Genomic DNA, 57,221 nt, shown 5'->3' with positions numbered 1-57,221 from the left:
CAGGTGCGAGTCGAGGCCGCACCGACGCGGATGCCGTCGTCTGGCTCGCGCGGTCGTGGGGCGGGAGCGGGCATGCGCTGGTTGGCTGCCGCGACGGCTGTCGCCGCAATCACGGCGTGGCTGGCGCCCGACCTGTCGGGGCGGCGCCCGGCGCCCGCGCGTCCCCCGGTCGCCCCGCAGGCAGGACCCGCGGCGCTTGCCCCCGATCCCTCGGCGGGAGTCGCCGGTGCCGATGACGCCGGTGCCGGACCGGGTCCGGCGGTGGACGCGGGAACTTTCCGGACGCAAGTCGAGGAGATCGAGGGCGACCTCGAGGGCAATCCCGAGCACCCCGTCTTATTGCGCAATCTGCAGACGGCCCTGCACAACTGGGGCGTTGCCGAGCTCAACGCCAACAACCTCGCCGCCGCCGTCGAGCACCTCGGCGCGGCGGCGGAGCTGGGCGAGAGGGCCGAGGTTCTGCAAGCGCTTGGCATAGCACGGCTGCGTCAGGGCCAGACGGCTGAAGCCGCAGAGCTGCTCGAGCGGGCCCTCGAACTGGTGCCCGGCAGTCGGGGTACGCTGCTGGCCCTGGCGGACGTTTACACTCAGCAGGATCGGCGTGCCGAAGCGCTCGAACTCTTGCAGCGGGCGCGCGATAACGGTCCGACGGAGCCGGAGCTAGAGCGGCGAGTCCAACAACTCGGCCGCGAAGTCGATGCCGAGTGGGACTTCGTTGCGGTGCACGATCCGCATTTCCGCATTTCGTTCGGCGACGGCGGCGACCAGTCGGCCGTGCGGGTCATGCTCGATGCCCTCGACGAGGCTTACTACAGCGTCGGAGCCAAGTTCGACTATTATCCGGACGGGCGCACGCCCGTCGTGCTATACGCACAGCAGGATTTCCACGCCATAACCCAGACCCCGGATTGGGCGAGCGGTGCTTACGACGGCCGGATCAAGTTCCCGGTGCGGGGCCTGACCGCCGACAACCCGCAGCTGGCCCGAATCGCGCGGCACGAATACGCCCACAGCGTCATTCGCCGACTCGCCGGCACGTCGTGCCCCGTATGGCTCAACGAAGGACTGGCCGTCTGGGCGGAAGAGGACAGCGAGGGAGAGCGGGTCGCTTGGGCCGAGGAGCGGATCAGTAATCGGGAGCTGTTCGAGTTGCGCGACCTCACGGGGTCGTTTATCGCGCTGCCCGCCGAGCGCATCGATGTGGCTTACGCTCAGAGCTACCTTACCGTGCGTGCCCTGATCGATCGCTACGGCGCTGCCCGGCTCCGCCAGTTGCTGGCGGCGATGGGTCGAACGGGAGAGTTTGCGACGGCTTTTGCGGACGTTTACCGGGAGGACTTCGCCGCCTTCGCGAGCGCGCACATCGAAGATCTGACCAGGTGACTGGCGAGGGAATGGAGACGGTCGGCCGCGCGTCGGGCAGGAAGTCGAGGAAACGGTCGGTCGCGGAATTCGCGCACCGCCGGGGAGGCGCCTCGATCGCAGTTTACCGGGAGCCGGGACGGAGGGATCGATGAGGCTCTTGCACACGATGATTCGCGTCAGGGATCTCGACGCGGCCATACGCTTCTACTGCGAAGGGCTGCGGATGACGCTCCTGCGCCGGAAGGACTACCCGGACGGCCGTTTCACGCTGGCCTTCGTCGGTTACGGCGAGGAAGCCGACCATACGGTGATCGAACTGACCCACAACTGGGACACGCACTCGTACGAGTTGGGCACGGCATTCGGCCATCTCGCCATCGGCGTCGAGGACATCCACCACACCTGCGAGCGGTTGCGCGCCAGGGGCGTCAAGATCGTTCGCGAACCCGGCCCGATGAAGTTCGGCAGCACCGTGATCGCCTTCGTCGAGGATCCGGACGGTTATCGGATCGAGTTGATCGAACGGCGTTGACGCCCGCCCAAGGCTCGATTTTCCCGGTCTGTGCGCTGCTCGTCCGCACGGACCCGCCTTACCGCCGCGGCAAGGCCGGCAACGTCACTCTGGTTCAGGGGTAGGGAAGCGCTCATGGGCACCATGGCGGCGCGCAGCGCTGACTCGACGGCCGGCTGGCGCAGGGCAGGCTGGCACCGGTGCAATTCGGCGATCAATTGAGTGGTTGCGGTCTGAATGGCAAGCCGCAGGGTGGCAATATCGATCAGGTTGGCAACCGCGGCCGGTGGGGTTGCGCGTTGAATGTGCTTTGACAGCCGAATGAGCCGGCGGATCAGCGGTCGCGCCGTGCGCGGATCGAGCCCGACCTCCCGGGTTGCCGCCCACATACTGTCGAGCACGCGGCGCTCCTGCCTGAGATCGGTGACCGGAAGGCCGTCCCGGTGTTTTGCGGCCGCGACATACGGCATCAACTGGAAGCGCGTCTCGATGACCGACGCAATCGCTTCGAGGCACATTTCCTCGGCGCTGTGCGATGCGGTGGCGCCGAGCCAGGTTCGCCTCTGGGCATCGACGAAGCCATCGCCCTCGCGCTCGGCCAGCCAGGCGTCGAGCGTGGGTATCGAGTCAACATGGGCGAGTGGAACGGCGTACGCCTTCCGATCTCGGGTGAACGGTCCGAAGACGACGAATCCGTACGGACGCCAGGCGCGTGCCTCGGCGCTGTCGCTGATCACCGCGTCAACCTTGCGGCCGCGCAACAGTCCAGCCAGCGAGGCGTTGTCCGCTACGGGAGTGATCGCGGCGCGCGAGAACCGCGCGCGCGCCACCCGCTCGAGATGTCCGCCGGCGTTCACGGCAACTCGAATGTCGCGGCGGTTCAGGTCCTCCGCCCGCCGCAAACGGTTGCCGTCCTCGGCGCGGACCACGGCGACCGCGCCCGTCAGCGCGTAAGGGCGAGTGAAGGCGAACACCGGCAGCCGGTCGCTGCGAACGGTGACGCCGCTCATGGCGACGTCGAAGCTGCCGGCGTGGCCCTGCGGCAGCAGATCCGGCCAACGCACCGTAACGAAGGCAACCGGACGACCCAGATCGCGGCCGAGCCGCTCTGCCATCAGGATGTCGAACCCGCGCGCCGCGCCCTCGTCGAGAAAAGAGAACGGCGGGTAGTCGTGGCTGGTGGCAACGTTCAAGGGCGCCGGGTGCGGGGTGGCAGCGGCGAGCGTTCCGGTTAGGTTGTTGAAAGCGACGACGAGGACGAGCAGATTACGCAGGCACATTGAACGGTGACCGGGAGCGTTGACACGCGCCGGGCGTGAAGGCAAGACCCTGACGGCCAGTGGCCGCGCTCGCGGCCGTAACGACACGAGGTGAGGATGGCGAATCTGACGCAGAGGGAATTTCAGGAGGCGGTCGAATTGCTGGCGGGAAATCTGGGCCTTCAGCGGCTGCGGGACAAGCTTGTCCGCCTGAACGGGCTGGTGACGCGGCGCAAAGCGGTATCCGCGGCGAGTCTGGCCGATCAGTTGTACCTGCTCTCGGGCGGGCTGCGGCGCCAGGTGCCGACGACGTTCGCCTTCTACGCGATATGGAACGAACACCTCCACGATAAACTCGGCGAGGACGGCGAAGAGCGCATCGAGAAACTCGCCGAAGCCGTCAACGCGTGCCTCGGCGACAACGACCAGGTCGCGGTCGAGAAGGAGGGGGAACTGGATACTGCGCTGGCGGCTTACCAGGGTGCTCTGGTGGCCAGTGCCGGCCCGGAAGTGGCGCGCCTCGACATGCTCCTCAAAGCGGTGCCGGCGGTTGCCGCCCGTCTCCGTTCCAACCCACCGCCAGCGGCGGGTCCAGCCCCTGAGTGACGGCAGCCGGCGGCCCGACCGCTTCCGCGGCTGCTATGTCAATCGGTGGCCGCTATGCCGCGGCGGTTTCCGGCCACGAGCCTGTGCCTCTGACACGCCTATTTCATGACCTCGTCGCACAAGGCGCCCCGACTCGCCGACCTGCTTGCGGGCGTCGATTTCGCGGTCGTGGCCGGTGACCCGGCGCAGCCGGTGCGCGCCGTCGTCGCGGACTCCCGTATTGTCGAACCCGGCGACGTCTTCGTCTGTCTGCCCGGCTATCGGGCGGACGGCGGCGAGCTGCGGGCCGACCGCCACGACTTCGTCGCGCAGGCGTCGGCTCGCGGGGCCGTCGCGGTCGTGGTTGAACGCGCGGTCGAGGTGCCGGCCTGCGTCACCGTGCTCCGAGTGGCGAATGCGTGGAGTGCAATCGCATCCATGGCATGCGCCTACTACGGCAACCCGTCACGGCAGTTGTGCATGATCGGCGTTACCGGAACGAGCGGGAAGACCTCGACGACCTACTTCATCGAATCGATCCTGCGCGCTGCCGGCTGGTCGGTGGCGCGCTTTGGCACCATCGAGTACCGTTTCGGCGATGTTGTCGAGCCGGCGGTGCAGACGACGCCGGAGGCGCCCGAGCTGCAGCGGCTCCTCCGGCGCGCCGTGGATATGGACTGCCGCGCCGTGGTCATGGAGGTGTCTTCGCACGCGCTGGCTCTAAGGCGCACCGACGGCATCGCGTTCGACGTTGCGGTGTTCACGAATCTGAGTCAGGACCACCTCAACTTCCACGCCGACATGGAAGATTACGGCGACGCCAAGCGGAGGCTGTTTGCGTCGCTGGGGCGCCACGGCAAGCGGGCTACGGCGGTGATCAACGCCGACGATCCCCGCGCGGCATTCATGCTCGACGGTTGCGCTGCGGCGCCGCTTACGTTTGGCATCCACGCGGCGGCCACAGTGATCGCCCGTGGGGTTCGGCTCGGCCTCGACGGGACCCATTTTGTGGCGACGACCCCGGCCGGCGACATTGAGGTGCGGCTCCCGCACCTCGGGGACTACACCGTCTATAACGCCCTGGCAGCACTGGCGAGCGGGCTGAGCCTGGGTATTGCCCCGGCCACGATGGCGCACGGTCTGGCCGTTGCGCCGCCGGTGCCGGGTCGCTTCGAATTGGTGGCTGGCGGGCAGCCGTTTCAAGTCGCCGTGGATTACGCTCACAAGCCGGACGCTCTGGAGCGTCTGTTGCGGAGCGGCCGTGCTCTGGGGCCGCGTCGGATCATCACGGTATTCGGCTGCGGCGGCGACCGCGACCGCGGCAAACGTGCGTTGATGGGAGAGATCGCGGCGCGCGCGAGCGATCTGGTGTTCGTGACCTCGGACAACCCGCGTTCCGAAGACCCGGAGGCTATCGTGGCCGAGATCCTCGCCGGCGCGCGGCGCGTGCCGAACGCCGGCAATCGCGTTCGCAGCGATGTCGATCGGGCGCGGGCGATCGCGGCGGCGATCGACGCGGCTGAACCGGGCGACCTGGTGCTGATTGCCGGCAAGGGGCACGAAACCTATCAGCTCTTCGCCGGCCGCCGCGTCCATTTCGACGATCGCGAGGTCGCCCGTGCCGCCCTGGCTAGAAGGTATCGGGGGCGCGAGGCGATGCCGGCGAGTTGAGCGGGAAGATCAACCCACCCCGAGAAGGCCGGTGTCCCGGAGGGTCAAGGTGACTGCGGAGAAGCGAGCGCGCGAAGCCGCGGATCAGGCGCTCCCTTCGATCAGGCGCCGGTAAAGGCCGAGGTGGCGCGTCGCGTCGGCGGGCAGATTGAGTTTCTCGAACAGACTCCCGAGGTTGAAATGGGCGTCGGCGAACTCGGCGTCGAGGGCGATCGCTCGTTGGTAATGTGCCACCGCAGCCGTTGGCTGACCGAGGTCCTCGAGGGCCACTGCAAGGTTGAAATTACCCACCGCGTCTTCGGGGGCGTGGACCAGAGCCTGTCGATAGTGGTCGGCGGCTGCCGCCGCGTCCCCGCTCTCGTGCAGGAGCCGCCCGAGGTTGATGTGCGCGTCGGCGAAAGTCGGATCGATCTCGATGGTGCGCCGGTAGGCGTCCCGGGCCGCCTTCGTATGCCCGGCCTGCTCGAGCACCAGCGCGCGGTCGTAGCACCGTCCCGCTTCCCGCCGACCCTGCGCGGTGTCGGCGCCGGCCGCGACCGGCGCCGGACTCGCGGTGGTGCGTCGTACCTGTCTGGCCAGTTCGTCGACGGCGAACGAAAACACAACCTGGCCGTCCTCCGGTTGCCATGCGGTGTGGCCCTGGCGGACGACGACGCGGCGGCCGCCAGCAAGGATGCGCACCCCGGACAAAGGCCGTTCGGCCGGGAGCTGTCGGGCGAGTTGCGCCAGGACTCGCCCCACGCGTCGCGCCGGCACGTTCGCCGCCCGCAGTCCATACGCGGTGCGCAAGAGGACCAGATCTTGAAACGAAAACAGAAACCACGTCCCGGTTCGCTGCGGGCGTCGCCCGCCGGCGCGTGCCAGACGCCGCACACGCGCCGGGCTGACCCCCAGTATGCGCGCCACCTCGACGGTCCGGTACAGGTGCGCGGACTGCGCCGCCCGGCTCGCCCGTGCCGCCGCGCCCGCCACGCCGTCAGAGTGCAGGGATAAAGGCATCGACCACCGTCGTCGCAAACCGTCGGCGCTGCATATCATTCTCAGCCGGGGCAGGCGAGCGACTTCCGCACCGACCCGGTCAGGGAATGCAACATAATCGCATTCTTCCACTTTCCTTTGGCGCGCCAGACGGGTAGATTCCCAACAGTTCCAAGGTGCGCGCGCACCGAGCCGCCCGGTGGTCCCGAGCGGACCTCGCACAGGCGGGGATGAGGTGGCTCTCTAACGTGCGCGCGTCCGGGTTCCGTCCCACGTGACGCTGTCGAGTTACGCCGGCCACGAGTGCTGGACGGAGGAACAAAGGAGATTGGCGCATGACGATGAGCGGCCCAAGCGGTTCCGGCTCCGGAGGCGGCAACCCCGCATCCGCGGGTGGATGGATGTGTGCGGGAGGCGAAGGCGGACACGGCCGGGATGCGGGCGGTCAGGGCGGCGGCGGACGGCGCAAGCGACGGCGCCAACGGGCGCAGCGGCAGAAGCGGCGGCGCCCCCCTCATCTCGGTGGCGGGGGAGGGGGCGGGGGGCACATCGACCACGTGAGCCGCGAGCGGATGTTTCAGGACATCGAGGGACTCCTGCGGCAAATCCGCGAACGGGCCGAGGAAACGCCGCTGTGGACCCCGGAGCAGATGAACGACTTCACCCAGGCGGTCACCGGTTTTACGCGCTTTCTGGAAGAAGAAGGGGGTCAGATCTCGGACCGGACGATGAACGAGTATCATCGCGTGCGCGATAAGCTCAGCCAGGCCCTGAGGCTTTGAACGGTGGCGGCGCGATCGCCGTCCGGCGACTTCCGGCGCTGTTCCACGACTCTCCATGATCGCGCTATTGCGACGTCTCGGCTGGAGTCTGGCCGTTCTCGCCGGCGTAAGCGCATTGACCTTCTGCCTCGCCTTCGTTGTCCCGAGCGACCCGGCGCGTACTGCCGCGGGTCCGAAGGCCGACGAGCAAACGTTGAAGAACATTCGCCGCGAACTGGGGCTGGATCAGCCCGTCGCGGTGCAGTACGTCCGTTACCTGAGCCGCCTGCTGCGCGCTGACCTCGGTCGCTCGTACCTGACTCGCCAGCGCGTGCTCGACGCCATCGCGGAACGTCTGCCGGCGACCGCCGCCCTGGCGAGCGTCAGTCTCGGCCTTGCGGTGCTCGCCGGCGTGCTACTGGGTCTGCTCACCGCGCCGCGCCAGGGATCCACATTCGACTTCGGCATGCTGGTCGCATCCCTGGTGGCTTTGTCGTTGCCGGTCTTCTGGGTCGGCATGGCGCTCCTGTACGTATTCGCGTACCGATTGCGCTGGCTGCCGCTGGGCGGGTACGGCCTGCTCAACGTCGTCCTGCCGGCGGCGACGCTGGCGCTGGGGCAGGGGGCTTACTACGCCCGCGTCCTGCACGCCAATCTCGGCGAGGTGCTGCGCGCCGACTATATCCGCACGGCGCACGCCAAGGGCCTGCCGCCGCGAACCATCTACATCAAGCACGGTCTGCGCAACGCCTTGCTGCCGCTGGTAACCCTGATCGGCCTCGACTTCGCCGGTTTGATGAGCGGCGTGGTGCTGACCGAAACCGTCTTCAACTGGCCGGGACTCGGACGGCTCGCCGTTGAAGGCGTCTTCAATCAGGACATTCCGGTGATCATGGGCACGGTGCTGTTCGGCGCCCTGCTCGTCGTCCTCGCCAACGTCGCCGTCGATGTCATCTACGTGCTCGTCGATCCGCGGTTGCGCCGGCGCCGTTGACTGGAGCTAAGTAAGATGGCTGCACCGGTGGCCGCGGGAAAAGGGCTGCAACGCCGGCTGACTGCCGTCGGCGGCGCGATGATTCTGGGCCTGGTCGCCGTTGCGGCGGCCGCGCCCGCGATTGCCCCGTACGACCCTTATCGCGCCGTGGCGGACAGTTTCGGCGAACCGGCGCCGCCGCAGCGCGCCCACCCGATGGGCACGGACGAACTCGGCCGTGACGTCTGCAGCCGCGTCATCTACGGAGCGCGCGTGTCGCTGCTGGTCGCCGTGGTGGCGACGACGATCGCCGTGGTGCTCGGCGTGACGGTCGGCGCGTTCGCCGGCTACGCGGGCGGATGGGTGGATACGTTGCTCATGCGGCTTACCGACGTGGTGCTGGCGTTTCCGGCGCTGTTGCTCGCAATCGCCCTGGCGGCGCTTTTCGAGCCGGGCTTGACGACGCTGTTCGTAGTCATCGGCATCGTCGGCTGGACAACCGTGGCGCGCACCGTGCGCAGTGAAGTGCTGTCGCTGAGGACACGCGATTTCGTGCGGGCGGCAGTCGGTCTCGGTGCGGGAGACCTGCGGATCGTGATCCGGCATATCCTGCCGAACGTCGCACCGACGATTGCCGTCATGGCGGCGTTGTCGACTTCGAGCACGGTGCTGCTGGATGCCGGCCTCAGTTACCTCGGGCTTGGCGTACCGGTACCCGTTCCGAGTTGGGGGCGGATGATCAGCGAGAGTCAAATGTACTACCGAACGGCGCCGTGGCTGATGCTATTTCCCGGCCTGGCGATCGTCTACACGGTGGCCGCCTTCAATTTCCTCGGTTACGGCCTGCTGGCCCGGTTCCAACGCGGAGGCACGGGACGATGAGGAGACGGCCGGCATGGCCGCGCCGGGGCATTCTCGCCGTGTGGTTCGTGCTGGCGGCATGCAGCGGCGAACCGGCCACCGGGGGCCCGGCCGGAAACGTCCTGCGCCTCGCCGATCAGGACGACATTCCGACCCTTGACCCGGCGCTCGGGTACGACGTTGCTTCGTGGCAGTTCGAGGAGATGTTGTTCAGTACTCTGATCGGTTACGACGACGAGGGGCGCTTGCAACCCGAGGTAGCGACGCGCTGGGAGGTGTCACCCGACGGGCTAACCTACACCTTCCACCTCCGTGACGACGTCCGGTTCTCGACCGGCCGCGCGGTTACCGCGGACGACTTCCGGTTTGCCGTGACCCGCGTGCTGTGGCCCCGTACCCGCTCACCGGGCGCGGAGTTTTTCCGGGGCATCACCGGTGCCTCCGCGTGCAGCGACGAGAAGTGCGAACTGAATGGCGTCGACACCCCGGCACCGGGGATCCTGCGCATTCGGCTAACGGAGTTCGATCCGCTATTCCTGCACAAGCTGGCCATGCCGTTTGCCGCCGCCGTTCCGGCGGAGGAGGTCGAGCGCTGGGGTGAAGACTTTGCGCGGCATCCCGTCGGCAGTGGGCCGTTTGCCCTGCGTAGCTGGCAGAGCGGGCAACGGCTCGAATTCGCGCCGAACCCTCATTACTGGGAGCGCGGGGTCCCGCGCCTCGACGGCATCGTGCGGCAGGTTGGGGTTAACGAACAGCTCGAGTGGCTGAAGTACGAAGCCGGAGAGTTGGATGCGACCTCGATTCCGCCCGCGGAGTTCCCGCGCGTTACCTCCGATCCGGCGTACAAGGAACTGTTGCGCCGGGAGACGACCCTGCGCACCAACTACCTCGGCATGAACACTCGACGGCCGCCGTTCGACGACCGGCGGGTGCGCCAGGCGATGAACCATGCCGTCGACAGAGAGAAGCTGCTGCGCCTGATCAACCGGCGCGGGGTGCCAGCGCGCGGGGTCCTGCCGCCGAAGATGCCCGGGCACAACGCCGCGCTGCGCGGGTACGACTTCGATCCGGCGCGGGCGCGGGCACTGCTCGCCGAGGCCGGTTACGCCGCCGGTTTCACCACCACGCTCTGGGTGCGCGCCGACGACACCACCCTGCGCCTGGCGCAGTCGCTGCAACAGGATCTGGCGGAGGTCGGCGTGAACTTGCAGATCAAGTCGCTGGCCTGGGGGCCGTTTCTCGAAGCGGTGCGCACCGACCCGGAAGTGCCGATGTTCTTGCTCGGCTGGGAGGCTGATTTTCCCGACCCGAGCAACTTCCTCGACGTGCTGTTTCACTCGCGTTCGATCGGCACGAACAACAACACCGGCTATGCCAATCCGCAACTCGACGCGCTGCTGGAGGAGGCGGCGCGGACCGTGGATCCGCAGAAGCGCCTCGATTTGCTGCGCCTTGCCGAAGAGATTGTCGTCGCGGACGCGCCGTGGGTGTTCCTGTTCCACCCGGCGAGCTTCCGGTTGCTGCATCCTCGCGTGCGCGACTACCGAATGCACCCGTTTCGTCCAGAGCGCCTCGATCGCGTCTGGCTGGCCGACGGGAGGGACTGAAGCCGGGAGAGCGCTGCGCCGTCAGCGGGCGGCGCGAACAACCGGCGGGGCCACCTGCGCTCACGGCGCACGGCCGTCGCGAACGGCGCCGGCGGCTATGAGGGCGTCGATCTCCGCGTCGGCCAGTCCCGCTTCGCCGAGAACCTCGCGCGTGTGCTCGCCGATTTCCGCCGGACCTCGACGCAGGGCAGCCGGAGTGCGCGACAACTTGATCGGACTGCCGAGGAATTCCCGACCGCCCACGCGGACGACGAGACCTCGTGCCTGCACCTGCGGATCGGCCAGCGCCCGGTCGATGGTGTTGATCGGGCCGCACGGAATCCCGAGCGCGAGCATGCGCTCCAGCCAGTGCTCAGTGGGCTGCTCACGAAGGCGCGCTTCGATCGCCAACTTGAGATCGTCCCGGTTCATGACTCGGGAGATCGGACTCTCGAATCGTGCATCGTGCTGGAGCCCGGGCAGTTCGATCGCTTCGCAAAAGCGCTTCCACAGGTTCTGGTTGTTCACCCCCACAACGATATGACCGTCGGCGGTGCGCAGCGCTTCGTAGGGGGCCGCCAGCCGGTGACGCGAGCCGCGCGGTTGGGCTACCTCGCCGATGGTGAAATAAAGCCCCGCTTCCCACACCGTGTACGCCAATGCCGATTCGAACAGGGTGGTTTCGACCCGCTGTCCCTCCCCGGTCTGCCGTCGATGGGCCCACGCGGCAACGACGCCGAGGGCGCCGAAGGTGCCGGCATTGAGGTCGGAGATGGGTACGGCGGTCGAAGCCGGATCGCCGCCCGGTTCACCGACGATGCTCATGATACCGCTCATGGCCTGCGTAACGAGATCCAGTCCGCCGCGATCGCGGTACGGCCCGTCGTGGCCGAACCCTGAAATCGAGCAGTAGATCAATGCCGGGTTAATGGCGCTGAGGTCCGTGTACCCGAGACCGGCCCGATCGAGGACGCCGGGTCGGAAGTTCTCGATCCAGACGTCCGCCCAGGCGGCCAGGCGGCGCAGGGTGGCTGCCCCGTCGGGGTGGGCGAGGTCGACGGCGATCGCGCGTTTATTGCGGTTGATGAAGTCGTAGGCGCGAAAAGGTCCCACGCTGGTGCGTGTCACCTCGCCCTGCGGGGGCTCGATCTTGATGACATCGGCACCGAGGTCCGCCAGCATCATCGAACACCAGGCGCCGGCGATCACGTGTGTACAGTCGAGCACCCGCATGTCCCGCAGCGGCCCCGCGGATGCGGGCGTGTCGGTCATCGGTCGTTACCTCCGCCGCCGCTGTCCACCCAGCGTTCCCAGCACTCCCCGCAGGATTTCACGGCCGGCACTGCGAGCAAGACTTTTCGCCGCCACTTGTATGACACCCTCGCGCCGACCGCCACGGGGGCCGGTCGAACCCCACAGGAGGTCTTTGAGTTGATCCATCATGCCACCTTCGGACTCGGGAACGGGTGTCCGGGTCTCGCCGCCTCCCTCCGGTAGCCCAGGGGGCGCGGCGGTCCGTCGCTCGAGTATCTCGTACGCCGACTCGCGGTCCACCGGGCGCTCGTAGGTTGCCGCCAGAGGCGACGCCTCGATCCGGGCGCGCCGCTCCGCGGGTTCGATCGGTCCGATTCGGCTGGCCGGCGGGAGCACGTTCGCGCGCTCCACCGGGCTGGGGACGCCGGCTGCGTCGAGACAGGAAACGAGCGCCTCGCCGACAGCCAGCTCGGTGATCGCCGTCACCACGTCGAAGCCCGGATTCTGGCGCATCGTTCTCGCCGCCGTCCTCACAGCGGACTGATCTTTGGGCGTGAAGGCGCGCAAGGCGTGCTGGAGTCGGTTTCCCAGTTGTCCGAGCACGGTCTCGGGCAGGTCGAGCGGGCTCTGGGTGACGAAATACACCCCGACCCCCTTCGAACGAATGAGGCGGACCACCTGTTCGACGCGCTCCAGCAGTGCCTTCGGGGCGTCGGTAAACAAGAGGTGCGCCTCGTCGAAGAAGAAGACGAGCTTCGGCCGTTCCGGATCCCCGACCTCCGGGAGCTCCTCGAAGAGCTCTGCCAGCAGGAAGAGCAGAAACGCCGAGTACAGCCGCGGGGTGTGTAACAACCGGTCGGCCGCGAGGATGTTGATGACGCCGCGCCCGTTGTCGACTCGCAGCAGATCGCCGACGTCAAAGGCCGGTTCGCCGAAGAACGCTTCGGCGTCCTGCTCTTCGAGTTCCACGAGGCCCCGTTGAATCGCCCCGACCGAGGCCGGGGCGATGTTCCCGTAACGGGTCTTCAGTTGAGCGGCACGATCGCCGACGAACTGCACCATCGCGCGCAGATCCTTGAGGTCAAGCAATGGCAGCCGATGATCGTCGGCGACCTTGAACGCCACGGTGAGCACTGCCTGCTGTGTCGCGTTGAGGTCGAGCACACGGGCCAGCAGCAACGGACCCATCTCCGTCACGGTGGCACGAACCGGCAGGCCCTGACTGCCGAAAACGTCCCAGAACTCGACGGGGAAACCGGTCCACCGGGGCTCAGGGATGTGCAAGGCTTCCAGGCGGTCACGCAACTTCGTCGTCAGGCTGCCCGCTGCGGCGAGCCCCGAGAGATCCCCTTTGACGTCCGCCAGAAACACCGGCACGCCGGCGGCGGAAAGGCGTTCGACGAGGACCTGTAAGGTCACCGTCTTGCCGGTGCCGGTGGCGCCGGCAATCAGTCCGTGCCGGTTGGCGAACTGCGGTAGCAGGCAGATCTCGCGGTCACCGACCCTCGCAATGGGCAAAGGAGAAGTCATCGTTGCGGGCCGCATACCGCATTCGCGGACGCGATACCACGGCGAATGCGTGGTCGGGTCCGTTGACTGCGAGCCGAAGCTCGGCGGGGCCGTATGCTCGATCCGGGGTCCGGTCGAGCCTCAGTTGGCGGGCGCTTGCCGGCGGCGGGGTAGCCCCGGGGGTCGCCGGCCCTCACACCGGTCGAGCGGGCCGCGCGCGGGCTCACTGGAACCGACGGAGTCACCCCTGTTCTGGGCGACGCGAAGGCGGATTCGTTGAAGCCCTGCGGGGCATGTGTTAAGCGCTCGCCGATGGCTCTGAGTCGAGACGAGGTGCACCGCGTCGCGTTGCTGGCGCGATTGGATCTTAGTGGGGAGGAAGAGGCAGCGATTGCCGCTCAACTCGACCACATCCTCGCGCACTTCCAGGAACTGTCGAGCCTGGAGGTCGACAACGTCGAGCCGACCGCGCACGCTGCCGACGTGAGCGACGCCTTCCGCGACGACGCTGTGACCAACCCCCCGGCCGACGAGGCGCTGCGAGCGAATGCACCGGCTCGCGACGGGGATTTCTTCAAGGTACCGAAAATCATCGAGTGAGACTGGAGACACCGCGGCACGGAAAAGCCGTCGCGGGATCCTCAATGAGCGAGCTTACACGCCTGAGCATTGACGAGGCTGCCGATCTATTGAAGCGGCGGCAGGTGAGCGCCGAGGATCTGACGAGGGCGGCGCTCGAGCGCATCGCGGCCACGGAGCCGGCACTGCACTCCTTCATCACAGTTACCGCCGAGGGCGCGATGGAGGAGGCCCGTGCCGCCGATGCGCGGCGCGCCCGTGGCGAGCACGGCCCGTTGCTCGGGATACCCGTTGCGATCAAGGACATTATCCTCACCCGCGGCACGCGGACGACGGCAGGTTCGAAGATCCTTTCCACGTTCGTGGCGCCCTACGATGCCACCGTGTCGGCGCGTCTGCGCGCCGCAGGAGCGGTGTGCGTCGGCAAGCTGAACTGCGACGAATTCGCCATGGGCTCGTCGACGGAGAACTCGGCCTTCGGCGTGACGCGCAACCCGTGGGACACCGAGCGCGTTCCGGGCGGCTCGTCTGGCGGATCGGCTTCGGCAATCGCGGCGGCGCAGTGCCTCGGCACTCTGGGCACGGATACCGGCGGTTCGATCCGCCAGCCGGCGGCTTGCTGCGGCGTCGTCGGCCTCAAGCCGACCTACGGTCGGGTGTCGCGCTACGGCGTGATCGCTTACGCGTCGTCGCTCGATCAGGTCGGCCCGCTGGCCCGCACGGTGCGTGGATGCGCCGCCATGCTCGGAGTCGTCGCCGGCCATGACACGGCGGATTCCACCTCGGTGCCGCGACCCGTACCCGACTACGCCGCTCATCTCGACGGGAAGGTGCGCGGACTGCGCATTGCCGTGCCGCGCGAGTACTTCGTCGAGGGCGTGCAGCCGGAGGTCGAGGCGGCGGTGCGCACCGCACTGCACGCGCTCGAAGGGCAGGGGGCGAACGTGAGCGAGGTGTCTCTGCCGCACACGCGGTATGCCGTCGCAACGTACTATCTGGTCGCCACCGCGGAGGCGAGTTCGAACCTGGCCCGTTACGACGGCGTCAAGTACGGGCATCGGGCGGCTGCCGCCGAGGGCCTCGTCGACATGTACCGCAAGACTCGTGCGGAAGGATTCGGGGCCGAGGTCAAGCGACGGATCATGCTGGGGACTTACGCGCTCTCGGCCGGGTACTACGACGCCTATTACTTGCGGGCGCAGAAGGTGCGCACGCTGATTCGCCGGGACTTCGAAGCGGTGTTCGCCGAGCACGACGTGGTGCTGACGCCGACCGCGCCGACGACCGCGTTCCGCATCGGCGAGCGCACCAGCGATCCGCTGCAGATGTACCTGTCCGACATCTTCACCATATCCGTGAATCTTGCCGGACTGCCGGCGATCTCGCTGCCGTGTGGCTTCGATACGCGCGGTTTACCCATCGGACTGCAGATCATCGGGCGGCCGTTTGCCGAGGAGATCGTGCTGAAGGCGGCCGACGCATACGAGCGCCTTACCGAGTGGCACCGGCGCACTCCCGACGCGGTTGCGCAGGGGGGTGCGTGATGGCTCGCGGCCAGTACGAGCCGGTCATCGGCCTCGAAGTGCATGCCGAACTGCTGACCGCGGCCAAGGTGTTTTGCGGCTGCTCGGCGAAGTTCGGTGCCCCGCCGAATCAGAACACGTGCCCGGTCTGTCTGGGTATGCCGGGGACGCTGCCGGTGGTAAACCGCCGGGTCATCGAATTCGCAATGCGCGCCGGTCTGGCGACGCGTTCCGAGATCGCGCACTACAGCCGATGGGCGCGGAAGAATTACTTCTATCCGGACCTGCCCAAGGGCTACCAGATCAGTCAGTACGAACTTCCAATTTGCACCGGCGGGGCCGTTGACATCGAGGTTGAGGGGGCGCCGCGCACGATTCGTTTGACTCGGATTCACATGGAGGAGGACACCGGCAAGAACATTCACGACGCCCACGGCGATGCCAGTCTGGTGGATTTCAATCGCTGCGGCGTGCCGTTACTGGAGATCGTCAGCGAACCGGAGTTGCGCTCGGCGGCGGAGGCCGGGGCCTACCTGCGCAAGCTGCGGGCGATTCTCCAGTATCTGGAGATCTGCGACGGAAACATGGAAGAGGGGAGTTTTCGTTGCGACGCCAACGTATCGATCCGTCCCGTCGGGTCGAAGCCCTTCGGTATTAAGGTCGAGATCAAGAACATGAATTCCTTCCGCGCGGTCGAGCGCGCCATCGAGTACGAGATCGAGCGGCAGACGACCGTGCTCGACGACGGCGGCCGGCTCGTTCAGGAAACCCGTCTCTGGGATCCCGACCGCGAGCTGACCCGGTCGATGCGCTCGAAGGAGTTCGCCGACGACTATCGCTATTTCCCCGACCCGGACCTGCTGCCGCTGGTCATCGATGATGCGTGGATCGCGGCGGTGCGCGAAACGCTTCCGGAGCTGCCCGACGCACGGCGGCAGCGGTTTGTGGATCGGTACGGGTTGCCGGCCTACGACGCCGAGGTGTTGACGCAGCGCAAGGACCTCGCGGATTACTACGAGGCCGTCGTGCGCCACCATGCCAACGCAAAGGCGATCAGCAACTGGATCATGGGCGACGTGTTGCGCGTGGTGCGGGAGCGCAAACTCGACAATGCGCCGATCATCCACGACTGGCCGGTCTTGCCGGAGCGCCTCGCGGCCCTCGTCAAGCTGATCGACGATGGCGAGATCAGCGGCAAGATCGCCAAGACGGTATTCGAAGAGATGGTGTCGACCGGGGGGTCGCCGGTGGAGATCGTGGCGGCCCGTGGATTGACGCAGATCAGCGACGATGCCGCCATTCAGGCGGCGGTCGATGCGGTCATCGGCGCCAATACGGCGAAAGTGGCCGAATACCGCGGCGGCAAGGATAAGCTGTTCGGGTTCTTTGTGGGGCAGGTGATGAAGGCGACGGAGGGGAAGGCGAACCCCCAGAAGGTCAACGAGTTGCTGAGAGCGGCGCTGGCCGGCTGATGGTCGCCCGTGGAAAGCGCCAGCCGCACGGCGGCCGGCGGCGGTTCTGGCCGTGGGTTGCGACGGCCGTCCTCGTCGCCGCCGCCCCGGCCGGGATGGTTCTCGCGGCGGCGCCGGCGCGGCTCGCAAACTACACGATCGCGGCCGCCTACAATCCGGCCGACCACTCGATCGCCGGGACCGCGGTCATTCGGTGGCGCAATTCGGCGCAGCAACCGGCGCCCGACCTGCAGTTCCATCTCTACTTGAACGCGTTTGCCAACAATCGCTCGACGCTGATTCGCGGGCTCGGCCACCTGGCCGACCAGTGGCTGGCGCAGAAGCCGGAACCCTGGGGTTATCAATCGGTCAGTCGCCTGCGCGTCGACGGCGTCGACGTCACCGACCGCCTCGAGTACGTGCAGCCTCAGGACGGCAACATCGACGACCGCACAGTCCTGCGCGTGCCGCTCGCCCACCCGGTGCCGCCGGGAACGGAAGCCGCAGTCGAGGTCGAGTTCACGGCGAAGCTGCCGCGGGTCGCACTGCGCACCGGGTATGCCGGTCCGTTTGCGATGGCGGCACAGTGGTTCCCGAAGCTTGGCGTTTTCGGGGCCGGCGGTTGGGCTTGCCATCAGTACCATGCGACGACGGAGTTCTTTGCCGATTTCGGGCGCTACGACGTGAGCCTCGCCGTACCGGATGACGGCGTTGTCGGCGCGACGGGTTCGCTGGTCGACGAACAGCGCCACGGCGACGGAACCAAGACGCTGCGCTTCGTTGCCGACCCGGTGCACGATTTTGCCTGGGCGATCGATTCCCGCTTTCGCGTCGTGACCGAAGCGGTCGACGGTATCCGCGTGCGCCTGCTGCTGCAGCCGCTGCACGCGGCACAACAGGAGCGCTACCTCGGAGCCGTACGGGCAGCGGTCGCGCATTACAAGGCACGCATCGGAGCGTACCCGTATGCCGAGCTTACGGTGGTCGACCCGGGCCCCGGGGCGCAGGGGGCAGGGGGGATGGAGTACCCGACCCTGATTACGGTTGGAACCACCTGGGGCATGCCCGCGGGGCTGCGCTTCCCGGAGTTCGTCACCGTGCACGAGTTCGGGCATCAGTACTGGTTCGGCCTGGTTGCCAGCAACGAAGCCGCCGAGGCGTGGCTGGACGAGGGCGTGAATTCGTATGTCGAGGGCCGGATCATGGACGCGGTATACGGCCCGGGGAGCTACGTGAACCTTGCCGGGTGGCAGATGGACAGCGTGGCGTTCCGCCGGTTGCAGTATCTGGTCGCACCGGGGCAGGACCCGATCACGCGGCCGGCGTGGCAGGTTCTCGACATTTCAAGCTATCGGGCCACCACGTACGCGAAGACGGCGCTGGCGTTGGAGACGCTCGGTCGTCGGGTGGGCGCCGATCGGCTGGAGGCGGCCCTGGCCGGCTACTTCGAGCGCTGGCGGTTCGGACATCCGGACGGCAACGACCTGCGCGCGGAGTTGCGCGCAGCGCTCGGGGACGAGGTCGAGGATTTCATCGCGCAGGTGTTCGACGGCACCGGTTTGCTGGACTTCGCCGTGACTCGGGTGAATGCCGATGTGGTGCCGCGGTTCGCGGGTTACGAAATCGAAGGCGGCAAGGTCAGTCGGCTGGTCTTGCCCGACGGCGAGAACTCGGACGTGCGTTACCGTAACGAGGTCGTGGTGGAGCGCCTGGGCGGAGTGGTTCTGCCGGTGGTTGTCGAGGCAACCTTCGACGATGGCAGCACCACGCGCGTGACGTGGAACGGGGAGGATCGCTGGCAGCGGTTTCTGTTCACAGGGGCGCAGCCGATTGCGTGGGCGGTGGTCGACCCGGATCACGATCTGAGTCTGGACGCCAACTGGCTGAACAACTCCCGGATGCGTCGCCCCGGCACCCGCGGCCTGAGCCGTCTCGTGGGTGCGTGGACGGATGCGTTTCAGGCGCTGATTCAGCTACTTACGTGGATGTAGGCGATGTGGGACTGCAGCCGGGAAGGGGGCCGGGCGCTGGCCGGGATGGGGACCGTCGTGGGGTGCGTGTATGGGCTCGAGCTCGGGATGGCCGGGCTGTTTGGCGTTGCGGCCTGGCTATGGCTGGCCGGGGCGCTCGACGGTTCGCTGGCGACGCGGACGTTGTTGACGGGGGCGGACGCCAACGTGTTCATCGATCTGGCGATGCATCATGGGGAGAGCCTGCGGACGCTCGGGGTTACGGCCGGGGTCCTGTTGTTTCTCGGCGCACTTATGGGGATCTGGACGAACGGGGCGTTAGTGGCCGCGGCCGGCGGGGCTGGTGGTATGCGCGCGTCGTTGCGGCGCGGGTGGGGGTTGTTTCCGCTGTTCGGGCGTTTGTGGATGCTTGCCGTGCCGATAACGGTTGTGGGGGTGGGAGCGATGGTGTTTGGGGGACGTGCGCTCGTGCAGTGGGCGGGGGGGCGTGGGTTGGCCGTGCCGCCGCTCGCGGTGGTTCTGGTTGGGGGCGTTCTGGCGGGAGTGCTGATCGTGGTCCTGACCACGGTGCATGATCACGCGCGGATCCACGTTGCGGCCCGCGCCGGAATTGGGGCGCTGAGGGCATACGGCTGGGCGTGGCAGTTCGTGTGGCGGCGGCGCGCGGTGGCGTTGCCGCTGGCCGCCGTGCTCGGGGTCGTGGCGGCAGTGGTATGGGGTTGCGGGCTGGGGTTGCGTCATGCGCTGCCGACGTCTTCGGCATCCGGGGTCGCGATAGCGCTGGTTGTTGGTCAGTTCGGTGCGCTGGCGCGGGTACTTGTGCGCGGCTGGTGGTTCGCGGCGGAGACGGCGCTGCAGCGGCGGGAAGTCGGGCCGGGCCGTTAGCCCAGCTTCCACTGAGGGTCGTTTGCCTTGCCCATTGCCGGTGCCTTCAGTACGCTCGGCATGTGCGTGTCTACTTGAACACCAGTGCTCTGAACCGGCCGTTCGACGATCTCAGTTCGCCACGTGTGCGCATCGAAGCGGAAGCGATGGCGAATCTCGTCGCGCTCATCGAGAGCCAACGCGTTGAGCTAGTAGTGTCCGAGTATCTGGTCTTCGAAGTCAGCCAGGGACCGGAACCGGAGCGGATCATGAAGATTCTCGATCTCTTGAGCCTCGCCGGGGGCTCCGTCGGTGTCTCTCCGGCCGTCGCCCGACGGGCCCGCGATCTCGAGAGATACGGCTTGCGCGGCCTGGATGCACTGCACGTGGCCTCGGCAGAGACGGCGCAGGTCGATCTCCTGGTGACGACCGACGACCGGATGATCCGCTCCGTAAGCCGTAACGCCGAACGCATTCGGGTGCGGGCCGTGCTGCCCGTCGAGGCCCTCGCGTGCGTTGGCACGGAAGGACACTCGTGAAGAGCGCGCACTTGACCGACGCGCAAATCCGCGCCATCGGCTGGGACGCTCTCGTCGACCGGCTGGGGTACGCGGGCGCTCTGCGATTCTCCATCCAGACGGGGGCCGGATACGGCGACTACGCGGCATGGCGTCACAAGACCCTCGGCGGTCTCAGGGTGGACGAGTTGCTGGCGCGGGTACGGGCATCGAGAAAGCCGCGCCCGCGCGCGAAGCGCAAGCGGCGTTAGCGGCGATGGGGGCGATCCGGGCGGCAGTGAGCGGGGCGCCGGCGGGAGAGGTCGCGAGGGATATGGGGTTACGGCGGCGGCAAACGGAACGTCCGATAATGTACGTTATGGTGCGCGAAGGACCGCGGCGCTCAGGCTCCCGGCGGCTCGGCCTTCGCCGTTGCCCAGCTCGCTTCGGGTGCGCTCGGGAACTCGCGCGCGTAGCGCTGATACAAGTCGCGCGCTGCCGTCGCGTCCCCCGCACGCTCGCGCGCCCGCGCCGCACCGAGAATTGCCTCGCCGGTGAACGGACCCTCCAGGCCGGCGGCTTCTTCGTAACGGGCCGCCGCGGCCGCGGTATCGCCCTGACGATCGAGAGCGAAGGCCAGGGTTACCAGGGCCTGCTGGCGTAAGTACGGCGCCAACGTTCCACCCTGCACGACTCCCCCGAGTACGGTCGCGGCGGCATCGTACTTGCCCGCCTTCACCGCGGCGCTGGCCGCGTACAAACTCGCTACCTGCCCGGGACCCGTACCCTGCCAGCGGTTTGCCACCTCGGTTAGCTGCGTCGTCGCGTCGTCGTACTTGCCGCCGCGCAGTGCCACCAGCGCGTTGCCAAGGTCCTCGTTGGCCTGCCGCGCGCGCGCCGCCCGCAACGAATACCATGCCCCAACGGCCACCAGAACGAGCGCGAGCACGCCGAGCGCCTGATAAAGCCGCCGCGAGTTGTCGCCGGCCCAGAGCAGCATCTGACGGCCGGCGCTGACGAATTCGTCGGGGCGCTTGAGGTCTTTGCGGCGATAACGTGTACGAGCCATGGTCCGACTGCACCTCTTTTCGGGGAAGTTGTAACGAACCGCCGATGCAACCCCGCCGCCGCGGGATCACATCTTGTACTTGAAATCGTCGGGGTTCATTTTCTCCAGGATCTCGCTCCACTTGTCGCGCGAGACGTTGGAGAGATCGGTCTCGTTGGCGTCCTCGGCCTGCTGCAACAGGCTGGACGTTTCGATGACCCGCTTGGCGACGTATATCGGGCTCTTGGTGCGCAACGCCAGGGAAATGGCGTCGCTCGGCCGCGAGTCGATCGTCACCTCCGCCCCGTTAATGCGCAGGTGAATCAGAGCGAAATACGTGTTCTCCTTCAGATCCGTGATCTCCACGCAATCCACCGTCGCGCCCAGCTCGGAGAGCACATTGCGCAGGAGATCGTGGGTCATCGGACGCGCCATTTTGATCCCCTCGAGCTCCGTCGCCATCGCCGTCGCCTCGAGCAGGCCGATCCAGATTGGCAGGTTCAGCTTGTTTTCCCGGTCCTTCAAAATGACGATCGGAGTCTTGGTGACCGGGTCCAGGGTCAGCCCACCGACGCTCATGAGAATGGCGTCCTCTAGACTCATACGCGCGTGCGCATCCTCTACCTTGTGCGGGCATTCTGCCCAGAATCGGTTTGGAGCGTCAATCCCCATTTCCCCCGTCACGAAACCAGGCGGTCGATGACGCGATAGAGCTGGTTGAGATTGCGGCACTCCTCGACGACGTCGCAGTACGGCAAGTACCGGTCCATCTCGCTGTCGCCGAAACCCCACGTCAACCGGTTCTCCGGGTTCAGCCAGACGAGCTGCTTGGCGCGCTGCCGGATCTCCCGCAGCACCCATTCGTGCGGGACGTTGTAGTTGTTGCGGGCGTCGCCGAGAATCAACACAGTGGTCTTCTTGTTCACTGCCCCGATGTGGTCGCGGTGAAAACTCCGGAACGCCCGGCCGAAGTCGGAGTGCGCAAAGACGTTGATGATGCTCCCCGTCAACGACTGCTCGACGGCCTTAGTGATGTCCTGCTCTTCGAAAAGATGCGTCACCTCACCGATCTCGCTGACGAAAATGAAACTCCGCACGCGCGCGTAAAGGTCCTGCAGCGAGTAGACGAACTGCAACATAAACCGCGACACGTTGCGTACCGAGTCCGACACGTCGCAGAGAACCATCACTTGCGGCCGTTCCTTTATCCGCCGGTCCAGGCGAATCTTGAACGGCACGCCCCCGTACTGGAGGTTGTGACGCAGAGTGCGCTTGAGGTCGAACTTACCCCGCTTGGCGCGCTGCCGGCGGATCGAGGCAACGTTCTTCAGGCGCAGCGCCAACCTGGTTACCGCCTCGCGCATGCGCCGGATCTCGTCCTCGGACAGGTAATAGAAGCTCTTCTCCGCCAGCGTCTGCAGACGTTGGGAGTCGCGCACCGACTGATCCTGCTTCTCCAGCTCCACGCGCACTGCCCGCTTGATCATCTCGGTGAGATCCTGCAGCCGCCGCTCCAGGAAGCGCCGCAGCCTTTCGTGGTCCGCCGCATCCAGCCCCGCGGCGTCGTCCAGACGCGCCTTGAGCCCGTCGAGTTCCGCCGTCAATCCCGCCAGCCCCAGAGACTGCGCCATCGCGTGGCTGTACCGTCCCTCCTGAAACGCCCGCTGGATGTTCTGCGCATCGGCCGCCCGCGCCGCTTCCCGCAGCAGACGCTCCAGTTGTCCGGTGTTGTTGGTGAGCAGAAACCTCGCCAAATCGGACAGTTCGATGTCGAGATCTTTCAGGATGGATTGCAGTTGCTCCAACAACTGCTGAAACGCCGCGGGGTCGAGGTCGAGGGTCGACATCAGGTTCGCGGTACTGCGCGAGATAGCCTCACCTAACCTCGTGAAATACAGATCGAACAGTTCGTCGAACGTTGCCGCGTCGATGGCCCGCTTGATCAGCGTGGCGCGCAGCGTGTCCTTGAAAGTCACCCGGTCGCCGAGACCGAGCACCTTGACGGCGTGGAAGGCGTCCATGTTCTCGGCCATGGATACCCGCACTCCGTTCTGCCGCAGGAGAGCCGCGAACTCGATGAGCTTCCGATCCATGGCGCCGGCCGGCCGCGCCTCAGTGCAGCAGGTCCTTTTCGGCCTGTTCGCCCGCCCCCGCCGCTGCCCGCTGTGCCTGCCGCTTTTGCACGAAGTCCTTCAATTCGTCCTGCGCCTTGCGCATGTCGCCTTCGTACTTGAGGATCGTGTTGAGCGTATCGTGGACGATCTCCTCGTCGAGTTGCTCGACGTTGAGCAGCGTGAGCGCCCTGGCCCAGTCCAGGGTCTCGCTGATGCTCGGCACCTTCTTGAGGTCCACCTGACGAATGCGTTGCACTACCGCCACGACGTCCTGCGCCAGGGCGGCACTGATGTTAGGCACCTTCAGGCGCACGATCTCCAGTTCCTGACCGGCGGCCGGAAAGTCGATGTACAGGTGCAGACAGCGCCGTTTGAGCGCATCGGACATCTCCCGCGCGTTGTTGCTGGTGAGCACCACGAGCGGGATGTGGCGAGCGCGCAAGGTGCCCAGCTCCGGCACGCTCACTTGAAAATCGCTCAATACCTCCAGCAGAAACGCCTCGAACTCGCTGTCGGCCTTATCGATCTCGTCGATCAGCAGGACCGACGGGGCCGGCGCCGAGATCGCGCGCAACAGCGGCCGGGGCAGGATGAACCGGTCGGAGAAGAACACATCGTCTTCGCTGGCAATCCGGTCTACCGCCTCGCGCAGCGACGCCGCTCCCCCGACGACGTCGTTGATCTTGTCCTTCAGGATCTGGGTGTAGAGAAGCTGCTTGGCGTACTCCCACTCGTAAAGCGCCTTCGCCTCGTCGAGCCCTTCGTAGCACTGCAGCCGAATCAGGTCGTAGCCGAGAGCGTCGGCGAGCACCTTGGCCAACTCGGTCTTGCCGACGCCGGCGGGTCCCTCAACGAGGATCGGTTTCTGCAAATGGCTGGCGAGATACACGACCGTGGCAATGCGCCGGTTACAGATGTAGCGCTGCCGGCCGAAGCGCTCGACGACGTCTTCGATCGACTGGAACGTGGCCGCGGCGGCTGACATGCGGGGACGCTAACACACGCCCCACGGTGACTCAATTCGAGCTCTCCCACGTTCGTCAACGCTGCGGCGCATTGTTCGTGCTCTGGCGCGCCCTTATACTCGATGCCGTGTGTACGCTGGCCCTCTTTCATCGGACCAGCCGCGAGCGCCCGGTCGTGATCGCGGCCAACCGCGACGAGTTCTACGACCGGCCGACCGCGGGTCCGGCCGTGCTCGCAAGCGACCCCTGGGTGGTCGCCGGACGAGACCTTGTCGCTGGCGGTACGTGGCTCGGCCTCAACGCCCATGGCCTCGTCGCCGGACTGCTGAACCGGCGAACGGCGACCGCGATCGACCCGACACGGCGCTCGCGCGGCCAGCTCTGCCTCGACGCGCTGAGACACGATTCGGTGGCGGCCGCGGCGGCGTTCGTCGTCGGCGAACCCGCCGATCGATACAACCCGTTCAACCTCCTGCTGGCCTCACCCGTCGCCGCCTGTGTCGTCGGCAACATCAGCGGCGCCATGGTTCGACAGGACCTTGCTCCGGGCGTGCATCTCCTGACCAACCTCGATCTCAACGACTTCGAGTGCCCGCGCCTCGCGAGGTCGCACGAGTTGTTCAACGCGCTCGTCTCGACGGTCGACAGTGCCGACCCGGAGACGCTGTGCGCCGCGTTGCGCGGCGTGCTCGCCGACCATGCGACGCCCCTGGATCCACGCACTCGCTCGCCGCTCAACAACCTCTGCGTACACACCGACGTTTACGGTACGCGGTCGTCGACGATAATTGTCGCGGCCGGAGTGCCCGTGCGCTGGCGCATGTGGTACGCCCCCGGCCCGCCCTGTCAGGACGCACCGGAACCGGTCGCCCTGCCGGAAAAGTCGCGGTAGACAAGGGCCATCCTCGGGGGTAGGGTCCGGCGCCATGAGCGTCGGCGCGTGCCGTCGGCAGTGGTGCCCCGGGGTTGTTGTTCTCGCAGTCGGGCTTGGGCTTGCGACGAGTGGCTGCGGCCTAGCCGGGCGCGGGGCCGAGTACAGATACGAGCCGTGGGACGTCTCGGCGTCGGGCACCGGTACCGATAGCCAAACCGCACCTTCGGCAGCCGCGTCTGCCGCGCGATCGACGTCAGCCGGCGACTCCACGGGCGCCGGCGCAGATTCGGGAAGCGACGTTGCCGCACTGCGTACCCAGGTGCGCGAGTTACGGGAACGCGAGCAGGCGCTTCTGCAGGCGCTCGACAGTTCGCGAACGCGATCGGCGCGGGAGTCTCCTGACGACATGCCGCGGGGCGAGCCGGCCGCAGCGTCATCTTCGACCGAGCCGCACGACCTCCCCCGTGAACCCGAGGCGGCCAACGGCGGCACCGATCTCGTGGCCGAGCGCATTGCGGCTCTTCACGCGGAGCTTGCCGAAGAGCGGCGTCGGCGCCAGGCCGCCGAGATGCAGCTCGACCGCCTCCGCCGCGAAACCTCGCAAGCGCCGTTCGGGGCACCGGCCGTGCCCGAGTCCGCATTTCTCGCGGCCAAGCAGGAAATCGTTTACCTCCGTCAGGCGCTAACCGAAGAGAAACAGGCCCGCCAGAAACTGGCGGAAGATTTCGACGCGCTCCAGCGCGAGCTGGCGCGGCGCCCCGCGACTGCAGTGTCCGCCGGCGACGGTCGCAGCGCCCAGCTCGAAAGCCGCACCGGCGAGGCGGCGGCCAGCTTTCAACGTACCCTTGTGGCCACAGAGGCGGAAAGCGCGGCGCTCGAACGGGAATTGGCGGCCGCCGCAGCCGGCGCCGACGACGAGCCCGCGGCCGTACGCGCCGAGAACGCCCTCCTCCGGGAGCGCCTGGAAGAGCAGCGCCGCCGGACCCAGGACCTTGCTACCAAGCTGAAGCTTGCCGTGCGGGTTACCGACCTGATCTTCAAGCTCGATTCGCAGTCGCGCGGCAAGAGCGCTCGCCAGTCGCGCCCAACGCGCGCGGCCAGCTCGACTCGCGCCGCGAAGCCCCGCCGGAACGTCGCGCCGGCAGCCCCGGCCGTCACCGATCCTGTCCCGGCGCCGGCAGCCCCCGCCAAATCACCCAGGGAAGAAAGCGCCCCGAAGCCCGGACAGAAAAGCGGCGATTCCCCCTACCCGATTTAACCCCGGCCGAAGGCGGTTCGAGTCGACCTTCGCCAACGGAGAGTCGACAACTGCGGGCCTCATTGCAGATCCGGGACGACGCTTGCGCCGCCGTTCGTTTGCGTCGTATAAGCGCCGGCACCGGCTGAGTCGGCAGTAAGAACGGTTCGTCAACACAGGGGGCGATCATGTCTCGCAGACGACATGCAGACTATCTCCGTCACCACGGCGGCAGTCCTACTGCCCGTCGCAGGTCGGAACCGAACCGGTGGATTGCGGGGCCGATCGTTGCCGTCGCGATGCTGTTCTTGGGCCTTTGCCCGCAGACCGCCCTCGCTCAGTGCCTCAGTAACAGCGACTGCATCGACGGGAAGTTCTGTACCGTCGATACCTGCGTCGCCTTCATATGTTTCCACACCGCCCGCTGCGAAGACGATTTCAACCAGTGTACCGTCGACTGTAGCGAAAGCCAGAACCGCTGCCTGAACCATATCCCGGCCCCGGAAGGAACGGAGTGCGAGGACTTCAACCCTTTTACTCTGGAGTCGATCTGCGACGGGGACGGGCACTGCGTCGCCTCCGACGTACTACTGTCCTGCCTTACCACTGCCGACTGCCCTGCCGGTGAGGTGTGTACCTCGAATGTTTGCGTGGTACCGACGGCGACCCGCACCCGCACCCGCACGCCGACCGCAACCCGAACTCGCACCCGAACTCCCACTCCGACGCAGACCCGAACCGCGACCAAGACGCCGACACGAACCGCCACTCGCACGCCGACCCGGACCGCCACTCGGACTGCCACCATGACGCCAACGCGATCGGCGACTCAGACTCCCACACGGACGGCAACCGTGCCGCCGACCCCGACCAGGACACCCACGATAACGGCAACGCACACGCCGTCATCGACACCGTCGCCGACACTCGTGGCGACCCCGAGCGCAACTCCTACCGAGATCGAAACGCCGGCACCCACGGCCACGGCAACCGCAACCGCGGTGGCCGCCGAGACGCCGACCCCCACGGCGATCGATACCGCTGCACCCACGCCCACCGGCACCGCCACCGTACCGCCAAGCGGCACCCCAACCGCCACCCCCACCGTGACGACAAGTCCCGTGGCCGAGAACACTGAGACGGCGAGCCCAACTGCAACGATCGTTGCCACGCTGACGCCGACTCCTTCCGAGACGCCGGTTTCCGAAGCGACAGACACACCCACGGCGGAGGCGAGCGCGACGGGCACCTCGACGCACTCGCCCACGGTCGTCCCAACGGAAACCGCCCATCCTTCGAGCACGCCCACCGGGACCGCCACGGAAGCCGCCCCGCCTTCGGCTACCCCCACTGCCGAGGACAGCCCCACGACGGCGATAGAGCCGACCTCGACCCCGTTGCCAACCGCAACCGTGTCCCCTACCACGGAGCCAACTCACACGCCGGCGCCAACCGCCACGGTAACAGGTACGCCCTCCCCCACTGCAATCCCGGTGGAGAGCGCAACGCCGACGCCAACGCCGGAGGCGCCGGTTCCGACACTCACTCCTACCAGCACCACCGCGCCAGACGGCACCTGTCCCGGCGATTGCGACCGCGACGGCACCGCCGCAGTCGACGAGTTGATTGTCGGGGTCAACATCGCCCTGAATCTCCAGCCCATGAGCGCCTGCCCACCGTTCGACGCCAACGGCACCGGGGCGGTCGAGATCGACGATATCGTTGCCGCCGTGAACGCCGCCCTGCGCGGCTGCCCGGTCAATCGGGCGCGGTAGTCAACGCCAGCGCCTCACGGAGCCGGCGCGGCGGCGAGCGATGCCCGCCGCGGTTGACTACACGTTGAAGCGGAAGTGGATGATATCCCCGTCGCGGACGACGTACTCCTTGCCCTCCAGACGGAACTTGCCCGCTTCGCGGCATTTCGCCTCGGTGCCGTAGTGGACGAAATCCTCGTAGTGCACCACCTCGGCGCGAATGAAGCCGCGCTCGATATCGCTGTGGATCCTGCACGCCGCCCTGACCGCCGTCGTGCCGCGCTTGATCGTCCACGCCCGCACCTCGTCCTCGCCGGTAGTCAGGAAGCTTATCTGGTCCAGTAAGTCGTAGGCTGCCCGGATGAAACGCTCACGCGCCGAGTGCTCTATGCCGAGATCGTCAAGGAACGCCTGCCGATCCGCGGCCTCCAGCGCGGCGATCTCCATTTCGATCTGACCGGCCATCACCAAACCCTGCAAACGGTCGGCCTCCAGTGCCGCCGCCACCGGCGACGGCAGGGGACCGCGCAGATCCGCCTCGCCAACATTGAGCAGCACCAGCAACGGCCGGCGCGAAAGGAAACCGAACCCGGCCAGGCTGGTGATTTCTTCCCCGGTCAGTTCGAGCCAGCGCAGGGGTCGCTCCGCCTCGAGCGCCGCCTTGCACTTGTCGAGCAACGCGCGCTCGTGTTCCCTGCCCTTCTCCTTCTTCAGGCGCTCGATCCGTCGCTCGACGAGCACAAGGTCGTTGAGAATCAGTTCTCCCTTGAAGTTGGCGATGTCCCGCGCCGGGTCCGGCGTATCGCCGGTCATCGGATCCATAAAGCCGCGCACCACCTGCACCAGCGCATCGGTCTCGCGCATCTGTGTGAGCGTCGAGTTCTCCAACGCCGACACCTTCTGTTCGCCGCCACGCGCCGCGGCCGGGAAGTCGACGAAGACGATCTCCGCATACGTCGTCTTCTTCGGCCTGAACATGTCGCTCAGACGATCGACGCGGGCATCGGGCACCTTGATCGTTCCCAGGTTCACTCGGCCCGGCTCGGAATAGCCGCCCACGTCGGCGTGTTGTCCCGTCAACGCGTTGAAGATGGTCGTCTTCCCGGCGCCCGGGAAGCCGGCGATGCCCACTTTCATGAAGGAAGCTCCAAACCGTCAGTGGTCGGCAGCTCGGCCGCGGAGCGCCGATAGCCGATCGTCGGCCTTCATTTCTCCACCCTCGCCGCGATCTTCAACCGCAACGCGTTCAGTCTGATGAATCCTTCCGCATCGCCCTGATCGTAGACGGTGTCGTCCTCGAAGGTTGCGATGTCGGTACGGTAGAGCGATCGCGGCGCCTTGCGCCCGACCACCTGAACACTGCCCTTGTAGAGCTTCACGCGCGCCGTCCCGGTCACCGCCTGCTGCACATCGTCGAACGCCGTCTGCAGCATGCGCCGCTCCGGTGCGAACCAGTATCCGTAGTACACCATCTCGGCGTAGCGCGGCACGAGGCTGTCACGCAGGTGCAGCACCTCGCGGTCCAACGTGAGCGACTCGACGGCCCGGTGCGCCGCGTGCAGGATGGTGCCGCCGGGCGTCTCGTACACGCCGCGCGACTTCATGCCCACGTAGCGGTTCTCCACCAGATCGACGCGGCCGACGCCATGCTTGCCACCGAGCTCGTTCACGCGCGCCAGCAGCCGTGCCGGCGACAGGCGCTCGCCGTCGACCGCCACCGGGTCGCCGGCTTCGTAGTCGATCTCGACGTATTCCGCCCGGTCCGGCGCCCTCTCCGGCGCCACGGTGAGCAGGAACATGTCCTCGTACGGCTCCCGCCACGGGTCTTCGAGAATGCCGCCCTCGTAGCTGATGTGCAGCAGGTTCCGGTCCGAGCTGTAAGGCTTCTCCGCCGTCACCGGGATCGGAATCCCCTTCTGCTCGGCGTAGGCGATCAGCTTCGAACGCGAGGTCAGATCCCACGAACGCCAGGGTGCGATCACGCGGATCCCGGGTTGCAGGGCGTAGTAGGTGAGTTCGAAGCGCACCTGATCGTTGCCTTTACCAGTCGCCCCGTGCGCCACCGCGTCGGCACCTTCCGCCTGCGCGATTTCCACCTGCCGTTTGGCAATCAGCGGCCGCGCGATCGATGTCCCGAGCAGGTACTGGCCCTCGTACACGGCGTTGGCGCGCAGCATCGGGAAGACGAAATCGCGGGTGAACTCCTCGCGCAGGTCTTCGATATAGACCTTGCTGGCGCCGGTACGCTTCGCCTTCTCCTCGACCGGGTCGAGTTCGTCGCCCTGGCCGAGGTCGGCGCAGAACGCAATCACCTCGGAGCCGTAGGTTTCGATCAGCCAGGTGAGGATCACGGACGTGTCGAGGCCCCCCGAGTATGCGAGAACGATTTTCCTGGGGCTTGAAGGCCTGGGGGCCTGCGGGTTTGAGGGCATGATTCCTCGTTCCTCGTTGGCTGCTTGTCGTTCGTGGGTCGTCGTCGGGGTCTCGGCGCTCTGGACTCTGGACTGCGGACGATTCCGCCTTTCATCGGGCGGAATGTTCGCTCAGCCAGACCATGATCGCCTTTTGCGTGTGCAGACGGTTCTCGGCCTGGTCGAAGACGATGGATTGAGGACCGTCGATAACGTCGCCGGTTATCTCCTCGCCGCGATGGGCCGGGAGGCAGTGCATGACGAGCGCGCCCGGGCGCGCATGGCGCAGGAGCGTCGCATTGATCTGGTAGGCCTGAAAATCGTGCCGCCGCTGCTCGGTTTCGTTCTCCTGCCCCATGCTGGTCCATACGTCCGTGTACACCACGTGGGCATCGGTGACCGCCTCGACTGGGTCGGCGGTTACCGTGACGCGCGCCCCGGCGGCGCGCGCCTCCTCGTAGACGCCGGAGTGGGGTTGGTAGCCCACCGGGCAGCCGAGCACGAGTTCGAAGCCGAACTTGGCGGCCGCGAACATCCACGAGTTGGCGACATTGTTGGCATCGCCGACGAACGCGATGCGCAGCGGGTCGAGGTTCTCGTGCCGCTCGAGCAGGGTGAAGCAATCGGTCAGCACCTGGCAGGGGTGCAGCAGGTCCGAAAGCCCGTTGATGACCGGGACTCGCGCATGGCTGGCGAGATCCACCAGGGTCTCGTGTTTGAAGGTACGGGCCATGACGATATCGACCCAGCGCTCGAGGTTGCGCGCAATGTCGGCCACGGACTCGCGTTGCCCGAGCTGGATATCCGACGGGGTCAGGTAGACCGGGAAGCCGCCCAATTGCGTCATGCCCACCTCGAACGTCACCCGGGTGCGCAGGCTGGGCTTCTCGAACAGCATCGCCAGCGACTTCCCCGCCAGCCACGGCGAGCGGCGGCCCGCTTTCAAATCGCGCTTCAGGGTTGCCGTGAGGGCGAGAATCGCGTCCAGCTCCGCCCGCGTGAGAGCCGCCAGACTCAAAAAGTCACGCTTCATGCGCGCAGCACCTCCGCAACGATATCTACCGCACGGTCGATCTCGTCAGCGGTCACGACCAGCGGCGGCGCGAACCGCAGCACCTTTTCCGCCGTGCAATTGATGAGCAACCCCCGCTCGCGGCAGGCGTCGACCACGGCGCCGCCCGGGCCGTCGATCTCGACGCCGACGAGCAACCCGGCGCCGCGAATCTCGCCGATCCGCCGACACGACGACTTGAGAGCGGCGAGCCGCGTCCGCAGGCACTCGCCCTGCGTGCGGCAATTCTCGATTACCTCTTCGTCCAGCAGTGTCCGTACCACCGCCACCGCCGCGGCACAGGCCAGCGCATTGCCGCCGAAGGTCGAAGCGTGGGCGCCGGCCGTAAACGCCTTCGCCACCCGTGCGTTGGCGAGCATCGCGCCGATGGGCACCCCGGTTCCGAGACCCTTTGCCAGCGTCATCACATCGGGCGCCACGCCGCTCTGCTCGTAGCCGAACAGGGTGCCGAGTCGGCCCATGCCGGTTTGCACCTCGTCGTAGATGAGGAGCAAGTCGCGGCGCTCGCACAGGTCGCGAACCCCCTCGAGATAACCGGCCGGCGGCACGACCACGCCGCCTTCCCCCTGCACGGGTTCGAGCATAATGGCGATGGTGTGTGGTCCGACGGCCGCGGCCAGGGCGTCGAGGTCGCCGTAAGGGAAGTAGCGAAACCCTTCCGGCAGGGGTTGAAAGCCGCGGCGGACCTTCTCCTGGCCGGTGGCCGTGATCATCGCCAGCGTCCGGCCGTGAAACGACCCAGTCGCGGTGAGCACCTCGAAACGCCCGTCGCCGAAATCGGCGCCGAACTTGCGCGCCAGTTTCACCGCCGCCTCGTTGGCTTCGGCGCCGCTGTTGCAGAAGAACACCCGGTCGGCGAACGAGTGTGTGCACAGGGCCTCGGCGAGTACGGCTTGGGGTTCGCTGTGATGCAGGTTAGAGACGTGAAGGATCTTGCCCGCCTGGGCAACGATGGCGCGGGTAACCGCCGGGTGCGCGTGACCGAGCGAAGTCACCACGGTGCTCGAGAAGAAATCGAGGAACTCGCGCCCGTCGGCATCCCACACCCGACATCCCTCGCCGCGCACGATGGCGATGGGGGCCCGCGGGTAGAGGGGAAAGAGGTAGCGGTCGTTGAGGGCTATGATCTCGCGGTTCGTCATCCGCCCGCCCCGGTCGCGGCGGCGGAATCGCCCCCGCTGCCCGCCGCTTTGCGGCGTCCGCGCGCCGGCGTCCGGACCACTTCGGTTCCCACGCCCTCGCGCGTGAAGACCTCCAGCAGGACGGCGTGCTTGACCCGACCGTCGATGATGTGCGTCTTCTTCGCACCGCCGCGCAGCGCGTTTATGCAGCACTCGACCTTCGGAATCATGCCCTCGCCGATCACGCCGTTGCGAATGAGTTCGGCGGCCCGGTCGACATCGAGCGTCGAGATCCTGGTCCCCGCGGCGTCGCGGATGCCCTCGACGTCGGTGAGCAGCAGCAGCTTCTCGGCGCTCAATGCCTCGGCCACTTCCCCGGCGACGATGTCGGCATTGATGTTGTAGGTTTCACCGTTCTCTCCCACGCCGATCGGGGCGATTACCGGGACGAAGTCGCTGCGGTCGAGCGATGCGATGACCCCGGGATTGATGGCCCGAACCTCGCCGACCAGGCCGATATCGATGCGTTTGCCGCCATGGCGATCGTCGGCAACCGTGTGTTTGCGCGCCAGAATGAGCTCGCCGTCCTTGCCGGACAGACCGACGGCGCGCCCTCCGTGCCGGTTGATGAGGCTGACGATCTCCTTGTTGACCTTGCCGACGAGTACCATCTCGACGACGTCCATCGTCGCTTGATCGGTAACCCGCATGCCGCGAACGAAACGTGACCGGATGCCCAGTTGCTCGAGCAATTGACCGATCTGCGGCCCGCCACCGTGGACCACGACCGGATTGATACCGACATATTTCAGCAGCACAACGTCCTGCGCGAAGCTCTCTTTGAGTTCCTCGTCGATCATGGCGTGGCCACCGTACTTGATGACCATCGTCGTGCCCGAATAGCGCCGGATGTACGGCAGCGCTTCGAGCAGGGTTTCGGCGCGCGCGATAAGCTTGTCCATATCGGTCCCGTGCTTGCGTAGCATCATAGGATGTAGCGCGACAAATCCTCGTCCTTGACGATGGCACTCAGCTTTTCGCGCACGTAGCCGGCATCGATGACGACACGGGCGCCCCCCATTTCCGGGGCATCGAACGATAGTTGCTCGAGCAGCCGCTCGACCACGGTGTGCAGCCGCCGGGCGCCGATGTTCTCGGTGGTCGCGTTGACCTCGGCCGCAATGGCGGCGATCTCCGTGACCGCGTCGTCGGCGAAGACCAGCGTCACCCCCTCGGTCTTTAGCAGCTCAACGTACTGCTTGAGCAAGGCGTTTTCCGGTTCGGTAAGTATGCGCACGAAGTCCTCGCGCGTGAGCGGCTCGAGCTCGACGCGAATCGGGAAGCGGCCCTGAAACTCCGGGATCAGGTCGGAAGGTTTGGCGACGTGAAAGGCCCCCGAGGCGATGAACAGAATGTGGTCGGTACGCACCATACCGTACTTGGTGCTGATGGAGCTGCCCTCGACGATCGGCAACAGGTCGCGTTGCACACCCTGGCGGGACACGTCGGGGCCGACGACGTTCTCGCGGCCGGCGATCTTGTCTATCTCGTCGATGAACACGATGCCCGACTGCTCGACGCGGCGCACGGCTTCCTTGGTGACATACTCCATGTCGACGAGTTTGCCGGCCTCCTCCTGCGCGAGCAGGTCGAGCGCCTCGGGGACCCGGAGCCGCTCCTTCTTTGACTTCCTGGGGATGATGTTGGCGAACAGTTCCCGCAAGTTGCTCTCGACGTCCTCCATACCTTGACCGGCGAAGACCTCGACCATCGACACGGGCGCCCTGGTCACTTCAAGCTCGACGATACGGTCGTCCAAGGTGCCTTCGCGCAGCATACGGCGGAGCTTCTCGCGCGTGCCGCCGCTGTCTTCGCTCGCGGGGGCCGTGCTGAAGCTGGCGCCCGGCTCGTCCGCACGGCCGGGTGGCAGCAGGAGGTCGAGCACCCTCTCCTCGGCGAGCTCGCGCGCCCGCAGGGCCACCTTGTCCTGTTCCTCGTCCTTGACCATCTTCACGGCGAGGTCGGCGAGGTCGCGGATCATCGACTCGACGTCGCGGCCGACGTAACCCACTTCGGTGAATTTCGACGCTTCGACCTTCAGAAAAGGGGCCTGTGCCAGCTTCGCCAACCGCCGCGAGATCTCGGTCTTGCCCACTCCCGTCGGCCCGATCATGATGATGTTCTTCGGCGCGATCTCGTCGCGCAACTCCTCCGGCACCTGCTGGCGCCGCCAGCGATTGCGCATGGCAACGGCAACCGCGCGCTTGGCGGCCCGCTGTCCGACGATATAACGATCGAGCTCGGAGACGATCTCTCGCGGCGTCATCTGACTCATTTGGATTCAGCTAGCATGGGCGCTTGCGGGTGTCAGGGGATCGGCGGAACGGAACGGCAGGCCGTCGGCTGAGAAGCTCGGACGAGGACGCCCTACAACTCTTCCACCGTCAGGTGCTCGTTGGTGTAAATGCAGATCTCGGCGGCCAGGCGCAACGACTCTTCCACGATCGTGCGAGCGTCGAGCTGGGTATGCTTCATCAACGCCCGCGCGGCGGCGAGGGCGTAGTTGCCGCCCGAGCCGATGGCGATGACGTGGTCGTCAGGCTCGATGACATCGCCGCTGCCCGACATGACGAGCAGGGTTTCGCGATCGGCGGCAATGAGCAGCGCTTCGAGACGGCGCAGGACGCGATCGGTGCGCCAGTCCTTGGCCAGTTCCACCGCGGCGCGCCGCAGACTACCGTTGTGCTGTTCGAGCCGTTTCTCGAACTTGTCGAACAGCGTGAAGGCGTCGGCGCTGGCGCCGGCGAAACCGGCCAGTACCTTGCCCTCGTATATGCGGCGCACCTTGTGGGCGGTTCGCTTCATCACCGTGGCCCCGAAGCTTACCTGTCCGTCTCCGCCTACGACGACCTTGCCCCGGTGCCGTACCGCAAGGATCGTCGTCGAGCGTATAGTCGGCGGATAGCCGCTGGGCTGTTCCATGAACCGGTTAGAGCCTCTCTTCCGCGTATCATCAGGCTCGCGGATGTGCCTTGTCGTAGACGCGCATCAGTTGATCGAGGTTGACGTGGGTATAGCGCTGGGTGGTCGACAGACTCGAATGGCCGAGCAGCTCCTGAATGGCACGCAGATCGGCGCCGGCATTGAGAAGATGCGTGGCGAAGCTGTGCCGCAACGCGTGCGGGCTGGCCCTGGTTGCCAGTCCGCTCGCGAGGACGTAGCCCTCCACCATGCGTGCGACGCTGCGCGTGGTGAGGCGCTGCCCGCGGCGATTCAGGCAGACTGCCCCGGGATCGTACAGCCGGCGCGGGCAAAGCGCCTCGCGTTTGGCGCGGTACGCCGCCAGTGCCGCCAGGGCCGGACGCCCAATCGGCACCAGCCGTTCCTTCCCGCCCTTACCGCGCACGCGGACAACCTCCAATTCGACGTCGATGTCGCTCCAGTCGAGGCTGACGACTTCGCTGACGCGCAAGCCACAGGAGTACATGACCTCAAGAATCGCCCGATCGCGCAGCCCCGCCGGGGTCTGACGCGAGGGCGCGTCCAGAAGACGAAACATGTCGTCGACCGTGAGGTGCACCGGAAGTTGTCGATCCTTCTTCGGCGTCGACACGCCGACCGTCGGATCGGCAGTCAGATGACCCCGGCGAACGAGAAAGCGGAAGAAGACTTTCGTGGCTGACAGTTTGCGGCCGACCGAGCTCTTGCGGTTTCGTCGCAGGAGTGCGGCGAGGAAGCCGCGAATCGCCAGGGCGTCGACGCAGGTCAGGTCCACGTCTTTGCCGGTGGCACCGATCCCTACCCCCTGCCGTAACAGATGGGCGCGAAGCTGCCGCAGATCGCTCACGTAGTTGCGCACCGTGTGCGTCGAGGCGTTTTCCTCGACGACCAGCGATCGCTCGAACTCGGCAATCAACCGCAGCATGCCCCACCCTCCTTGCCCGACCGCAGCGGATCGATCGTGACCCGCGGAAGCTCGCATGCTATCAACCGACCTGGTTGCCGGCAAGGAAAGGCGCTCACCCATGAGCGAAGCGCGCGAACGATTCTGTTACCGTTGCGGCGGTGACATCGGACCGACCCTGGCAGTCGGGCGGCGCGATACGTGCCTCGCCTGCGGTGCCGACCTCCACTGCTGCCTGAACTGCGATTTCTACGACCCGGCGTACCACAACCACTGCCGCGAACCCCACTCCGAGTTGCAGGTGGACAAGCAGGTCGGGAACTTCTGCGATTTTTTTCGCTTCCGTCGTGGCCGGCGTGAAGCCGCCAACCCCACCGGTCGGGCCCGCACGCAACTCGAGCAGTTGTTCCGCAAGCCACGCTGAGTCGGTCATCCGCCGACGAACCGCGGTTCGCGTTTCTCGAGAATGGCCGTGACCCCTTCGCGAGCGTCGGCAGTAGAAAAGGTTAACGCCTGTTGCATGGATTCCAGGTCGAGCATGTCGTCGAGGGAGTGCTCGACACCCCGGTAAATCGCCCGCTTCACCATGCGCACCGCCATGGGCGCGGCAGTGGCGATCTCAGTAGCCAGCCGGCGCACGGCGGCGTCGAACTCAGCGCGCGGCACGGTCTGGTTGACCACCCCGAGGCGCTCGGCTTCCGCCGCGCCGAAGACCCGCCCGGTGAAGAACAGCTCGCACGCCCGCGCCGTGCCGACCAGACGCGGGAGGAAGAAGGTTCCGCCCATGCCGGGATGGATTCCGAGGCGGGTGAAGGTCATGCCCATTTTCGCGTCTGCGGCAGCAATCCGCAGATCGCATGCCAGAGCGATGCATAGCCCCGCACCGATGGCGTGCCCGTTGATCGCCGCGATCGTCGGCATGGGCAACTGCCGGATAGCCAGGTAACGCGCGTAGAAGTCCCGGGGCGAGCCGCCCATGGTCGGGGTCTCGCCGGGAACGGGAACGCCGGAATCGCGCGCCAGCATGCCGAGGTCGCCCCCCGAGCTGAACGCCCTGCCGCTACCAGTAAGTACAACGACGCGAACGCTGTGATCCCGCCGGAGCTCTTCGACTGCCCGCACGACCTCCTCGCCCATCGCCGGCGACATTGCGTTGCGAGTCTCGGGGCGGTTGAACATCAGTGTCGCGATTCCCGATGCATCCCGGGTCAGCTCGATAAACTGGTAGCCCATCGCTTCATCCCTCCATTCACGCGGCTCTTCTAGCGACAAAGCGGCGATGTGGTCAAAAATGCCCCGCGGTGAACAACTACGGCACGCCGAGGAAAGTACTTCTGCCCCCGACCAATGCGGCAGATTCGAGTTGACATAGCCGACCATGTCGGGATAGACGACAGAACGTAGTGTTGGAAGTCTCGGCTCTTGGACGGTCGCAGGCTGGGGAGAGAGGCTTTCATGCTTGTAATCGAGGGGTGCGAGGGTGCGTGTCTACCGGATGCGGGAGGAGCAAGATCCGCGACGTGCTATCCCGCATACATGGTGGGCTCGCTGGGCTCTGGATTCGCGACCGTAACCGACCGGGGGAGTAAAATGCAGACACGAACAGGTCTTGGTCTTGGTGCACTGGCGGTACTTGCGTGCTTGTGGCCGGCGGCAGCGTCGGCGCAACTCGCCAGCGTGGACGCCATCTGTCGAAAAGAGATCGGCAAGGCAGCCAAGCAGCTTGCGGACACGCTGATCAAGGAGAAGATCAAGTGCCACAAGGCGCGTATGGTGGGTAGGATTCTCGATACCACCGACTGCAACGATCCGTTGCAGTTGCCGGGCGCACTGAAGGTGGCAACGATCGAGGCCAAGCTCGAAGCGAAGATCGCCAAGGGCTGCGCCGCCGCGTCGACGCCGTTCGACAACGGCTACGTGCTCTGCCCCGCCCCTTGCGAGTCGATCGGTCCTATCAACTACGTCAACGACCCCAATTCCGTGGCGCAGTGTATTACCTGCCGCGTCAAGGCTCTCAACGCCACGGCCATGGGCGAAGCCTATGGACCCAATCCGCCCATCCCCGGATCGGGCAGCGACCCGCGTACCAGGTGCCAGTCTCTGATTGGCGGCGCCTTGCGCAAGTATTTCAACACCCGCGCCAAGGAACAGCAGAAGTGCCAGTACGAGGAAGATCTCGCGCCGGCCGCCGCCGATTGCCGGGTCGCACAAACGGGGACCGACCAGAAGGTCTTCAAGGCACTCGTGAAGGCCAAGCAACTCATCGCCAAGTGCGACCCTAGCGCATACGGCAATCTGACGACGTGCGACACATCTGTGCTCGGCGTGCAAGCGTGCATTCAGGCGGCGGTGGAGGACTACGCCGACTCGCTGTTCGACGACATCTATTTCCCAGAGCCCGAGGCCGTATTCGTTTCCAGTGCGGTAGGGAGTGCGGGAGGCGATGGAACTGTCACGAACCCGTTCGACACCATCGGCGCTGGCATCACCTATGCCGCCGCGAATAGCAAGTCGGACATCTACATCGACGGCGTCAGTGCGTACACGGAGACGATCACTCTCCAGAGTAACATCAATCTGCTTGGCGGCTTCAACAGCGGAAACTATTGGCAGCGCGACGGTACGGCCACGGCCGTATTCAGTTCCTCCACGACCGGCATGCTCGGCAGTAGCGTAAGCAACGCCACCGTGGAGGGCCTCACGATTCACGCCGCCAGCACGTTAGCCACGGGGGCCAGCTCGTACGGCGTGCGCTTGCTCTGGCCGAGCGGCGTGGTCATACGTGACTGCACGATTTACGCCGGCAGCGCCGGCGGCGGCAGTTCCGGGAGCAACGGCTCAGCGGGTTCGAGCGCTCCTTCGAACGGCGGCAACGGGGTGAACGGCTGCGAGAACTCAACGACTACCTGCTCAACTTGCGGGCGGCCGAGCGGCGGCAGCGGCGCCAGTAACCCGTACTGCTCCAGCGGCACCCAGGGCGGCTCCGGCGGCGGCGGCGGGCACTGCGACGGTCCCACCGGCGGTGGAGGAGGGTCCGGCCAGGGTTCGTATGGCGGCTCGGGCGGCGCGGCTACCGGTAACTGTTTCGGCACCGCCAATGCCGGTGGCAACGCCACATCTCCCGGAGCAGCCGGCGCCAACGGCACCTCCGGCGGCGATTTCGGCACGTTCGGGACCACATACACGCCGTCAAACGGCAGTTCGGGCGTCAACGGTTCCTCCGGCAGCGGCGGCGGCGGCGGTAGCGGCGGTGGCGGCGGCGACTCGTGGTGCAACAGCTATGGTGGCGCCGGTGGTGGCGGTGGCGCCGGCGGCTGCGCCGGGACGTATGCGTCCGGCGGGACCGGCGCCGGCGGCTCTTTCGGCGTCTGGGTGTACGGGGGCTCGGCGACTGTCGAGAACACTACCATCACCACCGGCAGCGGCGGCACCGGCGGCGCGGGCGGCACCGGCGGCAACGGAGGTTCAGGGTCGGCCGGCGGATTCGGCGGTAGCGGCGAAGACGATTCGCGTCCGGGAGCGAACGGCGGCAGTGGAAGCAACGGCGGTCGTGGTGGCCATGGCGGCGGCGGCGGCGGCGGACCGACCATAGGTGTAGTCTGCGGCAACGGCGCCTCAGTTGCCAGAAGCGGTAATACGATCACGACCGGTACGGCCGGCTCGGGCGGTTCGTCGGCCGGAAACACGGGAACGGCAGGCCGTAAGGTCGACGAGAATTGCTGAGCGGAGCATTGTGTCTGGCTCGATAAAACGGCAGACGGGGGGCGGCGTGGGTTCCCCCCCTTCCGTCCAGATTCCGGGAGGCTGCGTGATGAAGCGGGTCGGCGCTCTTCTTCTTTGCTCAACGGTTGGCGTAATGCTCGCCCTGCCGAGTTCGGCTCATGCCGATTGCCGTCGCACGGTCGCCGGCAGGCTGGCAAGCATGTACGGCAGCGCAAGCCGCGATTTCGAGAAGTGCTCCAAGGCAGTTGCTGGCGGTAGTTCCTGCAGCCGGCCGTTGCGTGACGCGACGGTGCAGACGCGACTGGCGGCGACGCAAATGGGTCTCCTGAAGGCGTGTAGCGATAGCGACGCCACCGGTTTCGGCTTCAGCTCCAACGACTCGATGGTCGCGCGTCTTGCGGGCTTTGCCACCGGCGAGGGCCGTCAGACCACGGACGCGGTGTTCGGGCGCGAACCCGGCGTCTTGTCCGATACGCAACTCAGGTGCGCCAGCCGCATCGCCAAGCAGGCGGCTACCGCCGGCAAGAAGATGATTAAGCGGCTCCTCAAGTGCGGGACCGGTTGCACCAGTGGCGACACTCTAGCGGTGAACGCCGCCTGGGTGAAGGCAGAAGCGAACGTAAACAAACGCTGCGCGGCGGCCGATATCGCCACGCTGGTCGGCGATATCGGCACCCACCTCGACACCATGCGCGCCGGTGCGCAGCGCGTCGTCAACGCCCTTACGCCGGGTCCGAACCCCGGTGTCACGGTCGTGTCCCCGATCGCCGGCACCCTGATTACGCCCCCTTCCCTGCCGGCCGTCGTGCCCGTCTCGGCTACCGTGTCCAACGTTCCGCATGCGGGTCACGTCATCTCGATGGAGGTCGACGACGAAGACGCTCCTTACAACCCCGGCACGGGCCGCTTCGAACGGTCGCTCTCCGTCGCCAACCCCCAGGAAACCCTTTTCACCATCCCGCTGCGCGCCCGCACCTACATCAGTAACGTCGTGGGCGCTACGAACGTCAGATTCAACCTCGGCAACCTCGCACCCGATGTTGTCATCCAATCGCCGGCAACGGGCACGATAACCGGTGCCGGTTCGATCCCGCTCTCCGGCACCATAATCGGCGACCTGTCCAAAGCGAGCGTCCTGTTGATCAACGGCGCAGCCACCAGCTTTAATCCCACCACCGGCGAGTTCTCGACCACGGTTCCGCTCGGATCCTCGTCAGTGCAGGTGGTCGAAGCGAAAGTGCAGTCCTTCGGACTCGGCACCGAGAAGCGCGATACGATCGTCGTGCTCAAGGGTACGGCATGGCCGTTGACCAGCCGCGTCCCCGACGGCAACTCGAACCGGATCAACAACACCGGTCTCGGAGCGATCCGCAACCTCATCCTTGGCGAACTGCAAAGCCAGCTCAACTTGCAGGGTCAGGAGGTCAACGGCGGAACGATCACCGAGTTCAGCTACGGGACCATCGGCGCCAACATCGCCGCTATCGGCACCAACTCCGCGCTGCTGCAGATCGACCTCCCCAACCTCTCGATGACCATCGAGGGAGTCGACTCCGGTTTCCTCGGCATCACCTGCGACCTCGAATACGATGCGCAGCTCGTGAGCATCGCGTACAACGCCAACGTCGAGCCCCTGCCGCCGATCGGCGACGGCTTGACCGCACTCACGAACTCGATCGGTACGACGTTCGTCAACGATAACGCCGTGCTCACCGGCGGCCTCGGAATCTGCGACCTCGCCGGCTTGATCGTCGACGTTAAGGCCGAACTCCAGAGCGCCTTCCGCGACCAGATCGCCGGAGCGCTCCCCGGTGGCCTGAATCAGGCACTAGCGGGGATCGACATCGCCGGCCCGCTGGGAAGCGCCCTCAATGTGCTGATCGATGCCCTCTACACTTCGGTGCCGGAGGACTCCGACGGCATCACCTTCAAAGTGGCCTCCAACGTGATAGCCCTTTCCCCGGCGCCCGATGCCCCGCCTATTACTCACACACTGCTTCCGAGCGCTCCGGGTGCGCCGGTGCTCGGGCCCAATATGCCCGGCACATCGACCCCGTACGATCTGGCGTTCTGCCTCTCCGACGGCTTCCTGAACCGATTCATGGCCGCCTTCATGCTGGCGGGCAGCTTCAACCAGAACCTCACGGAACTCCCCGATCCCAACGGCGGCCCGGCCGTCCCGTTGACGACCGGAATGATCAGCCTGCTTTTCGGCGACCCGTCCTACCTCAGCGCCTGCGGTAACCCGAGTCCGGACGGCTGCCCGGTGACCCTCCAACTCCGGCCCACCGTCGCTGCCGTGGCGCGGCCGCCGCTCACGGGTGAGCCAGGCGACATCGTACTGGTCGTTCCCAACTACCAACTCGACGCCATCGGGGACAACGGCGGCACGCCGATGCCCCTGGTATCCGCGACGATTACGTTCGAGTTCCCCATCACCCTCGGGGCCGCCGGCGACCGGATTTCTCCTTCCGTCGGGGCGCTGACCATTCGCGATCTCAAGGTCACGGCCAATCCGATTGGGGCCGACGAAGACAGCTTCGCCGCTGGCGTGCTCGCCGTCTTTCCGCAGGCCGCCAGCGCCCTCGGCGGTCTGTTCGCCGAGGTTCCGCTGCCGCCCTTCCAGGGAACGCAGATCTATGGCATCGGCTCCGGGTACAACGTTAGTTGCGCCGGTCTCTATCTGAGCTTCACGCCGCCGCCGCCGTCTGCCACGCCGACCAGGACCCACACCCCGCAGCCGACGCGAACGCCCACGGTGACCGGTACGCCGACCAACACACCGCCCATTCCTTTCACGCCAACTCCGACGACCACCCGCACGCCTACGATCACGCCGGGTGGCACCCCGGCTATCGGCCAGCATACGCTCACCCTGGCTGCCGGGAGCCAGGCGGCGCTGCAGTCCACGGCGTTCCGCCTGCCGTTAAACCTCACCGGCAGCCTCGGCATTCAGTTCGGGGCTCCCAACAGCAGCGGTATCGCCCCGGTGGTCATTGCCAAGGAGGGCGTCAACTTCAATCCCGTGACCCTGACTCTGCCCGGCGTCGTCGGCATCTGCATCACCGCCGTGAGCGACGGCCTCGGGACCGTCGATTGCGATGGCGGCGCACCTGACCGTGACATCTCCGTGAACCGCGATCACAACACGACCCCGGGCAACCCGGGTAACAGCGGCAGTGCGCTTGGCCTCCCGGACGATCCGGAGTGCGACGATACGCGCACGGCGCCCGATGGCTCTATCTCTGCCGCCTGCGTCGAGGGCAACCCCTGCTCGTCAGGAACCCACACGGGTGTCTGCAATAGCCCCACGGAGTACGTGGAGAGCGGCGTCTTCGGAGCGGGTGCGATGCGCATTACGCAAACGATCTCGATCCAGACCGTGTCGAACAAGGGCCCGGACAACACCCTGTGCACAAGCGACGATACGCGCAGCGACCCGTCGCCTGCCACGGTGTTCTTCACCAGCGGCGTTGCCAGTGCGAGCGTCTACGACGCAAACAACGTTGCCGGCGCCAAGATCGCTCCGGGTAGCATGTGCGGTTCGATAGGTTGCGCGGCCCAGGTCACGGGGGTGTCTGTGGATTGCGACGCTTTGCGCGCCTCGGGCGACTTCGGCGGGGCGACGCTGGTGACGGCATTCCCCGGTCTTCACCTCCCGTCACTCAACGACGTTGTCACGACGATCAAACTCGTCGGCCCCTGAGCCGATCCAGGCGCCCTTTCGAGGTCAGCCCCCCTTTCCTTTGCGGAAAGGGGGGCTCCGGCCACCCGCGCTCGCAACGGTCTGCGGCCGATCTCTCGATTAAACCCTCGCCTCCGCCCGGTGTTCGGCAGCGACCGATCGGAGTCGGGGTCGGTATCGGAATCGCCTTCGCTCCGCGGCGGAATTCGATCCCGATGTCGATAGCGATCTCGATTCCGATTCCGATAGCGACCGGGTAACGTCCCGCCGCTGACGTCTCGAAGAAGATTCGAGATCTGAGCCTCTGCGAGGCTCAACTCGCGGAACGCGCCCCCAATTTCTTGAGCGCCTTGCTCATGCCGCCAAGGATCCCCGCGGCGTCCTGCTCGTTGTAGAAGTACTTGTATTGAGGCCTCGCCTCGGTGATCGACTCGTCGAGCTTGCCGTCGGGCGACAGGAAGTACGTACGCGGGATGTACTCGCCGTCGGGCTTGTACTGGGCGCTGATGTCCCGGGCCTTGTCTTTGTCGACGCGAATCATCACGAACGACTTGGCCTGCTCCACCACTTTCGGGTCATAGAACACGCGCGAGTAATTGGCGCAGTGGGGGCACCAGGTCGTATAGAAGATCAGGCAGATCGGCTTCCCGCTCTCCCTGGCAGCCTTTATTCCGTCCGCGTAAGGCATCCACTTTATCTGGGCGTCGTTCCAGTCTTCCCCGCCCGCCCACGCCGTGCCGGTTCCGGTCGCAATCGCCAGACCCGCCGCCAACGCCAGCGCCGCGGCGATGCGCGCAGCCTTCCCCACGATTTGTCCCGTCCGCTTCATGATCCGCTTCCTCCTGTGTCTGCCCCGCCTCATTCCGGCGCGAGCGCGTCGTCTTGAATGGCCCGCGCCGAAGCCGGGTCTGCCACCAGATCGCTATGGCATGCGTGCTTGCCGCGCTCCACCGGCAGGGCCCGTTCGCGCAGCAGTGTCCGCCCGGCCTCTTCGACCCCGGGGCTGGGCATCGCACGACGCGCGGGCTGAAAACCGGGGTCCTTGCCGCTGGCGAACTCGACGATTTCTTTCGAGATGCGCATGCTGCACCAGTCGTGGCCGCACATCGCGCAGAAGTCGGTATCGACTTCCAGATCCTCGTCGTGCAAAGCCCGCGCGGTTTCGCCGTCGAAGGCAAGCTCGAATTGCCGGGGCCAGTTAAGGGCCGCACGGGCGCGGGACATGTCGTCGTCCCACTGCCGCGCCGCGTCTATCCCGCGGGCAATGTCGCCCGCATGGGCCGCAATCTTGTAAGCGATGCACCCGGCCTTGACGTCCTGAGCCTTGGGCAATCCGACGTGTTCCTTGGGCGTCACGTAACAAAGCATTGCGGCCCCGGCGCGTGCCGCCTCGGTGGCGCCGATGGCACTGGTAATGTGGTCGTAACCGGGGAAAGCATCGGTCACGAGCGGACCGAGCACATAGAACGGTGCGTCGTCGCAAACCCGCTGCTGCAACTGCATGTTAAAGGCGATCTGATCGAGCGGCACATGCCCCGGTCCCTCGACCATGGCCTGCACCCCGGCCGCACGCGCCCGGTGGACAAGTTCGCCAAGAGTCTGCAACTCGGCGAGCTGGGCCGCATCCGAGGCGTCCGCCAGGCACCCGGGCCGCAGTCCGTCCCCCAGCGAGTATGTGACGTCGTACTCGCGCATGATCGCGCTGATCTCGTCGAACAGGTCGTACATCGGGTTCTGCTTACCGTGGTACAGCATCCACTTGGCGAGCAGCGACCCACCGCGCGACACGATGCCCGTCACGCGAGGTTTGATCAGCGGCAGGTGCTCCCTCAGCACGCCGGCGTGGATCGTGAAATAGTCCACGCCCTGCTGCGCCTGCCGCTCGATCTCGCTCAGGATCGCGTCGTAGGTCAGGTCCTCGATGCTCCGGCCGACGATCATGCTGTAGATCGGCACGGTGCCGATAGGAATCGTACTGTGGTCGACGATAGCCTGCCGGCAGGCGTTCAGGTCGCCACCCGTGGACAGGTCCATGAGCGTATCGGCCCCGTACTTCTGCGCCCAACGGAGCTTCTCCACCTCGGCGTCAGTGGTGCTGGCGACCGGCGAGGCACCGATGTTGGCGTTGATCTTGGTGGTGATCGTGCGACCGATGCCGCTCGGATCGAGCCGCTTCGGCGCCCGCTCCCCGACCAGGAGCGCCGGGTCCTGGATCTCCCGCCAGCGCTGCGCCACGGTCTGGTTTACCCACAGGCGGCCGCCGTCCCGCGCCCCGGGGTGACCGGACGAGGTTGGACCGTAGGCACGCTCCGCGCCGTTGCCGAGTGCCGCCGGCGGCGTACCGCCGCTGCCGGCGAGATGGCGGCGATTCGCGGGAATCACCAGTCGTCCGCGCGCCACTTCGGCACGGACGAACTCCGGGGTCACGTTCTCGCGTTCCGCGACTCGCCGCATCTCCGGGGTGACGATGCCGCGGCGCGCGGACTCCAACTGCGTCATGGTTTGACTCCTTGGTGCGGCTGTACGTCAGGCGCGTCGGCGCGCGCCAACGATCGAGGCACTCGAATCGGCATTGCAGTGCGTCAGACTGTACGCCCCGCCACCAACGGGTGCAAGCCGACGCGCTTTCTGGCAGGGTAAGCGCCGCGGTCCGCGGGCGACGGGTCGCGATTTACGGCAGCCCAGAGGTACAAAATGGATCTGCGACTCTTGCTGACGGTGTTCGGCACGGTCTTTCTCGCCGAGCTTGGCGACAAGACACAGCTCGCCACCCTGCTCTACGCTGCAGACGGGAACAACCCGCGCCTGACGGTGTTCGTCGGTGCCGCGCTGGCGCTCGTAGCCACCTCGGCCATCGGCGTACTCGGGGGCGCGCTGCTGGCCGAGTACATCAGCCCCCGGCTCCTGTCATGGGTGGCAGGTCTCGGGTTCATCGCCATAGGCGTGTGGACAATCTGGCAGGCGCAAGCGGGATGACGCGGGTAGCCCTACCCGGATGGACGCCGCCGGGCGACACGTACTAAGAGTAGGCTCGGGCCTGGGCATTCAGGCCTGGACCAACCCTGCAGAAGGAGGAGGATATTCATGGAAGAGGTTCGCTTCGACGATATCGCCAGGCTGTCGGCCCACGTCAGCGAGGAGTTCGGCGGGTGGGGACCCGAGGTCGAAGTGACCCAGGAAATGATCGACCGCTTCGCCGACCTTACCGGCGATCACCAGTGGATCCACGTCGACGCGGAACGCTGTAAGCGCGAGAGCCCTTTCAAGACTCCGATCGCGCATGGGTTCCTGACGCTGAGTCTCATTCCCGCGCTGCGGCCGCAGCAGAACTTCCGCATCGTCGGCTTCGGCAATGCAACCAACTACGGCGCCGACAAGCTCCGCTTCGTGAGTCCGGTCCCGGCCGGTTCCAGGGTCCACGGTCGCATTCGCCTGGTTGCCGTCGAGGCCAGGCCCAAGGGCACTCAGGTGACGCAGGAGGTCGCCGTTCACGTCGTCGGCAACGAGCGCCCCGCGCTGACGTATACGATGCTCGTGCTCTTTCACCCCCCATTGAAGTAGGCTCGAAGTCGGATGCTTCCCCTCCGTCTGGGCGTCCTCGGCGCGGCGCGGATAACACCCCTCGCCCTCCTGACTCCGGCCCGCAAACTGAACGAGGCGGTTGTCGTTGCGGTGGCCGCGCGCGACCCGGCGCGGGCCCGTGCGTTCGCCGACCGGCACGGCATCATGCGCGTCCATCCGACCTACGAGGCGCTGCTTGCCGACCCCGAGATCGACGCCGTCTACAACCCCTTGCCGAACAGCCACCACGGCGAGTGGAGCATTCGGGCTCTCGAACACGGGAAGCATGTGTTGTGCGAGAAACCCATCGCCGCCAACGCGGAGGAGGCCGCTCACATGGCGGCAGCCGCTCGGGCGACCGGGCGCGTCCTCGTGGAGGCGTTCCACTGGCGCTACCATCCCCTGGCTGCCCGCATGCGCGAGATCGTCGACAGCGGTGAACTGGGTACCGTGAGGCACATCGAGGCGCATTTCTGCGTGCCGCTGCTCCGGCCCGGCGACATCCGATTCCGACTCGACCTTGCCGGCGGGGCGACCATGGACACAGGTTGCTACGCGATCAACATCGTTCGCTTCCTGGCCGGCGCCGAACCACAGGTGGTCAGGGCCGCCGCGCGGCTATCGTCGCCCGGCGTTGACCGGGCGATGGCCGCGGATTTTCGCTTTGACGACGGCCGGACCGGTCACATGAGCTGCTCCCTCTTTTCCGGCACCCTGTTGCGTGCCAGTGCCACCGTGCACGGCGATGCGGGCCGTCTTTCCGTACTCAACCCCGTTGCTCCTCAGTTCTTCCACCGCCTGCGGGTCCAGACGGCTCAGGGCACGCGCAGCGAGCGCCTGCGCAGCGAGTCTACTTACACCCATCAGCTGCGCGCCTTTGTCGCCGCCGCAAGGGGCAACGAGCCGGTGCTCACCGGTCCTGAAGACGCGATCGCCAACATGCGCGTCATCGACGCCGTGTATACGCACGCCGGCCTGACGCCGCGCCGGTCGCTACGCCCCGCCGCTCGTCCAGAAGTCCCCGGTGCGCCGAGCTGACACCCTGCGTTCGACGTTCGACGCGCGACTTCCGATCCGGGGACCCGGAGCCCGGGACTCCGAGTCGTCTCCGGGGCCAGGTACTTCGTACTTCGGTCCATTAATACGGTGACGTATTCCGTCCGCCCCGAGTTGCACCATCTTTTCGGTGGCGTATCGAGGGGCGGGGCCGCAAAGCCGCTCGCCGGGCTGGCCCCTCGATACGCCCCTGAGAAAATGGGGCTACTCAGGGCGAACGGAAAGCGTCGCACGGAATGCGTCGCCGTAATTGTGCCCATCACCACTTAGCGTTCCCGCCGCCGGTGCGGTCGTGATACGGTCGCATGGTGTCACATCCGATCCGCTGGCTGATCGCAGGGGCCGTCTTGCTCGCCGCTGGGGGACTGCTCGTCCACCGGTGGCAGCGGACTCCATCGACGATCTCGCAGGCGCCGCCACCGCCGACTGCGGAACCGGTCCTGTTTGCCGACTGGTTGGCTTTCGAACCCGAGCCGGTCCGCGACCACCCGCTTGCGCAGCGACGCTACATCGACGCCGCTCTCGGGCACCAGGTCTTCCAGCTCCCGCCCTCGGGACTGCCGCGCAGTCAGGCCCGCGAGCTGATGCTGGAAGACGACAAACTATTGCTCTCCTCCGGACGCTGTCTCTGGAACCACGAGTTGCTGCACCAACCCGGGCTGGTCGGGAAATTCTGTTACTTGCACTCGAGCTTCTGCGCTCGGCGCCTTCTGGACGTGCAGTTCTTCGTCGACGGCCAACCGGTCGCCCTTTACGACGACCAGTACACGATCGAGCGCTACCCGAGTCACACGTTGGTCCGGTACAGGACGCCGCCGGTGGTGATCGAGGAGCACAAGTTCATCACGTTCGACGATCGCGCCGTCTTGTCCTATGCGGCACACAGTGCGGACAACCACGAGCACGCGCTCGACATCGAGGCAACGGCTCCGTACCTCGCCATGCCCGCCGCCCAGGGTTCCGTCGGCTATCCGCTGCTCGGCCGGGGCACTTTCCAGCGCCTTCCCGTGTTCGTCTACCTCGATGCGCCGGGGTTTACCGCCGCGGCAACGGCGGCACCGCACGTGCGGCGGACCTTGTCCCTTCCCGCCGACGGCAGCAAGCAGCGAGCGCAACTCGCGGTCAGCTACGAGCGCAGCGAGCGTGCGCCGTCGACACCGCCATCCTTGCCTGAGGGCCTGCTCGAACGGCACCGCGGCGAGTACAATGATTGGTTTCTCGAGAACGTACCGTATTTCGATTCCTCGGACGAGGGTTTCAAGCGCATGTGGTACTACCGCTGGTGGGTCGTGCGCTTCAACCTGACGCAAGCCGACACGCCGGACCTGCGGGGCTACCGGTTCTACGAGGGCAAGCTCGGGTTCGACAACCCCATTACCTTCGCCGTGCCGGTCCAGATGAAGGAACTGAGCTACCTGCGCGATCCGACGTTCGGTCGGGACCAGTTGCGCAACGCGGCACGTAACCAGGCACCGTTCGGAGCGCTGCTTGACCCGCCGGGGAGCCCTTACTGGAACGAGACTTACTCGCACTGGATCGCGGCGGCGGCGGCCGAGTACCACCGCGTCCATCCGATACCGCAGGAGACGCTGCGCGAACTCTTACCGCCGCTGGCCGCAGACGTCAGGGCGTGGCTGACAACCTACGATGCCGACGGCGACGGTTTACCGCAACGCGCCGCCCCACGGGTCACCGGGTACGATCTCGACATCCTGTCCTTCTGGTACTTCTTCGGCCTCAAGCTGGATCTGCATGCCGACCTACCCGACCTCGAGCGCGTGGATTTCGCGAGCTTCGTCTACGCCAACGCGCGTGGCATTGTGGAGCTGGCAAATGCCGCGGGTCTGGATCCGCTGGCCCGCGAGTTCGCGCCGGTCGCGGACCGACTCCAGGCAGCCGTACTGCAGCAGCTCTGGGACGACGACGCCGGGTTCTTTTTTCCGCGGCGCGCGGCCGACAATGCGCGTATCCCCGTGCGCGAATTGCACGGCCTGTTTCCGTTTGCGATGGGGCTAACGCCGAACGATCCGCGTTATCACCGAGCGCTGGCCAAGCTGGTCGACCCGGCAGAGTTCTGGGCGCGCTTTCCACCGGTGATCACAAGCCAGGCGCACTACCGCGGGTGGACCTGGGAAATGGACGGTCTGACGCGAAACATCGCTCCGCACCCGATCAGCATGGGCGCCCGCACGGCCCTCGAAGCCTACAAACGATATCCCGGCGGTCCGGTGACGGCGGAGCATTTCATGGCGTTGATGGAGCGCTACAACGCGCTCGTCTATCCCGGCGTCAACCCCTTCGATCCCTATTGGCGGCCGAACGCACACGAATACTACTCGAAGTGGGAACCGCACCAGGGCTCGTCACGACCGAAGCCGTCGGACATCTCGCACGACTTCCACTCGATGTACAACGCGCTGGTGGTGGAGGGCGCCGTCGGCCTGACCCCGCGGGTCGACGACGTCATCGAGCTAAACCCCGCTGCGAAAAACTGGGATCACTTCGCGTTGCACCGGTTACGTTACAAGGGCCACGACCTGACGATCGTCTGGGACCGACCCGACGGCAACGTACGCTATCGCGGCTACCCGGAAGGATTCTCGGTGTACGTAGACGGCAGGCACGCGGCCACCCGATCCAAGCTCGACCATTTCGAGCTGCCACTGCCGCGTTAGATCCCTCCCCTGCGCCCCGGCCGCCCCGCCGCCGCTAATAGCACGCCCGAGCGGAGGCGGGGGGACGGGAGGCGCAAGAAGAAATGGAGATCGGGGTAAGCTAGTTCTTGCGGTACATGGTCACGACGGCAGCGCCGCCGAGGCCGAGATTATGCTGCAGCCCGACCTTCGCACCCTTTACTTGCCGCTTATCGGCTGCGCCGCGTAACTGCCACGTCAGCTCGGCACACTGGGCCAGGCCGGTGGCTCCAAGCGGATGCCCCTTGGAGATCAAACCGCCGGAGGGGTTGACGACCACCTTGCCGCCGTACGTGTTGGCTCCGGAATCGACGAACTCGCCCGCCTTGCCTTCGGGACAGAGACCGAGGGCTTCGTAGGTCACCAATTCGTTGCACGAGAAGCAATCGTGCAACTCGACCACGTCGACGTTTTCCGGTCCGAGACCGCTCTGCTCGTACACCTTCTGCGCCGCCGTCCGAGACATGTCGTAGCCAACGAGCTTGATGCAGCTTTGCTCGCCAAAGGTGCTGGGGAGGTCGGTGGCCATCGCCATACCGGCGATTTCCACCGCGCGGGCCTGCAGATTATGCCGCTTGACGAAATCCTCGCTGGCGAGGATGGCCGCTCCCGAGCCGTCCGACGTCGGGCAGCACTGCAGCTTCGTCAGGGGTTCGTATACCATCGGGGCGTTGAGGATCTGCTCGAGCGTGTATTCGTCCTGGAACTGCGAGTACGGGTTGTTCACCGAGTGCTTGTGGTTCTTCCAACCGATCTTGGCGAAGTGCTCCGGCTTGGTGCCGTAGCGGTCCATGTGCTCGCGTCCGGCGTTACCGAAGAACTGCGGCGCCGGCGGCGCTTTGGCAAAGCCGCGCAGCGACACCATCAACTCGAACTGCTTGTCCATGGGGTTGATGCGGTCGGTAAACTTGGCCCCGAGCGAGCCCTTCTCCATCTTCTCGAAACCGAGCGCCATGGCGCAATCGGCAATACCCGCCTCGACGAACTGCTTCGCCATGAACAGGGCGGTCGATCCGGTGGCGCAGTTGTTGTTCACGTTGTAGATGGGCACCCCGGTAAGACCGAGTTGGTAAACGGCGCGCTGCCCGCAGGTGGAGTCGCCGTAGCAGTAACCGACCGCTACCTGCTCGACCAGGCCGTATTCTATGCCGGCATCCGCCAGCGCCTTCTCTCCGGCCTCCCTGGCCATGTCCGGGTAGTCCCAATTGCGCGAACCCGGCTTTTCGAACTTGGTCATGCCGACGCCGATGACGTAGACCTTGCGCCCCATAGCGATCGTTCCTCCGTAATGCGTGATTGCGACGCGGCGGCTGAGCAGCGGCCAACGGCGCGCTGCCGAGAAGCTGCCAGTTTCGCCACCTTCATGCAACCGCGGGTCACTTGTCCGCGTAGCGGAAGAAACGGCTGCCGATGGCAAAAGAGATCAGCCCGTAGCCGATCAGGAAGGCGAGTTTCGGCGCGATCTGCACGAGCGTTCGGTCGCGCAACATGACGTCTTGAATCGCGAACATCGACCAACTCGTCATGACCCCCTGACCGATCGCCTGCATCCACTTCGGTTGCTCGAAGAAGGGCCACCAGAGACCGCCGAGCGCGGCAAGGATAAAGACGGCCGAAAGGCCGATCGGGATGATCTGCTCGCGGGTCCGCGCCAGAGCCGCGACAATAACGCTGAAGCAGGCCATCGAGAAAACGATGCACGTTGCGGCCAGAACGAGCGTCGCCGGCGAGCTTCCCAGCGACAGCCCGTACGCGAAATGCCCAAAGACGAGCAGGATGAGCAACTGCCCGGTGCCGACAACCATGCGGGCCAGCAGCTTCCCGCCGAGCACGGTCTCCTGAGTTACCGGTGCGATCGACAAGCGGGCACTGGTCCCCCAGGCCTCCTCCTCGCGCAGCCCGAACGCGACGCTGAAGATCAGACTGAGCAGCACGAACATGACGCTGAACCCGGGAATGTTCTGTTCGAGCGAGCTGAATTTGAGCCTCTTGCCGGTGAGGTTGCGCTCCTTGAGCTCGAGCAGTTCCTCGCTGAACGGGTCGCCGAGCGAGGCGGCCTCGCGATCCGCCAGCAGGAAGATCACGCGGATCGCCTGCAGTGCTTCCCACTGCGCCGGGTCGGTCAGCAGCTCTACGGTGCTCGGCTTCTCCGTCAGGTAACGTTTGCTCATGCCGCCCGGCAGCACGAGCATGGCGGGCGCGGTGTTTTCGATCGCGACAAGGCGCTCGGCCGCAGAGCGGTCGACTTCGATTACCTTAAGATGTTGTTTGAAGACCTTGATGAGGGCATTGGCCACCGGGCCCTGGTCCTCATTGACGATCGGGAAGACGATGCTCTCCGTACCCTCGCCCGACTGGGTCTCGGCGATGACGAAGATAATGACCAGCGGCACAATCAGGATCGAGACGAAGGCCGAGTAGTCGCGCGAAATCAGCCGCAAATCCTTCAGCATGATGCGCAGCAGCTTCACAGCTCCTCATCCTCCGCACCCTTGCCACCGGGGCCGTACTTGCGCCGCATCCGGCTGAGAACCTCCTCCGGCGTCGATTTCGCGAGCATGCGATCGAGCTGTCGGCGGAAATTCGTCGTCAAGCTGAGGTCCTCGATCTGAATGTCGGTGGCCAGCCAGCGTTCGCCGTCACGGCGTAGCCGATAGACCACGGCGAACTCGTCCCGTGGGGTAACGATCTTCGTATCGGCCTGGGCCGTGTTCTTGTCGATCTTTTCCCCGACGTACTCGAAGTCGGGGCGTTCGAACAGCAGCAGCTTCTGAACATAGGTGCGCTGGAACAACTCCCGAAAGAGGCTCAGAAACTCCTGCTGTTGATCGGGCTTGAACTTGTCCCAGTTGTTTCCGAGCGCGGCGCGGCCCATGGTGTCCGTGTCGAGGAACTTCTTCAGCAAGTCGGACAATGCGGTTAGCTTGGCGTTGTGGGGTTGCTGACCATCGACGATAAGGCGGGTCTGCTCGAGGATGGATCGCGTGTACTCCAAAGGCGACGGAGCGGCCGCGATCGGCGACGCGATCAGGCAGAGAAACGCAGCAGCCGCGGCTGCGACAATGGGATCGCGGCGCCGCACGGTCAGTCGCGAAGCTCCTTGCCCGTAAGTTGCAGGAACAAGGTCTGCAGGCTCATCGGCGCGATCTGCACCGAGGGTTCGCCCGGCAGGCGGCTCATGACCTGGCTTAACGGCGCGAGCACCGGTGTGGCGCTCGTAACGAACAGACGAACACCGCTCTCTGTGGTCTCCGCCTTGCAGACACCCGGCAGGCGCTGCCAGCGGGTCATGTCTCCACCCGGCGGTATCCCGCGGACCTCCACGATCTCCGTACAACCGGCTGCCGCCAGCAGTTCGTCGAGGCCTCCCATGGTAATGATCTTGCCCTCGTCCATGATCCCGATGCGGTCGCACAGCAGCTCCGCTTCTTCCATGTAGTGAGTGGTATAGAGAATCGCCGTTCCGCTCTCGCGCAAGTTGCGGACGATCGAAAAAATGTTCTCCCGCGAGTGCGGATCCACCCCCACCGTCGGCTCGTCCAGCAGGACCAATTGCGGCCGGTGCACCAGGCTGACGGCCAGGTTGAGGCGCCGTTTCATGCCGCCCGAGAACGTGGCCACCGGGTCGTTGCGCCGCGCGTCCAGACCCACCTCCTCCAGCAGCTCATCGAGGCGACGCTCCAGTTCCGCTTTCGGGACGCCGTACATGCGGCCGAAAAAGCGCACGTTTTCCGCCGCCGTCAGACGCGGATACAGGGCAATGTCCTGGGGGACGACGCCGATCGTCTGTCGGACCGCGGCGACGTCACGGAGGATGCTGCGACCAAACACGAAAGCGTCCCCGGAGGTCGGCCGCAGGCGAGTCGCGACCATGGAAATGGTCGACGTCTTCCCGGCGCCGTTGGGGCCCAGCAAGCCGAACACCTCGCCCTGCCCGATCTCGAAACTCAGGCCGGCGACCGCTTCCACGTGCTCGTAGCGCTTGCACAGCATTTCGAGCCGAAGCGCGGCTACGGGCGTGCGCCCCGCCCCCGGATGTAGTATCGAGGGCGGTCGTGGGGGCGAAGGTGAAACTGCGCTCGTCGCAGTAGACATGCGTGCTCGAGGAGGGCCAGAGTACCTGTAAACGGTGCTGTTCAAGCAGATCCGCCTGGCTTAATAAAGAGCCGCGGCGGCGTAGGATGGGGCGCCGACCCGGGCCGACCGCGGGCCCGCAGGTCGATCGGAGTGGGACAGGGATCGTGAGGATACGAAGCAAGTCCTGGATAATAGCCTGCGCCGTTGTCGTCGGCTTTGTGCTCGGCCCGATTACCGCGGCGCGGGGAAACGCGGCCGGCTCGCCCTACGACCTGGCCGCATGTATTCGCGCTGCGCTTGCGGGCAGCCCGGACCTCGGCGCCGTCGCCGCGGACCTGAGCGCGGCCCGCGCCAAGCTGGAAGAGGCCAGGGCACGACGCTGGGGAACGGCCGAATACGTTCAGCTCCTCGGTCTCGTCAACGAAGCCAAGGGCAGCGTTCTCTACTCGCCGAACGACAAGAACGACGTCTTTCAGGGCCTGGGACCGTTCACCCGGATCGATGTCGAGGTCAACATCCCGGTCTATACGTTCGGCAAACTCGACGCTGCCCTGCGGGCCGCCCAGGAGGGCGTGCAAGCGGAGCAGGCACGCGGCGACAGCAAGCGCGCCGACGTCATCCTGAGCGTCAAACAGCTCTATTACGGTCTCATCCTCGGCCGCCAGCTTGCCGATGTCCTGCACGACAACCTCGATACTCTCGACCAGGCGCTGTCGAAAACCAAGCGGCGGCTCGACGAAGGCTCCAGCGCCGTAACCGAAATTGACCTGCTCAAACTCCAGGCCGGCCGCGCCCGATTCGCCAGAGGGGTCATCGAGATCGACGCCTCTCTCCCGCTCACGCGCAGCGCGCTCGCCCGAGCCATCGGACTGGATAGTGCGGTCGACTTCGAGATTGCCGATCGTAAACTCAAGCCCATCGACGCGACTATCGAACCGCTCGACAACTACATCGCCGAGGGCCCGAGTCGGCGCCCCGAGACCCGGGCACTGCAAACGGGCATCGCCGCGCAGGTGGCAAGACTCGATCTGGAGGTAGCCGGGTACTATCCGAACGTGTTCGTCACCACCGGTTTTCAGTACGCCTGGGCCGGCAATCGCACGGAGCAGACCAACCCGTTCGCCTACGACCCGTTCAACTTCATTGCGCCCATCTGGATCGTCGGTCTGCAGTGGGATCTCAACGTCTTCATGACGAGCGCCAAGATCGACGGGGCCAGAGCCGAGCTCCAGCGTCTGGAAGCCGCCCGCCGCGAAGCCGCGACCGGCCTCGCCCTCGAAGTGCACAAAGCCTACGCCGGCCTTGTCCAGGCGCGCGACTCGGTGCGCGTTGCCGAGGACGGCCGCAAGGCAGGTCGCGGCCTGCTCCTGCTCACCGTTGCCAATTTCGATCTCGGAATCGGCGAGGCGGAAGAGCTTTTCAAGGCCATCGGTGTGTACACGGAAGCCAGTTCGGATTACCTGCGCGCCGTTTACGACTTCAACGTCGCCGTCGGTCAACTCAGCAAGGCAGTCGGACGCGAACTCGCCGGACTGGAATACTGACCGGCGGCCGCCGTCGCCCGCCGCTCAGCGAGCGATGGCCCGCAGTTGACCGGGAGTCAGGAACCAGCGTAACAGGCCTGACCCTTGTGGAGGCAAACCCGAAACCTCGACGGCGGCCACCGCCCCCTTCTTGAACGGCAGGTCGACGACCCCGGGGTTGCCGGCGAGGAGATACGAAGCCAGCC

Annotated in this window: 51 protein-coding genes (2 of these 51 cut by a window edge); 26 read left to right on the top strand and 25 right to left on the bottom strand. The window is 66.2% G+C overall.

Annotated features, from left to right (window positions below; translation table 11 throughout):
- On the top strand, window positions 1-1,383 hold the 3' portion of the coding sequence (locus L6Q96_05520; protein ID MCK6554028.1) for a tetratricopeptide repeat protein. It extends 231 nt beyond the left edge of the window; the window shows 1,383 of its 1,614 coding nt (coding positions 232-1,614); its start codon lies off the left edge, out of view; the stop codon is at window positions 1,381-1,383.
- A 130-nt stretch (window positions 1,384-1,513) separates the two neighbouring features.
- Window positions 1,514-1,897, top strand: coding sequence for a lactoylglutathione lyase (gene gloA / locus L6Q96_05515; protein ID MCK6554027.1), 384 nt, complete (start codon window positions 1,514-1,516; stop codon window positions 1,895-1,897).
- Here the strand turns inward: gloA and L6Q96_05510 are convergent.
- Window positions 1,867-3,156: a transporter substrate-binding domain-containing protein gene (locus L6Q96_05510; protein MCK6554026.1), complete on the bottom strand. Its 1,290-nt coding sequence runs from the start codon at window positions 3,154-3,156 to the stop codon at window positions 1,867-1,869. The two genes, gloA and L6Q96_05510, sit on opposite strands and share 31 nt — an antisense overlap.
- A 96-nt stretch (window positions 3,157-3,252) precedes the next feature.
- On the opposite strand from L6Q96_05510, the gene L6Q96_05505 reads away from it, so the two are divergent.
- Window positions 3,253-3,741, top strand: a complete 489-nt coding sequence (locus L6Q96_05505; protein ID MCK6554025.1) for a hypothetical protein — start codon at window positions 3,253-3,255, stop codon at window positions 3,739-3,741.
- 105 nt (window positions 3,742-3,846) lie between these two features.
- Window positions 3,847-5,391, top strand: coding sequence for a UDP-N-acetylmuramoyl-L-alanyl-D-glutamate--2,6-diaminopimelate ligase (locus L6Q96_05500; protein MCK6554024.1), 1,545 nt, complete (start codon window positions 3,847-3,849; stop codon window positions 5,389-5,391).
- Between the two features lie 84 nt (window positions 5,392-5,475).
- Here the strand turns inward: L6Q96_05500 and L6Q96_05495 are convergent, their stop codons facing one another.
- Window positions 5,476-6,390, bottom strand: coding sequence for a tetratricopeptide repeat protein (locus L6Q96_05495; GenBank protein ID MCK6554023.1), 915 nt, complete (start codon window positions 6,388-6,390; stop codon window positions 5,476-5,478).
- Between the two features lie 314 nt (window positions 6,391-6,704).
- On the opposite strand from L6Q96_05495, the gene L6Q96_05490 reads away from it, so the two are divergent.
- The 4 genes from L6Q96_05490 to L6Q96_05475 are packed head-to-tail and all read left to right on the top strand — an operon-like array spanning window position 6,705 to window position 10,571.
- The gene (locus tag L6Q96_05490) at window positions 6,705-7,151 is read left to right on the top strand and encodes a hypothetical protein (protein MCK6554022.1); all 447 of its coding nucleotides are present in this window, start codon (window positions 6,705-6,707) and stop codon (window positions 7,149-7,151) included.
- A 55-nt stretch (window positions 7,152-7,206) separates the two neighbouring features.
- A complete protein-coding gene (locus tag L6Q96_05485; GenBank protein MCK6554021.1) occupies window positions 7,207-8,124 on the top strand; it encodes an ABC transporter permease in 918 nt (305 codons plus the stop codon).
- A gap of 15 nt (window positions 8,125-8,139) precedes the next feature.
- Entirely contained in the window at window positions 8,140-8,985 is an 846-nt protein-coding gene (locus L6Q96_05480; GenBank protein ID MCK6554020.1) for an ABC transporter permease, read from the top strand.
- The gene (locus L6Q96_05475; GenBank protein MCK6554019.1) at window positions 8,982-10,571 is read left to right on the top strand and encodes an ABC transporter substrate-binding protein; all 1,590 of its coding nucleotides are present in this window, start codon (window positions 8,982-8,984) and stop codon (window positions 10,569-10,571) included. The genes L6Q96_05480 and L6Q96_05475 overlap by 4 nt, the downstream gene beginning before the upstream one ends.
- A 60-nt stretch (window positions 10,572-10,631) precedes the next feature.
- Here L6Q96_05475 and L6Q96_05470 read toward each other — a convergent pair whose 3' ends face one another.
- The gene (locus tag L6Q96_05470; GenBank protein MCK6554018.1) at window positions 10,632-11,822 is read right to left on the bottom strand and encodes a CoA transferase; all 1,191 of its coding nucleotides are present in this window, start codon (window positions 11,820-11,822) and stop codon (window positions 10,632-10,634) included.
- Window positions 11,823-11,828: 6 nt separating this feature from the next.
- Window positions 11,829-13,334 carry a DUF853 domain-containing protein gene (locus tag L6Q96_05465; protein MCK6554017.1) on the bottom strand — a complete coding sequence of 502 codons (1,506 nt, stop codon included), beginning with the start codon at window positions 13,332-13,334 and terminating at the stop codon, window positions 11,829-11,831.
- Between the two features lie 291 nt (window positions 13,335-13,625).
- Between L6Q96_05465 and gatC the strand changes: the two genes are divergently transcribed.
- From gatC to L6Q96_05430, 7 genes are all read left to right on the top strand, one after another.
- Window positions 13,626-13,913: an Asp-tRNA(Asn)/Glu-tRNA(Gln) amidotransferase subunit GatC gene (gene gatC / locus L6Q96_05460; protein MCK6554016.1), complete on the top strand. Its 288-nt coding sequence runs from the start codon at window positions 13,626-13,628 to the stop codon at window positions 13,911-13,913.
- A gap of 44 nt (window positions 13,914-13,957) precedes the next feature.
- Window positions 13,958-15,436, top strand: a complete 1,479-nt coding sequence (gene gatA / locus L6Q96_05455) for an Asp-tRNA(Asn)/Glu-tRNA(Gln) amidotransferase subunit GatA (GenBank protein ID MCK6554015.1) — start codon at window positions 13,958-13,960, stop codon at window positions 15,434-15,436.
- Entirely contained in the window at window positions 15,436-16,887 is a 1,452-nt protein-coding gene (gene gatB, locus L6Q96_05450; protein MCK6554014.1) for an Asp-tRNA(Asn)/Glu-tRNA(Gln) amidotransferase subunit GatB, read from the top strand. Before gatA ends, gatB begins: the two co-directional genes overlap by 1 nt.
- Window positions 16,887-18,857 (top strand): M1 family metallopeptidase, encoded by a 1,971-nt coding sequence (locus L6Q96_05445; protein ID MCK6554013.1) that lies wholly within the window; start codon window positions 16,887-16,889, stop codon window positions 18,855-18,857. Before gatB ends, L6Q96_05445 begins: the two co-directional genes overlap by 1 nt.
- Window positions 18,858-18,860: 3 nt before the next feature.
- Entirely contained in the window at window positions 18,861-19,721 is an 861-nt protein-coding gene (locus tag L6Q96_05440; protein ID MCK6554012.1) for a hypothetical protein, read from the top strand.
- A gap of 62 nt (window positions 19,722-19,783) precedes the next feature.
- A complete protein-coding gene (locus L6Q96_05435; protein ID MCK6554011.1) occupies window positions 19,784-20,239 on the top strand; it encodes a PIN domain-containing protein in 456 nt (151 codons plus the stop codon).
- The gene (locus tag L6Q96_05430) at window positions 20,236-20,469 is read left to right on the top strand and encodes a hypothetical protein (GenBank protein MCK6554010.1); all 234 of its coding nucleotides are present in this window, start codon (window positions 20,236-20,238) and stop codon (window positions 20,467-20,469) included. The genes L6Q96_05435 and L6Q96_05430 overlap by 4 nt, the downstream gene beginning before the upstream one ends.
- A gap of 131 nt (window positions 20,470-20,600) precedes the next feature.
- On the opposite strand, the gene L6Q96_05425 is transcribed toward L6Q96_05430, so the two are convergent.
- From L6Q96_05425 to L6Q96_05410, 4 genes are all read right to left on the bottom strand, one after another.
- Window positions 20,601-21,266 (bottom strand): hypothetical protein, encoded by a 666-nt coding sequence (locus L6Q96_05425; GenBank protein MCK6554009.1) that lies wholly within the window; start codon window positions 21,264-21,266, stop codon window positions 20,601-20,603.
- A 66-nt stretch (window positions 21,267-21,332) separates the two neighbouring features.
- Window positions 21,333-21,848: a bifunctional nuclease family protein gene (locus L6Q96_05420; GenBank protein ID MCK6554008.1), complete on the bottom strand. Its 516-nt coding sequence runs from the start codon at window positions 21,846-21,848 to the stop codon at window positions 21,333-21,335.
- Window positions 21,849-21,925: 77 nt separating this feature from the next.
- A complete protein-coding gene (locus tag L6Q96_05415; GenBank protein ID MCK6554007.1) occupies window positions 21,926-23,338 on the bottom strand; it encodes a VWA domain-containing protein in 1,413 nt (470 codons plus the stop codon).
- A gap of 19 nt (window positions 23,339-23,357) precedes the next feature.
- Complete coding sequence (locus tag L6Q96_05410) at window positions 23,358-24,344, bottom strand: MoxR family ATPase (protein MCK6554006.1); 987 nt, start codon at window positions 24,342-24,344, stop codon at window positions 23,358-23,360.
- A gap of 26 nt (window positions 24,345-24,370) precedes the next feature.
- Between L6Q96_05410 and L6Q96_05405 the strand changes: the two genes are divergently transcribed.
- Together L6Q96_05405 and L6Q96_05400 are read left to right on the top strand one after the other, a co-directional pair.
- Window positions 24,371-25,216 carry an NRDE family protein gene (locus L6Q96_05405; protein ID MCK6554005.1) on the top strand — a complete coding sequence of 282 codons (846 nt, stop codon included), beginning with the start codon at window positions 24,371-24,373 and terminating at the stop codon, window positions 25,214-25,216.
- 301 nt (window positions 25,217-25,517) lie between these two features.
- A complete protein-coding gene (locus L6Q96_05400) occupies window positions 25,518-26,456 on the top strand; it encodes a hypothetical protein (protein MCK6554004.1) in 939 nt (312 codons plus the stop codon).
- An 808-nt stretch (window positions 26,457-27,264) separates the two neighbouring features.
- Here the strand turns inward: L6Q96_05400 and L6Q96_05395 are convergent.
- Entirely contained in the window at window positions 27,265-27,861 is a 597-nt protein-coding gene (locus tag L6Q96_05395; GenBank protein MCK6554003.1) for a hypothetical protein, read from the bottom strand.
- 67 nt (window positions 27,862-27,928) lie between these two features.
- Between L6Q96_05395 and L6Q96_05390 the strand changes: the two genes are divergently transcribed.
- Window positions 27,929-28,210 (top strand): hypothetical protein, encoded by a 282-nt coding sequence (locus tag L6Q96_05390; protein MCK6554002.1) that lies wholly within the window; start codon window positions 27,929-27,931, stop codon window positions 28,208-28,210.
- A 57-nt stretch (window positions 28,211-28,267) separates the two neighbouring features.
- On the opposite strand, the gene L6Q96_05385 is transcribed toward L6Q96_05390, so the two are convergent.
- From L6Q96_05385 to L6Q96_05350, 8 genes are all read right to left on the bottom strand, one after another.
- Window positions 28,268-29,326 carry a YchF family ATPase gene (locus L6Q96_05385; protein ID MCK6554001.1) on the bottom strand — a complete coding sequence of 353 codons (1,059 nt, stop codon included), beginning with the start codon at window positions 29,324-29,326 and terminating at the stop codon, window positions 28,268-28,270.
- 68 nt (window positions 29,327-29,394) lie between these two features.
- Window positions 29,395-30,621, bottom strand: coding sequence for an argininosuccinate synthase (locus L6Q96_05380; protein MCK6554000.1), 1,227 nt, complete (start codon window positions 30,619-30,621; stop codon window positions 29,395-29,397).
- A gap of 91 nt (window positions 30,622-30,712) precedes the next feature.
- Window positions 30,713-31,633, bottom strand: coding sequence for an ornithine carbamoyltransferase (gene argF, locus L6Q96_05375; GenBank protein ID MCK6553999.1), 921 nt, complete (start codon window positions 31,631-31,633; stop codon window positions 30,713-30,715).
- Window positions 31,630-32,814, bottom strand: a complete 1,185-nt coding sequence (locus L6Q96_05370; GenBank protein MCK6553998.1) for an aspartate aminotransferase family protein — start codon at window positions 32,812-32,814, stop codon at window positions 31,630-31,632. Before L6Q96_05370 ends, argF begins: the two co-directional genes overlap by 4 nt.
- Window positions 32,811-33,755, bottom strand: a complete 945-nt coding sequence (argB, locus tag L6Q96_05365; protein ID MCK6553997.1) for an acetylglutamate kinase — start codon at window positions 33,753-33,755, stop codon at window positions 32,811-32,813. The genes L6Q96_05370 and argB overlap by 4 nt, the downstream gene beginning before the upstream one ends.
- A gap of 23 nt (window positions 33,756-33,778) precedes the next feature.
- A complete protein-coding gene (gene hslU / locus L6Q96_05360) occupies window positions 33,779-35,128 on the bottom strand; it encodes an ATP-dependent protease ATPase subunit HslU (GenBank protein MCK6553996.1) in 1,350 nt (449 codons plus the stop codon).
- Between the two features lie 92 nt (window positions 35,129-35,220).
- The gene (hslV, locus tag L6Q96_05355) at window positions 35,221-35,775 is read right to left on the bottom strand and encodes an ATP-dependent protease subunit HslV (GenBank protein MCK6553995.1); all 555 of its coding nucleotides are present in this window, start codon (window positions 35,773-35,775) and stop codon (window positions 35,221-35,223) included.
- Between the two features lie 31 nt (window positions 35,776-35,806).
- Window positions 35,807-36,718 (bottom strand): tyrosine recombinase XerC, encoded by a 912-nt coding sequence (locus L6Q96_05350; GenBank protein MCK6553994.1) that lies wholly within the window; start codon window positions 36,716-36,718, stop codon window positions 35,807-35,809.
- Window positions 36,719-36,773: 55 nt separating this feature from the next.
- Here L6Q96_05350 and L6Q96_05345 point away from each other — a divergent pair, with 55 nt between their 5' ends.
- Window positions 36,774-37,121: a hypothetical protein gene (locus L6Q96_05345; GenBank protein ID MCK6553993.1), complete on the top strand. Its 348-nt coding sequence runs from the start codon at window positions 36,774-36,776 to the stop codon at window positions 37,119-37,121.
- Window positions 37,122-37,126: 5 nt separating this feature from the next.
- On the opposite strand, the gene L6Q96_05340 is transcribed toward L6Q96_05345, so the two are convergent.
- Window positions 37,127-37,930: an enoyl-CoA hydratase-related protein gene (locus tag L6Q96_05340; GenBank protein MCK6553992.1), complete on the bottom strand. Its 804-nt coding sequence runs from the start codon at window positions 37,928-37,930 to the stop codon at window positions 37,127-37,129.
- A gap of 357 nt (window positions 37,931-38,287) precedes the next feature.
- On the opposite strand from L6Q96_05340, the gene L6Q96_05335 reads away from it, so the two are divergent.
- Both L6Q96_05335 and L6Q96_05330 read left to right on the top strand, forming a co-directional pair.
- The gene (locus L6Q96_05335) at window positions 38,288-40,420 is read left to right on the top strand and encodes a hypothetical protein (protein MCK6553991.1); all 2,133 of its coding nucleotides are present in this window, start codon (window positions 38,288-38,290) and stop codon (window positions 40,418-40,420) included.
- 199 nt (window positions 40,421-40,619) lie between these two features.
- The gene (locus L6Q96_05330) at window positions 40,620-44,126 is read left to right on the top strand and encodes a hypothetical protein (GenBank protein MCK6553990.1); all 3,507 of its coding nucleotides are present in this window, start codon (window positions 40,620-40,622) and stop codon (window positions 44,124-44,126) included.
- A gap of 292 nt (window positions 44,127-44,418) precedes the next feature.
- Here the strand turns inward: L6Q96_05330 and L6Q96_05325 are convergent, their stop codons facing one another.
- Entirely contained in the window at window positions 44,419-44,934 is a 516-nt protein-coding gene (locus L6Q96_05325; protein MCK6553989.1) for a thioredoxin family protein, read from the bottom strand.
- A gap of 29 nt (window positions 44,935-44,963) precedes the next feature.
- On the bottom strand, window positions 44,964-46,604 hold the full coding sequence (thiC, locus tag L6Q96_05320) for a phosphomethylpyrimidine synthase ThiC (protein ID MCK6553988.1): 1,641 nt from the start codon (window positions 46,602-46,604) through the stop codon (window positions 44,964-44,966).
- Window positions 46,605-46,799: 195 nt separating this feature from the next.
- On the opposite strand from thiC, the gene L6Q96_05315 reads away from it, so the two are divergent.
- From L6Q96_05315 to L6Q96_05300, 4 genes are all read left to right on the top strand, one after another.
- A complete protein-coding gene (locus L6Q96_05315; protein MCK6553987.1) occupies window positions 46,800-47,081 on the top strand; it encodes a TMEM165/GDT1 family protein in 282 nt (93 codons plus the stop codon).
- Window positions 47,082-47,189: 108 nt separating this feature from the next.
- Window positions 47,190-47,666 (top strand): MaoC family dehydratase, encoded by a 477-nt coding sequence (locus L6Q96_05310; GenBank protein MCK6553986.1) that lies wholly within the window; start codon window positions 47,190-47,192, stop codon window positions 47,664-47,666.
- Between the two features lie 12 nt (window positions 47,667-47,678).
- On the top strand, window positions 47,679-48,704 hold the full coding sequence (locus tag L6Q96_05305) for a Gfo/Idh/MocA family oxidoreductase (protein MCK6553985.1): 1,026 nt from the start codon (window positions 47,679-47,681) through the stop codon (window positions 48,702-48,704).
- 323 nt (window positions 48,705-49,027) lie between these two features.
- Window positions 49,028-51,397: a hypothetical protein gene (locus L6Q96_05300; GenBank protein MCK6553984.1), complete on the top strand. Its 2,370-nt coding sequence runs from the start codon at window positions 49,028-49,030 to the stop codon at window positions 51,395-51,397.
- Between the two features lie 100 nt (window positions 51,398-51,497).
- On the opposite strand, the gene L6Q96_05295 is transcribed toward L6Q96_05300, so the two are convergent.
- The 4 genes from L6Q96_05295 to L6Q96_05280 all read right to left on the bottom strand — a co-directional run bounded on the left by L6Q96_05295 (window position 51,498) and on the right by L6Q96_05280 (window position 55,408).
- Window positions 51,498-52,685, bottom strand: coding sequence for a lipid-transfer protein (locus L6Q96_05295; GenBank protein MCK6553983.1), 1,188 nt, complete (start codon window positions 52,683-52,685; stop codon window positions 51,498-51,500).
- Between the two features lie 106 nt (window positions 52,686-52,791).
- On the bottom strand, window positions 52,792-53,886 hold the full coding sequence (locus tag L6Q96_05290; GenBank protein ID MCK6553982.1) for an ABC transporter permease: 1,095 nt from the start codon (window positions 53,884-53,886) through the stop codon (window positions 52,792-52,794).
- Window positions 53,883-54,497, bottom strand: coding sequence for an ABC transporter substrate-binding protein (locus L6Q96_05285; GenBank protein ID MCK6553981.1), 615 nt, complete (start codon window positions 54,495-54,497; stop codon window positions 53,883-53,885). Before L6Q96_05285 ends, L6Q96_05290 begins: the two co-directional genes overlap by 4 nt.
- Window positions 54,498-54,499: 2 nt before the next feature.
- On the bottom strand, window positions 54,500-55,408 hold the full coding sequence (locus L6Q96_05280) for an ABC transporter ATP-binding protein (protein MCK6553980.1): 909 nt from the start codon (window positions 55,406-55,408) through the stop codon (window positions 54,500-54,502).
- 248 nt (window positions 55,409-55,656) lie between these two features.
- Here L6Q96_05280 and L6Q96_05275 point away from each other — a divergent pair, with 248 nt between their 5' ends.
- On the top strand, window positions 55,657-57,036 hold the full coding sequence (locus tag L6Q96_05275) for a TolC family protein (GenBank protein ID MCK6553979.1): 1,380 nt from the start codon (window positions 55,657-55,659) through the stop codon (window positions 57,034-57,036).
- A 24-nt stretch (window positions 57,037-57,060) separates the two neighbouring features.
- Here the strand turns inward: L6Q96_05275 and sixA are convergent, their stop codons facing one another.
- A protein-coding gene (sixA, locus tag L6Q96_05270) for a phosphohistidine phosphatase SixA (protein ID MCK6553978.1) crosses the window boundary here: on the bottom strand, window positions 57,061-57,221 show its 3' portion. 346 nt of this gene lie beyond the right edge of the window; the window shows 161 of its 507 coding nt (coding positions 347-507); its start codon lies beyond the right edge, outside the window; its stop codon occupies window positions 57,061-57,063.

This window comes from Candidatus Binatia bacterium (assembly GCA_023150935.1).
In the GTDB taxonomy this organism is placed as follows: Bacteria; Desulfobacterota; Binatia; order HRBIN30; family HRBIN30; genus JAKLJW01.
Note: the sequence above shows the minus strand (reverse complement) of the source record. Positions and strands in the feature narration are given on the sequence as shown.

Bases quoted from the DNA above. Each gene is read 5' to 3' on its own strand.
- L6Q96_05445 (MCK6554013.1), top strand. From the start codon at position 16,887: ATGGTCGCCCGTGGAAAGCGCCAGCCGCACGGCGGCCGGCGGCGGTTC.
- L6Q96_05425 (MCK6554009.1), bottom strand. From the start codon at position 21,266: ATGGCTCGTACACGTTATCGCCGCAAAGACCTCAAGCGCCCCGACGAA.
- L6Q96_05325 (MCK6553989.1), bottom strand. From the start codon at position 44,934: ATGAAGCGGACGGGACAAATCGTGGGGAAGGCTGCGCGCATCGCCGCG.
- L6Q96_05470 (MCK6554018.1), bottom strand. From the start codon at position 11,822: ATGACCGACACGCCCGCATCCGCGGGGCCGCTGCGGGACATGCGGGTG.
- L6Q96_05440 (MCK6554012.1), top strand. From the start codon at position 18,861: ATGTGGGACTGCAGCCGGGAAGGGGGCCGGGCGCTGGCCGGGATGGGG.
- L6Q96_05295 (MCK6553983.1), bottom strand. From the start codon at position 52,685: ATGGGGCGCAAGGTCTACGTCATCGGCGTCGGCATGACCAAGTTCGAA.
- gatB (MCK6554014.1), top strand. From the start codon at position 15,436: ATGGCTCGCGGCCAGTACGAGCCGGTCATCGGCCTCGAAGTGCATGCC.
- gloA (MCK6554027.1), top strand. From the start codon at position 1,514: ATGAGGCTCTTGCACACGATGATTCGCGTCAGGGATCTCGACGCGGCC.
- L6Q96_05335 (MCK6553991.1), top strand. From the start codon at position 38,288: ATGCAGACACGAACAGGTCTTGGTCTTGGTGCACTGGCGGTACTTGCG.
- L6Q96_05485 (MCK6554021.1), top strand. From the start codon at position 7,207: ATGATCGCGCTATTGCGACGTCTCGGCTGGAGTCTGGCCGTTCTCGCC.
- L6Q96_05330 (MCK6553990.1), top strand. From the start codon at position 40,620: ATGTACGGCAGCGCAAGCCGCGATTTCGAGAAGTGCTCCAAGGCAGTT.
- L6Q96_05500 (MCK6554024.1), top strand. From the start codon at position 3,847: ATGACCTCGTCGCACAAGGCGCCCCGACTCGCCGACCTGCTTGCGGGC.
- L6Q96_05280 (MCK6553980.1), bottom strand. From the start codon at position 55,408: ATGCTGTGCAAGCGCTACGAGCACGTGGAAGCGGTCGCCGGCCTGAGT.
- L6Q96_05305 (MCK6553985.1), top strand. From the start codon at position 47,679: ATGCTTCCCCTCCGTCTGGGCGTCCTCGGCGCGGCGCGGATAACACCC.
- thiC (MCK6553988.1), bottom strand. From the start codon at position 46,604: ATGACGCAGTTGGAGTCCGCGCGCCGCGGCATCGTCACCCCGGAGATG.
- L6Q96_05300 (MCK6553984.1), top strand. From the start codon at position 49,028: ATGGTGTCACATCCGATCCGCTGGCTGATCGCAGGGGCCGTCTTGCTC.
- hslU (MCK6553996.1), bottom strand. From the start codon at position 35,128: ATGAGTCAGATGACGCCGCGAGAGATCGTCTCCGAGCTCGATCGTTAT.
- L6Q96_05350 (MCK6553994.1), bottom strand. From the start codon at position 36,718: ATGCTGCGGTTGATTGCCGAGTTCGAGCGATCGCTGGTCGTCGAGGAA.
- L6Q96_05340 (MCK6553992.1), bottom strand. From the start codon at position 37,930: ATGGGCTACCAGTTTATCGAGCTGACCCGGGATGCATCGGGAATCGCG.
- L6Q96_05420 (MCK6554008.1), bottom strand. From the start codon at position 21,848: ATGAGTCTAGAGGACGCCATTCTCATGAGCGTCGGTGGGCTGACCCTG.
- L6Q96_05465 (MCK6554017.1), bottom strand. From the start codon at position 13,334: ATGACTTCTCCTTTGCCCATTGCGAGGGTCGGTGACCGCGAGATCTGC.
- L6Q96_05310 (MCK6553986.1), top strand. From the start codon at position 47,190: ATGGAAGAGGTTCGCTTCGACGATATCGCCAGGCTGTCGGCCCACGTC.
- L6Q96_05385 (MCK6554001.1), bottom strand. From the start codon at position 29,326: ATGAAAGTGGGCATCGCCGGCTTCCCGGGCGCCGGGAAGACGACCATC.
- L6Q96_05495 (MCK6554023.1), bottom strand. From the start codon at position 6,390: ATGCCTTTATCCCTGCACTCTGACGGCGTGGCGGGCGCGGCGGCACGG.
- gatA (MCK6554015.1), top strand. From the start codon at position 13,958: ATGAGCGAGCTTACACGCCTGAGCATTGACGAGGCTGCCGATCTATTG.
- L6Q96_05315 (MCK6553987.1), top strand. From the start codon at position 46,800: ATGGATCTGCGACTCTTGCTGACGGTGTTCGGCACGGTCTTTCTCGCC.
- L6Q96_05510 (MCK6554026.1), bottom strand. From the start codon at position 3,156: ATGTGCCTGCGTAATCTGCTCGTCCTCGTCGTCGCTTTCAACAACCTA.
- hslV (MCK6553995.1), bottom strand. From the start codon at position 35,775: ATGGAACAGCCCAGCGGCTATCCGCCGACTATACGCTCGACGACGATC.
- L6Q96_05505 (MCK6554025.1), top strand. From the start codon at position 3,253: ATGGCGAATCTGACGCAGAGGGAATTTCAGGAGGCGGTCGAATTGCTG.
- L6Q96_05480 (MCK6554020.1), top strand. From the start codon at position 8,140: ATGGCTGCACCGGTGGCCGCGGGAAAAGGGCTGCAACGCCGGCTGACT.
- L6Q96_05415 (MCK6554007.1), bottom strand. From the start codon at position 23,338: ATGGATCGGAAGCTCATCGAGTTCGCGGCTCTCCTGCGGCAGAACGGA.
- L6Q96_05345 (MCK6553993.1), top strand. From the start codon at position 36,774: ATGCTATCAACCGACCTGGTTGCCGGCAAGGAAAGGCGCTCACCCATG.
- gatC (MCK6554016.1), top strand. From the start codon at position 13,626: ATGGCTCTGAGTCGAGACGAGGTGCACCGCGTCGCGTTGCTGGCGCGA.
- L6Q96_05410 (MCK6554006.1), bottom strand. From the start codon at position 24,344: ATGTCAGCCGCCGCGGCCACGTTCCAGTCGATCGAAGACGTCGTCGAG.
- L6Q96_05490 (MCK6554022.1), top strand. From the start codon at position 6,705: ATGACGATGAGCGGCCCAAGCGGTTCCGGCTCCGGAGGCGGCAACCCC.
- argF (MCK6553999.1), bottom strand. From the start codon at position 31,633: ATGAAGCGTGACTTTTTGAGTCTGGCGGCTCTCACGCGGGCGGAGCTG.
- L6Q96_05475 (MCK6554019.1), top strand. From the start codon at position 8,982: ATGAGGAGACGGCCGGCATGGCCGCGCCGGGGCATTCTCGCCGTGTGG.
- L6Q96_05370 (MCK6553998.1), bottom strand. From the start codon at position 32,814: ATGACGAACCGCGAGATCATAGCCCTCAACGACCGCTACCTCTTTCCC.
- L6Q96_05380 (MCK6554000.1), bottom strand. From the start codon at position 30,621: ATGCCCTCAAACCCGCAGGCCCCCAGGCCTTCAAGCCCCAGGAAAATC.
- argB (MCK6553997.1), bottom strand. From the start codon at position 33,755: ATGGACAAGCTTATCGCGCGCGCCGAAACCCTGCTCGAAGCGCTGCCG.